The organism is Wolbachia endosymbiont (group A) of Lasioglossum morio, assembly GCF_947250585.1.
Classification (GTDB): Bacteria; Pseudomonadota; Alphaproteobacteria; order Rickettsiales; family Anaplasmataceae; genus Wolbachia; species Wolbachia pipientis.
Genome location: NZ_OX366327.1, coordinates 1,095,758 through 1,153,428 on the forward strand (window position 1 = coordinate 1,095,758; position 57,671 = coordinate 1,153,428).

41 protein-coding genes, 3 tRNA genes and 4 pseudogenes (1 of these 48 cut by a window edge) are annotated in these 57,671 nt (G+C 36.4%); 29 read left to right on the forward strand and 19 right to left on the reverse strand.

What is annotated here, in order from left to right:
* Positions 1–1,425: the 3' portion of a DegQ family serine endoprotease gene (locus OOK89_RS05395; protein WP_264718910.1), read on the forward strand. 60 nt of this gene lie to the left of the window's left edge; 1,425 of the gene's 1,485 nt are visible here — the last part of the coding sequence; the start codon falls outside the window, past its left edge; its stop codon occupies positions 1,423–1,425.
* Between the two features lie 230 nt (positions 1,426–1,655).
* Positions 1,656–3,180 (forward strand): annotated as a pseudogene (gene terL / locus OOK89_RS05400) (phage terminase large subunit).
* A gap of 28 nt (positions 3,181–3,208) precedes the next feature.
* Here terL and OOK89_RS05405 read toward each other — a convergent pair.
* From OOK89_RS05405 to OOK89_RS06670, 3 genes and pseudogenes are all read right to left on the reverse strand, one after another.
* Positions 3,209–5,206, reverse strand: a complete 1,998-nt coding sequence (locus tag OOK89_RS05405) for a hypothetical protein (RefSeq protein ID WP_264718911.1) — start codon at positions 5,204–5,206, stop codon at positions 3,209–3,211.
* Positions 5,207–5,243: 37 nt separating this feature from the next.
* Entirely contained in the window at positions 5,244–5,444 is a 201-nt protein-coding gene (locus OOK89_RS05410; RefSeq protein WP_264718912.1) for a hypothetical protein, read from the reverse strand.
* Positions 5,445–6,411: 967 nt separating this feature from the next.
* Positions 6,412–7,086: pseudogene (locus OOK89_RS06670) on the reverse strand (hypothetical protein); the annotation flags it as partial.
* Between the two features lie 528 nt (positions 7,087–7,614).
* On the opposite strand from OOK89_RS06670, the gene OOK89_RS05420 reads away from it, so the two are divergent.
* The 3 genes from OOK89_RS05420 (at position 7,615) to OOK89_RS05430 (ending at position 11,877) form a co-directional block, all read left to right on the forward strand.
* Positions 7,615–9,033 carry a gas vesicle protein GvpG gene (locus tag OOK89_RS05420; protein ID WP_264718914.1) on the forward strand — a complete coding sequence of 473 codons (1,419 nt, stop codon included), beginning with the start codon at positions 7,615–7,617 and terminating at the stop codon, positions 9,031–9,033.
* Between the two features lie 259 nt (positions 9,034–9,292).
* Entirely contained in the window at positions 9,293–9,490 is a 198-nt protein-coding gene (locus OOK89_RS05425; RefSeq protein ID WP_182309933.1) for a hypothetical protein, read from the forward strand.
* 41 nt (positions 9,491–9,531) lie between these two features.
* Complete coding sequence (locus tag OOK89_RS05430; RefSeq protein ID WP_264718915.1) at positions 9,532–11,877, forward strand: hypothetical protein; 2,346 nt, start codon at positions 9,532–9,534, stop codon at positions 11,875–11,877.
* A gap of 207 nt (positions 11,878–12,084) precedes the next feature.
* Here OOK89_RS05430 and uvrB read toward each other — a convergent pair whose 3' ends face one another.
* The gene (uvrB, locus tag OOK89_RS05435) at positions 12,085–13,992 is read right to left on the reverse strand and encodes an excinuclease ABC subunit UvrB (RefSeq protein WP_264718916.1); all 1,908 of its coding nucleotides are present in this window, start codon (positions 13,990–13,992) and stop codon (positions 12,085–12,087) included.
* A 202-nt stretch (positions 13,993–14,194) separates the two neighbouring features.
* Between uvrB and OOK89_RS05440 the strand changes: the two genes are divergently transcribed.
* A protein-coding gene (locus tag OOK89_RS05440; protein ID WP_264718686.1) for an IS5 family transposase occupies positions 14,195–15,027 on the forward strand; the annotation gives its coding sequence in 2 pieces (ribosomal slippage) (positions 14,195–14,561 and positions 14,561–15,027; 834 coding nt in all).
* A gap of 238 nt (positions 15,028–15,265) precedes the next feature.
* Here the strand turns inward: OOK89_RS05440 and OOK89_RS05445 are convergent.
* From OOK89_RS05445 to OOK89_RS05460, 4 genes are all read right to left on the reverse strand, one after another.
* Positions 15,266–15,652, reverse strand: a complete 387-nt coding sequence (locus OOK89_RS05445) for a cytochrome c-type biogenesis protein (RefSeq protein WP_015589263.1) — start codon at positions 15,650–15,652, stop codon at positions 15,266–15,268.
* The gene (locus OOK89_RS05450) at positions 15,636–16,676 is read right to left on the reverse strand and encodes a hypothetical protein (RefSeq protein ID WP_264718917.1); all 1,041 of its coding nucleotides are present in this window, start codon (positions 16,674–16,676) and stop codon (positions 15,636–15,638) included. The genes OOK89_RS05445 and OOK89_RS05450 overlap by 17 nt, the downstream gene beginning before the upstream one ends.
* A gap of 2 nt (positions 16,677–16,678) precedes the next feature.
* A complete protein-coding gene (locus tag OOK89_RS05455) occupies positions 16,679–17,038 on the reverse strand; it encodes a ferredoxin family 2Fe-2S iron-sulfur cluster binding protein (RefSeq protein WP_155969176.1) in 360 nt (119 codons plus the stop codon).
* 96 nt (positions 17,039–17,134) lie between these two features.
* Positions 17,135–17,257, reverse strand: a complete 123-nt coding sequence (locus OOK89_RS05460; protein ID WP_007549233.1) for a hypothetical protein — start codon at positions 17,255–17,257, stop codon at positions 17,135–17,137.
* 752 nt (positions 17,258–18,009) lie between these two features.
* Here OOK89_RS05460 and OOK89_RS05465 point away from each other — a divergent pair.
* The 3 genes and pseudogenes from OOK89_RS05465 to OOK89_RS05475 form a co-directional block, all read left to right on the forward strand.
* The gene (locus tag OOK89_RS05465; protein ID WP_007549232.1) at positions 18,010–19,563 is read left to right on the forward strand and encodes a Mur ligase family protein; all 1,554 of its coding nucleotides are present in this window, start codon (positions 18,010–18,012) and stop codon (positions 19,561–19,563) included.
* 6 nt (positions 19,564–19,569) lie between these two features.
* On the forward strand, positions 19,570–20,160 hold the full coding sequence (locus tag OOK89_RS05470; protein WP_065106633.1) for a COQ9 family protein: 591 nt from the start codon (positions 19,570–19,572) through the stop codon (positions 20,158–20,160).
* Positions 20,161–20,182: 22 nt separating this feature from the next.
* A pseudogene (locus OOK89_RS05475) lies at positions 20,183–20,497 on the forward strand (hypothetical protein); the annotation flags it as partial.
* Here the strand turns inward: OOK89_RS05475 and rsmD are convergent.
* From rsmD to OOK89_RS05515, 8 genes are all read right to left on the reverse strand, one after another.
* A complete protein-coding gene (rsmD, locus tag OOK89_RS05480; RefSeq protein ID WP_006280837.1) occupies positions 20,455–21,003 on the reverse strand; it encodes a 16S rRNA (guanine(966)-N(2))-methyltransferase RsmD in 549 nt (182 codons plus the stop codon). The pseudogene OOK89_RS05475 and the gene rsmD sit on opposite strands and share 43 nt — an antisense overlap.
* Positions 21,004–21,125: 122 nt before the next feature.
* Positions 21,126–21,758, reverse strand: coding sequence for a WD_0853 family protein (locus tag OOK89_RS05485; RefSeq protein WP_007549230.1), 633 nt, complete (start codon positions 21,756–21,758; stop codon positions 21,126–21,128).
* Positions 21,748–25,485, reverse strand: a complete 3,738-nt coding sequence (locus tag OOK89_RS05490; RefSeq protein WP_264718918.1) for a TrbL/VirB6 family protein — start codon at positions 25,483–25,485, stop codon at positions 21,748–21,750. The genes OOK89_RS05485 and OOK89_RS05490 overlap by 11 nt, the downstream gene beginning before the upstream one ends.
* Positions 25,486–25,574: 89 nt before the next feature.
* The gene (locus tag OOK89_RS05495; RefSeq protein WP_264718919.1) at positions 25,575–28,520 is read right to left on the reverse strand and encodes a TrbL/VirB6 family protein; all 2,946 of its coding nucleotides are present in this window, start codon (positions 28,518–28,520) and stop codon (positions 25,575–25,577) included.
* Positions 28,517–30,904, reverse strand: coding sequence for a TrbL/VirB6 family protein (locus OOK89_RS05500; protein WP_012673285.1), 2,388 nt, complete (start codon positions 30,902–30,904; stop codon positions 28,517–28,519). Before OOK89_RS05500 ends, OOK89_RS05495 begins: the two co-directional genes overlap by 4 nt.
* A gap of 9 nt (positions 30,905–30,913) precedes the next feature.
* Positions 30,914–33,478, reverse strand: a complete 2,565-nt coding sequence (locus OOK89_RS05505) for a TrbL/VirB6 family protein (protein WP_264718920.1) — start codon at positions 33,476–33,478, stop codon at positions 30,914–30,916.
* Positions 33,471–35,876 (reverse strand): VirB4 family type IV secretion/conjugal transfer ATPase, encoded by a 2,406-nt coding sequence (locus OOK89_RS05510; protein ID WP_010962886.1) that lies wholly within the window; start codon positions 35,874–35,876, stop codon positions 33,471–33,473. Before OOK89_RS05510 ends, OOK89_RS05505 begins: the two co-directional genes overlap by 8 nt.
* Before the next feature lie 9 nt (positions 35,877–35,885).
* A complete protein-coding gene (locus tag OOK89_RS05515; RefSeq protein WP_007548615.1) occupies positions 35,886–36,182 on the reverse strand; it encodes a type IV secretion system protein VirB3 in 297 nt (98 codons plus the stop codon).
* 108 nt (positions 36,183–36,290) lie between these two features.
* Between OOK89_RS05515 and OOK89_RS05520 the strand changes: the two genes are divergently transcribed.
* Positions 36,291–37,826: a lysine--tRNA ligase gene (locus tag OOK89_RS05520; protein ID WP_264718921.1), complete on the forward strand. Its 1,536-nt coding sequence runs from the start codon at positions 36,291–36,293 to the stop codon at positions 37,824–37,826.
* Positions 37,827–38,428: 602 nt separating this feature from the next.
* On the opposite strand, the gene alaS is transcribed toward OOK89_RS05520, so the two are convergent.
* On the reverse strand, positions 38,429–41,062 hold the full coding sequence (gene alaS / locus OOK89_RS05525) for an alanine--tRNA ligase (protein WP_264718922.1): 2,634 nt from the start codon (positions 41,060–41,062) through the stop codon (positions 38,429–38,431).
* A 165-nt stretch (positions 41,063–41,227) separates the two neighbouring features.
* Here alaS and OOK89_RS05530 point away from each other — a divergent pair, with 165 nt between their 5' ends.
* From OOK89_RS05530 to gpmI, 7 genes are all read left to right on the forward strand, one after another.
* A complete protein-coding gene (locus OOK89_RS05530) occupies positions 41,228–41,671 on the forward strand; it encodes a PAS domain-containing protein (RefSeq protein WP_264718923.1) in 444 nt (147 codons plus the stop codon).
* 98 nt (positions 41,672–41,769) lie between these two features.
* Complete coding sequence (gene rpmI, locus OOK89_RS05535) at positions 41,770–41,976, forward strand: 50S ribosomal protein L35 (protein WP_007548610.1); 207 nt, start codon at positions 41,770–41,772, stop codon at positions 41,974–41,976.
* Positions 41,977–41,996: 20 nt separating this feature from the next.
* Positions 41,997–42,362 carry a 50S ribosomal protein L20 gene (rplT, locus tag OOK89_RS05540; protein ID WP_064125369.1) on the forward strand — a complete coding sequence of 122 codons (366 nt, stop codon included), beginning with the start codon at positions 41,997–41,999 and terminating at the stop codon, positions 42,360–42,362.
* A 12-nt stretch (positions 42,363–42,374) separates the two neighbouring features.
* On the forward strand, positions 42,375–43,274 hold the full coding sequence (fmt, locus tag OOK89_RS05545) for a methionyl-tRNA formyltransferase (protein WP_264718924.1): 900 nt from the start codon (positions 42,375–42,377) through the stop codon (positions 43,272–43,274).
* Positions 43,275–43,354: 80 nt separating this feature from the next.
* Positions 43,355–44,866: a bifunctional phosphoribosylaminoimidazolecarboxamide formyltransferase/IMP cyclohydrolase gene (gene purH, locus OOK89_RS05550; RefSeq protein ID WP_264718925.1), complete on the forward strand. Its 1,512-nt coding sequence runs from the start codon at positions 43,355–43,357 to the stop codon at positions 44,864–44,866.
* Positions 44,867–45,682: 816 nt separating this feature from the next.
* Positions 45,683–45,754 (forward strand) — tRNA-Asn (locus OOK89_RS05555).
* A 33-nt stretch (positions 45,755–45,787) separates the two neighbouring features.
* Complete coding sequence (gene gpmI, locus OOK89_RS05560) at positions 45,788–47,308, forward strand: 2,3-bisphosphoglycerate-independent phosphoglycerate mutase (protein ID WP_264718926.1); 1,521 nt, start codon at positions 45,788–45,790, stop codon at positions 47,306–47,308.
* A gap of 39 nt (positions 47,309–47,347) precedes the next feature.
* Here gpmI and fabD read toward each other — a convergent pair whose 3' ends face one another.
* Complete coding sequence (fabD, locus tag OOK89_RS05565) at positions 47,348–48,328, reverse strand: ACP S-malonyltransferase (protein ID WP_155969147.1); 981 nt, start codon at positions 48,326–48,328, stop codon at positions 47,348–47,350.
* 128 nt (positions 48,329–48,456) lie between these two features.
* Between fabD and rpmE the strand changes: the two genes are divergently transcribed.
* The 4 genes and pseudogenes from rpmE (at position 48,457) to OOK89_RS05585 (ending at position 51,282) form a co-directional block, all read left to right on the forward strand.
* Positions 48,457–48,660 (forward strand): 50S ribosomal protein L31, encoded by a 204-nt coding sequence (gene rpmE, locus OOK89_RS05570; RefSeq protein WP_007548602.1) that lies wholly within the window; start codon positions 48,457–48,459, stop codon positions 48,658–48,660.
* Between the two features lie 38 nt (positions 48,661–48,698).
* Positions 48,699–49,493 carry an NAD kinase gene (locus tag OOK89_RS05575; protein WP_006280584.1) on the forward strand — a complete coding sequence of 265 codons (795 nt, stop codon included), beginning with the start codon at positions 48,699–48,701 and terminating at the stop codon, positions 49,491–49,493.
* A gap of 83 nt (positions 49,494–49,576) precedes the next feature.
* A pseudogene (locus tag OOK89_RS05580) lies at positions 49,577–51,029 on the forward strand (hypothetical protein).
* 109 nt (positions 51,030–51,138) lie between these two features.
* Positions 51,139–51,282, forward strand: coding sequence for a hypothetical protein (locus tag OOK89_RS05585; protein ID WP_153801319.1), 144 nt, complete (start codon positions 51,139–51,141; stop codon positions 51,280–51,282).
* A gap of 813 nt (positions 51,283–52,095) precedes the next feature.
* On the opposite strand, the gene OOK89_RS05595 is transcribed toward OOK89_RS05585, so the two are convergent.
* Positions 52,096–52,168, reverse strand: a tRNA-Gly gene (locus OOK89_RS05595).
* 173 nt (positions 52,169–52,341) lie between these two features.
* Here OOK89_RS05595 and OOK89_RS05600 point away from each other — a divergent pair.
* The 8 genes from OOK89_RS05600 to OOK89_RS05635 all read left to right on the forward strand — a co-directional run bounded on the left by OOK89_RS05600 (position 52,342) and on the right by OOK89_RS05635 (position 57,192).
* Positions 52,342–52,962, forward strand: coding sequence for a ribonuclease D (locus tag OOK89_RS05600; protein ID WP_010962900.1), 621 nt, complete (start codon positions 52,342–52,344; stop codon positions 52,960–52,962).
* Positions 52,963–53,078: 116 nt separating this feature from the next.
* Complete coding sequence (gene trxA / locus OOK89_RS05605; protein WP_007548839.1) at positions 53,079–53,402, forward strand: thioredoxin; 324 nt, start codon at positions 53,079–53,081, stop codon at positions 53,400–53,402.
* A 42-nt stretch (positions 53,403–53,444) separates the two neighbouring features.
* Positions 53,445–53,521, forward strand: a tRNA-Ile gene (locus tag OOK89_RS05610).
* A 78-nt stretch (positions 53,522–53,599) separates the two neighbouring features.
* Positions 53,600–54,256: a CADD family putative folate metabolism protein gene (locus OOK89_RS05615; protein WP_155969607.1), complete on the forward strand. Its 657-nt coding sequence runs from the start codon at positions 53,600–53,602 to the stop codon at positions 54,254–54,256.
* A 39-nt stretch (positions 54,257–54,295) separates the two neighbouring features.
* Positions 54,296–54,682: a dihydroneopterin aldolase gene (locus tag OOK89_RS05620; protein ID WP_007548841.1), complete on the forward strand. Its 387-nt coding sequence runs from the start codon at positions 54,296–54,298 to the stop codon at positions 54,680–54,682.
* On the forward strand, positions 54,679–55,962 hold the full coding sequence (gene folP / locus OOK89_RS05625; protein WP_264718927.1) for a dihydropteroate synthase: 1,284 nt from the start codon (positions 54,679–54,681) through the stop codon (positions 55,960–55,962). The genes OOK89_RS05620 and folP overlap by 4 nt, the downstream gene beginning before the upstream one ends.
* Positions 55,956–56,435 (forward strand): dihydrofolate reductase, encoded by a 480-nt coding sequence (locus OOK89_RS05630; protein WP_264718928.1) that lies wholly within the window; start codon positions 55,956–55,958, stop codon positions 56,433–56,435. Before folP ends, OOK89_RS05630 begins: the two co-directional genes overlap by 7 nt.
* Before the next feature lies 1 nt (position 56,436).
* Entirely contained in the window at positions 56,437–57,192 is a 756-nt protein-coding gene (locus OOK89_RS05635) for a putative folate metabolism gamma-glutamate ligase (RefSeq protein ID WP_264718929.1), read from the forward strand.
* Positions 57,193–57,671 lie beyond the last annotated feature (479 nt).

A 57,671-nucleotide genomic window follows, 5' to 3' on the forward strand; every position in this document is an offset into this window, starting at 1 on the left:
TATGCTAATATGTTTGATTGGAATGCAAAAAAGGTCGTTGATGCTAGCACTACTGCATGCAACTGTAATCAAGGACTTGCCGATTTAGTGGAAGAACTCATTCCTGCGGTTGTAAATATTTCAAGCGAACAAATCATCAAACAAGAAAATAACAGCAGAACTAGAGTTCCATCTATGCCAGGAAATAATTTTTTTGATGATTTTAGAGAGTTTTTTGAGCATTTTGATCAGTTTTTTATGGATAGGGGCCCTAGTGTTAACAAAGAGGTGGTGTCGCTTGGTTCTGGGTTTATTATAGATAAAGGTGGAGCTATAGTAACCAATTATCACGTTATTAAAAACGCCAAAGATATCACAGTTACTATGAACGATAATACTTATTTCAAAGCAGAAGTTTTAGGCTATGATGCAAGAACTGATCTTGCTGTGCTTAAGATTAATTCTGATAAAGATCTTTCTTCTGTTGCATTTGGTGATTCTGATAAAGCAAGGGTTGGTGATACGGTTATGGCAATAGGTAACCCATTTGGTTTGGGTGGCTCTGTAAGCACAGGAATTATATCTGCAAGGTCCAGGGACATTAGTATTGGCACTATGAATGAATTTATTCAAACTGATGCTGCAATTAATAGGGGTAACTCTGGAGGACCGTTATTTGATTTAAATGGAAAAGTTATAGGTATTAATACTGCTATCTATTCTCCATCTGAGTCTGGCGGCAACGTGGGTATAGGTTTTGCCATACCATCTAATTTAGCTATGTCAATTATTGACACATTAAAAAGTGGCAAAAAAATAAAACATGGTTGGCTTGGTGTGCAAGTTCAGCCTATAACGAAAGAATTTGCTGAGTCCTTGGGTTTAAAAGATATAAAAGGCGCATTGGTTGCAAGTATAGTAAAGGATAGTCCTGCAGAAAAAGGTGGGATTAAAGTAGGTGATATATTATTAGAATTTGACGGTAAAAAAATCGATAGAATGACACAATTACCTCAAATGGTTTCAAGAGCTGGACCTGAGAAAAAAGTGCAAGTTAAGTTACTTAGAAAGAGCAAAGAGGTTAATATTAAAGTTGTGATCGGGGAATCTACAAATGATGGCCAAGATAACAATCAAGAAGAAAATAAATCAACATCTGATTATGTAACCGGTTTAACTGTTTCAAATCTGCCAAAAGAATCAAAAGAAAGTAATCCTACAAAAGGTGTGATAGTTACCAATGTAGATAGTAACAGTAATGCCACGTTGCGTGGTATTAAAAAAGGAGACATTATTATCCAATTAGATGGAACCGATATAGAAAATACTAATGATTTTCAAAAACAAGTTGATTCAGCAGTAAAGAAAAACGGTAAAGATTCAATAATGTTGCTCATTTACCGCAATGGAAATCAATTTTTTACTTCGATAAAGTTGAAGAAGTAATTTTATTCACTAAATTTACAAAACAGTAGTGTTGTAAGCTCGCTACTGTAACACTTCAATCTTATAAAATAAATAAAAATCTACACTAGATTTCTTGCATAACCATATAAAAAATCAAAGGATGTCATTCCAGTGTCAGCTACTTGCATGACGCCGTCATAAAGGAACCAGTGTCGGCCACTTGGATAACACCATAGGGGTTACTTGGGTGATACTATAGGAGGTCTAACATGAACTTTCTAAAATTCATTGAACTGTGCTTTCAAACAGTAGTGCCGGGATGTGAGTATAATGATTATCAGTACATAAAAGTCATAGCAGACAGGCTGGAAGCAGCGAATGCTGGCGAAGTAAGGCGCATAATATTCAATATGCCTCCGCGTTCAATGAAGTCCATATGTATGGGTGTTGCGTGGCCCGCATGGATACTGGGCAACTGCAAGAATAATAGTTGCAAGTTATTCTAAGTTGCTTAGCGAAAAACATTCGCTCGATACGAGGTGCATAATGCAATCTGATTGGTATAAAAAGCTATTTCCAGAGGTAGAACTATCCAAAGACCAGAACACTAAATATAAATTCCAAACAGTGCAGAGAGGATACAGAATCGCAACATCAGTTGGAGGAACATTAACCGGTGAAGGTGGTGACTTTATTATTGTGGATGATCCGCTTAACCCTGCTCAAGCTTTGAGTGAAACATTTAGAAAACGTGCCACAAACTGGTTCGATCAGACTTTAGTAACGAGACTCAACGATAGAAAAAAAGGAGTAATTGTGCTTGTGATGCATAGGCTCCACCTGGAAGACTTAACTGGGCACCTCTTATCCAAGCCAAAAAACATATGGCATCACATTTGTTTGCCAATGATTTCTGAAAATAAGGAGGTTATTTATTCAATTAATAACCATACTGGTGTCATTCCAACCCCCCCTCCTGTCATCCCAGTGCCCAGACACTGGGATCCAGAAAATTCAACCGCAAAAGACTGGATTCCAGCATCAAGTGCTGGAATGACACTACCTGCAAGAGTATTATACTCAAGAGAAGAGAATGAGTTATTATATCCCCTGGAGGGAGGAAGAGAAGAAGTTGAGATGATAAAAGTTGAACTCAGGAGTTACGCTTTTGCTGCTCAATATCAACAAAACCCCCTGCCGCTTTCAAGTGGTATAATAAAACAAGAGTGGCTAAAGCGCTATAAAAATTTCCCTGATAATCTCTCACATGTAACTCAAAGCTGGGACACTGCAGTTTCAACAAACGATTCCAGCGACTTTAGCATCTGCACCACCTGGGCAAAAATAGATAATAAATTCTATTTACTTGATGTATATCGAGCAAAGCTTGAGTACCCAAAGCTTAAAGAGCAAGTTCTGTCACTAGCTGCAAGATGGGCACCACATGCAATTTTGATCGAAGCAAAAACGAGTGGTCAACAATTAACACAAGAGCTAAAGGCAAATAGCGATCTACCGATTATCGAAATAATTCCACACAATGACAAACTCACTCGATTTTATCAAATTGTTCCGGTGATAGAGTCTGGTAGGGTTTTTTTGCCACAGCAAGCAGTATGGCTCAGCGATTTCGAGTACGAAATTTTAATGTTCCCAGAAGCTCGCCATGATGATCAAGTGGATAGTACCGCGCAATATCTGCAATGGACAAGAAAAACTAACACCAGTGCTTTCAGGGTCAGGGACTTTGGCCCCAACCCTAATAAACCATTTAGATGGTTAAGATATATCTAAAAACCTAAATTTATTTCCCCAAAGCTTCTCACGTACGCTCTACAGAATGTGAGTTTACCTGTTGCACACTACACTCTGTAACCTTTAAAGGGGCACTTCCCTTATGTTGTACAACAGGAGAAGCAGGCGATCCCATAGAAGAAAAACCACTATCTCTATTAGAGTTATCAGGTGACGATAATTGTGCTTCTGCAAGTCGCCGTAACTGTAATTCTTGACTCTCACATAGAGATCTGCTTAGCTCCCTTTTCCCCTCAGGAGTATACAGCAAGTGTTTAAGCTGCTCATCCTCAGGGGAAAGAGAGTTGGAGTCTAGCTTCTTTCGCAGCTCAGGAGAAAGAAATGGGCGTAGTTCCTCTCTCTGATCAGGATTAAGACGTTGTTGCCACTCTGGTACACCTTCATGCGTAGGAGAAGTCACCGCTGAGGGTGGATTACTTTTTGCTTTTATTCTACCTGGGAATGAAGAAGATGATTCAGAAACAGGTAGTTTTTCAGGTACAGAACCCCCAGGAGCACTTAGACTTGAAGATATCGAACACACCGAACCACGTCCTTTGTTATTTTGCCTAAAAAGTGAAGTTACACCATCAGACTTTCTTTTACTACAACGCCAACCACCCCCATGTTTCTTCTCCGGAGATTTACTATCTTGTGGCTTTGCTTTAGAACACTCATCACTACTTTTTCGATCACTTTTATCAGTAACTTGCTGTTTTTCAGATTCCTTATTAGAACCCTCAAGATTTAAGAATGTTGAACTATCCCATGCTCTAAGAGAAGAAGTACTAGCCTGACCTATTTCCTCCCGAAGCACCCCCAGAGAAGGCTCTGTTTTTTCCTCTCTTTCTGATCCTTGCCTGGGAGAATCCTTTAATGCTACACCCTGACTACACGTGGGAGACTCCAATTTCATATCTAACAGTTCAGTCGATGGTGATCGTGACAATGCTCGAAAACGAAGCTCAGGGTCAATGGCCAGTTCATGGTCTTTGTTGATTACAGAGTTTTTTATTATTTTGGTTATCACACAGTGAGAAATTTCTTTATTAGAAAAGTCTATGCCATATATTCCACTGCTTCCATTCGTTGATAATTCTGCTTGAGTTCTACCATCAAGATCATTAAGTACAGCATTATTAAATTTATGGTTTATATTACCTGCTTCTTCGTTTGTTAAAAACCTAGCTCCCCTACAATTTTGCATAATAGGTATAAGAATTGAGGCTTCTTTTCTATTTAAGGGGGAAGCACACATAAACCCAACTACTATTGTTTTCGTTGATTGATAAACAGAGTTTATTATTGAGTCTTTAAGCAACATCACACTATGATCAACATCATTGCCAATTCCAAGATCGATGCCTATACGCCATGCGGCACGCCGCGTTATACTATCAATAAAACGAACGTCATCAAAAACATCTTTGATATATACACTATTGCCTTCAACCTTCAGAGGGTCCTTAGGAACATTTTCATATCTTGCTTTCATCCTTGATAAAAACTCATGCTCAAATTCCTTACGTAATTTTTTGTTAGGAAATTTAGAATGACACAAATATTTTTCCTTGTTAAATGAGTTAGTAACTATGCTACAAGTTGGCATATCTTCTAAAACATCCTTTACAAGTGAAGAAGCCAAATGAGACTTTAGATTGAAAATTACGCCATCATCTATAGGTGCTAGAAACTCAACCCTACCTTGCTCATCTTGAGACCACTCTCCTGTACTGGTGTTAAACGGAAAAGATTCAATATTAAAAATTAAATTAGCTGTATTTAACACTACTTCATCCGTATCTCCTTCTTCAATACTGTAGAACTCACCTACTATCTTCCTTTTTATACTGTCCAAATACCTGCTACGCTGATACTTACCCATACCTTTATCAAATGAGACTACGATATAGTCGTTCTTACCATCGCTTTGTAGCGTAAAATTAGTTTTAACTGCATTGAAATCATAATTATTAACATTAAAAGCACTAACCAATGCTCTTACTGTTTCTTTTGTATTAGGCATACCACCTCCCCATTTTTAAATTACAGTTATTTTTTACTTAACGTTTCATAGAACTACCAGGATTGTTTTTCTGCTCAGACTGACGTCGCTTCTCTATTTCCATTAGCTTCCTGGCTGTATCACTATGGTCATCATATCTTGCTCCTTTAGCATGCGTCACTATACCACCACCTGGTGCTGTATTCTCACGCTTCCACTTTTCAGCATCAAAACCTTTTTTATCATTACCGCTATGCATATTGCCTCCTAAGTAAAAATATTATGTAACTAATATACTAAAAATAAAATTAAGTGCAAGCACTTTTTTATATTTTTTTTCAAAAAATTTCATTCACTCTTTTTCACAAAACACAAATTTCAAGATTCCAGCGTCACGCGCTACCCTTTCTTGTCATCCCAGTGCCCAGACACTGGGATCCAGTCTTTTTTGTCATCCAAGTAGCTAACACTGGTTCTTTGCAATTTCATCAAAACCACTCCCTTTTAACATAAAACCCTACACTTACCAAACCCACAGCCTGGATTCCAGTGTCACACACTGGAATGACAAAAAAGAAATCACTGTAATCTAACTACCTTCATGATTATGTCTTTCCTACTGACTGACCTTCTGCACATTTCTCAACTTTTACATCATTAGTCAATTCTTTTGGTGGTTGAGCATTACTCACAGAACCTTCATGCTCAGCACCTTTCCAAAAACCAACTGTAAAATCGTATTCATAATCAGCAACAGAACTTTTGACAGATTGATTCGGAGCTCTTCTGTTAGCTTGATTAGATTGCTCTGAGACTTCTCTGTTAGAAGCAGATTCCCGAGCAGATTGTCCTGAAGCACTTCCGCTAGGAATAGAACTCTCAGCAGATTGATTCGAAGCTTCTTTGCTGGAAATAGAGCTTTGAGCAGGTTGATTCGAAGCTTCCTTATAACTTCCCCTTCTTCCCCTACTACTATTGCATCCTTGCACTCTCCGATTTTGTACCTGCCCCGTCCCCGTTGCAGGCTTCTCCTGAATTTTCGGTGGACACACCTCTTTCTCCGGCTTCGCTTTTTTATCTTCTTTATTTACTTCTTGTTTTGGCAAATTCTCAATATCCTCCTTACCTCTATCATGTGTTTGCACAAAAGGTACTCGATCTTTCAGAGAATTTGACAAAAGATCAAGTTCTGGTTTGCTCAGAACAACCGGCCTTACAAATCCGGGTGAAACGTCAAAAAGGAAAACTGGCACTTTAGGTTTTTCTCTTTCATCCACTTTTATTTCTACGTTTTCGCAAACTTCTTTATTTTCTTCCTTTAATGATGTTTTTTCTGCTTTTTTATCTTCTTTTTCTGTAGATGCCTCTACCGCAGCCGCCAACTCAACTCCAAACATCTCTGCGAACATTGTAACAATCCATCCGACAACGGCCATTTGTAACCTGAGTTTCAGATCTTGCAATGCAGTTAATCTTTCTAACGCCCTTGCAAACTCTTCTTCTGATAACTCACCACTGCTTAATTTTTCCTGCAATTCTTTTATCTCTTTGTCCAACCTCTGATTGAAACTTAAATCGCGTGCAAAAATCTTCTTGATTAACTCCTTAAGCTTGTCACGCATAAATTTAATTATCGAAAGAAGCCAATTTTTTTCTTTCTTCTCCTTGAGCATTTGGTAGATTTTCGGATCATCTACATCTACTTCAAAAAGGTTGAAGAGAGATTCAAAGAAATTCCAGAAATCTCCGAGTACTCTTCCTTTTTCACCAGTGAAGTAATCCTCATCATCACCTTCTCCGATATGTAGCTCTGCTTGAGATGATATTTCATCGATACAACTAGAAGCCTGACGCTCACACTCGAGCCTCCTGAGCAAATCTTGTCTGGTGAGCTCCTCTACGCACTGCCTCTATTGTCTGATATAGCTAAAGTGACTTACGATAATTTGAAAAACAAAAATTCGTCATTCCGCTACTTGTTAGCGGAATCTATACCGCGAATGAATCGCGGTATGACGTAGGACTGCTGTCATCCCAGTGCGTGACACTGGGATCTCGTTCCTTAATTTTATAGTGTAAATTATTTCAAATTGTGTCTAGCTGCAAGTATAATAATTTCCATTTATAGATAAAGTATGTTGCAAATGTTATGCCAAAGAGTATAATAAAATCTATATCAAATACTTTACAAGAAAAAGTGGGATAGAGGCAAAAGCAAATATTAATAAGGATAATTTAAGAAAAGCGCATGCTAGAGTTTGAAGAAGCAGTAAAAATAAAAAATATTATTGAAAGGTTAAATAGCACATGATATAATATATATATATAGTGTAAAAATGTAAATAATTTTATTGACATCTTTACATTAATAGTTCTTAAATATTTAGTACTGTAGAATTAAATTATTAAGTTTTATGAAGGAAGTAAAAATGGTGGAAAGCTTTTCAGGTAACAACAAAGGCAGTAATTTTATTGAGGAGGCAAAAATAATGGAAAATTTTTCAGATAATAACGGAAACGGTAGCTCAATCTTCCAAGGAAAAATCAGGGAGCAAGATTTCTCTGCAGAGCAGAAGCTAAATGAACTAAAAGCAGCCATAGAGGAGCTCACCAGACAAGATTTGCTCAGGAGGCTCGAGTGTGAGCGTCAGGCTTCTAGTTGTATCGATGAAATATCATCTCAAGCAGAGCTACATATCGGAGAAGGTGATGATGAGGATTACTTCACTGGTGAAAAAGGAAGAGTACTCGGAGATTTCTGGAATTTCTTTGAATCTCTCTTCAACCTTTTTGAAGTAGATGTAGATGATCCGAAAATCTACCAAATGCTCAAGGAGAAGAAAGAAAAAAATTGGCTTCTTTCGATAATTAAATTTATGCGTGACAAGCTTAAGGAGTTAATCAAGAAGATTTTTGCACGCGATTTAAGTTTCAATCAGAGGTTGGACAAAGAGATAAAAGAATTGCAGGAGAAATTAGGCAGTGGTGAGTTATCAGAAGAAGAGTTTGCAAGGGCGTTAGAAAGGTTAACTGCATTGCAAGATCTGAAACTCAGGTTACAAATGGCTGTTGTCGGATGGATTGTTACAATGTTCGCAGAGATGTTTGGAGTTGAGTTGGCGGCTGCGGTAGCGGCATCTACAGAAAAAGAAGATAAAAAAGCAGAAAAAACATCATTAAAGGAAGAAAATAAAGAAGTTTGCGAAAACGTAGAAATGAAAGTGGATGAAAGAGAAAAACCTAAAGTGCCAGTTTTCCTTTTTGACGTTTCACCCGGATTTGTAAGGCCGGTTGTTCTGAGCAAACCAGAACTTGATCTTTTACCAAAACCTATGAAAGAACTAATGCCTAAAGAAGTTATAAAGGAGGAGACCCGCGAGGTAAAAGAAACAAAACCAAAAGTGGAAGAAGAGAAAAAAGCGAAGCCGGAGGAACCGAAGAAAGAGGTGTGTCCACCGAAGAAGCCTGCAACGGAGACGGGGCAGGAACAAATAAAGCATAGTTATGGATGCGATAGTGGTTGGAGAAGTGATAGCGACTTAGGTTCAAACCAATCTGCTCCAAACTTTATTTTCAGCAAAGAAGCTTCGAATCAATCTGCTAAGAGTCCTGTCTCTAACCCAGGGCAACTTAACGGAAGTGCTCCAGGAAAACCTGTTCGGGAATCTGCAACAAAGCAATCCATTAAAAGTTCTGTTGCTGATTGTGAATTTGATTTTAATATAGGTACTTGGAACGGTGCTGAGCATGAAGGTTCTGTGGGTGATGTTCAACCACCAAAAGAATTGACTAATGATGTAAAAGTTGAGAAATGTGTAGAAGGTCCGTCAGTAGGAAAGGCGCCATAATGAAGGTAGTTAGATCCCAGTGTCTGGGCACTGGGATGACACCCATAACCTTGTCATTCCAGTGCGTGACGCTGGAATCCAGGGGCATATAGATAGGTGTCGACAGTTCGTCATTCCGCTACGTGTTAGCGGAATCTAGAAAATTGAATTTTATGAAAAAGAGTGAATAAAATTTTTTGAAAAAAAATATAAAAAAGTGCTTGCACTTAATTTTATTTTTAGTATATTAATTACATAATATTTTTACTTAGGGGTCAATATGCATAGTGGTAATGATAAAAAAGGTTTTGATGCTGAAAAGTGGAAGCGTGATAATACAGCACCAGGTGGTGGTATAGTGCAGGGAGCAAGAGGAATGAGGTATGATGATCATAGTGATAAAGCCAAGGAGCTACTAGAAAGGAGGCGTCAGTCTGAGCAGAAAAAAAACGAACCTGGTAGTTCTATGAAACGTTAAGTGAAAGGTAGTTGTTGTAATTTAAAAATGGGGAGGTTGGTATGTATGGTAGAAAAATAGTGAGAGCGTTGGTTAGTGCTTTTAATGTACATAATTATGCTCGTAATACAGTTAAAACTAATTTTACGCTGCAAAGCAGGGGCGGGGAGGACTATATTGTAGTCTCATTTGATAAGGGTATGAAGGATTATCAGTGTAGCGAATATCTGGACAGTATAAAAAGGAAGATAATACGTGAATTCTATGGCATTGAAGAAAGTAATGATAAAGAAATATTGGATACAGCCAAGAAAGATTTTGATGTTACGTCTTTTCCATTTAACTATATCTATAAAGGGGACTGGTCCGTAGATAAGCAAGGTAGAATTGAGTTTGTAGCACCTGTAGATCAAGGTGTAATTTTTAATTTAAAGTCTCATTTGGCTGCTTCACTTGCAAAGGGTGTTCTAGAAGATATGCGAGTTAGTAGCACAGCCGTACCATTCAACAAGAAAAAGTATTTATGGTGTGGTGAATTTGATAATAAACAATTACGTGAGGAATTTGAGCGTGAGTTTTTGTCAAGGATGGAGAATAGATATGGGTATAGGAATGGTTTTAAGAACCCTCTGAAGGTTAAAGGCAATAGTGTATATATCAGGGACGTTTTTGATGACGCTCGTTTTATCGATAGTGTAGCACGGTATATTACATGGCTTAAAGGTATGGGTCTCCAGGCTGATAGCAAAGTTCGTGGTGATGTAAAAGCATTTAAAGAGTTGATAATGGAATTTATTGATCAACCAACGGAAATAATAATAGCTGGCTTTGTATGTGCTTCTCCTCTAGGTAGAGAAGAGGCCTCAGTTCTTATACCTCTTGTATTAAATGGCGGAAGAAAGCGGATATTGACAAATGAAGAAGCTCTTAAACTAAATCATGCATTTAATGGTGCTGTATTTAATGATCTTTATGGTGGAACCCAGGGGGAATTAGCAATAAATGGAGGTAATGGACTGTATAGCATAGACTTTTCCAATCCATACATTTCTCACTGTGTGATAACTAAAATTATAGAAAGCTCTGTAATCAACAAAGACCATGAACTGTCCATTGACCCTGAGCTTCCTCGAACGCTATTAGCTGAAGCATCACTGACACGGAAGTTTCCCAAGCGAAGTCGTGGTGAAGGGTTAGAGAGGCCTCCCAGGCAAGGATCAGAAAGAGAGGGAGGAACAGGGAGGCTGTTGCGGGTGCTTCGGGAGGGGATAGGTCAGGCTAGTACTTCTTCTCAGCAAACGGACGATATGCCACGCAGGTCATACATGAGCAGATATAGACGGACACCGTTAATGTCACAACCGTCGACGCTTAGAGAACTTTCATTATCGGAAGGTGCTGATGAAAGTATGCTAATAGAGATTCGGGATCAGAAAAGATCATCATCGATTCCTTCTCTTAGAGCATGGGATAGTTCAACATTCTTAAATCCTGAGGTTTCTAATGAGGAACCTGAAAAACAGCAAGTTACTAAGGAAAAGGAAGAAGAAAAGTTGTTTAAAGCATTGCTTTATTGGTTTAACTTAAATAATTATGCTTTGGATCCTCCTCATACTAACTTTATTGTAAAAAATGGGAAGATTGCTAGTTTAATTGATGATGGTGTTGATGTAAAAGAATATTTACAGGAGATAATAGATAAAACGAAAGAAGAGTATCGTGTCAATAAGGAAGAAGCCTATGATTTCAATGAGTTTCCATTTCAATTTCTTTCTAATTGTGAGAAAAACCAAGAAACAACAGTTGTTGCTAATATAAGTCGTGGTGCCTTACTTAACTTAAAAGAACTTTTTAGTCGGGAGCATGAGGGAAAAGTAGAAATAAAAGATATCGACATTAACATCGTCGAAAAGGCAGTGAAATCTGAAAAGGACAAATGGGTAAATTTTCAGGTGCAAGAACATGGGTTATCCCCTAAAAAAGCAATTAAAACCTGTTATCCCGATGAAAGCGTATTAGAATATATTTCAATTACAAAAGACAAAGGTGAATACTGGATTAACCGTGATTATGATGGTTCGGAAGTAGAGTCGTTTAGGGGAGAGCGATGGCCTGCTAAAGGTATATCAAAAGCTGAAAAGATGAAGCCCGAAGATAATAAAGACAGCGGTTACTCTTCCGGGTTCGTAACTGATGCTGAAAACGTAAGCTCTAAAGCTGAGGCAACAACAAGTGGTTATGAGTCTATGGATTGTGAGAATACTAGAGGAGAATCGCCAAAACGTAGGTCTCAATCGCCTGTAGGTGAAGGTAATCCAAGAAAATCTCCGAAAAGAGGTTCTTCACCACTTTCAAGGCTGGAGTCGTTAAGTTTGAGTAGTTCCTCTCGTCAAATAGGTGAGTATTAGGCTTATTAATTTCACTGCTCTCAGCCACCCAAGTGTTTTATTAGGGTTAGGGCCAAAGTTCCTGACCCTGAAAGCACTGGTGTTAATTTTTCTCATCCATTGCAGATATTGCGCGGTACTAAATGTTTAAAAAGTATTAATATAAAGATATCAATAAAATTATTTACATTTTTATAATATGCACATTACATCATGTGTTATTTAACCTTACAATAATTTTTTTATTCTTGCTGCTTCTTCAAATTCTAAATTTTCAGCATGCTCTATCATTTGCTTTCTCAAATCATCCTTATTAGTATTTACTTTCGGTTCTGCTATTGCCCTCTCCTGTAAGGTGTTTGATATAGGTTTTATTATAGTCTTTGGGACAATATTGTGCAATATATTATGTTCTTCTTGTTTTTTTCTTCTTCTTTCGGTCTCTCTTAATGCACGGTCCAGAGAACCAGTGATTTTATCTGCATACAAAATTACTCTACCTTCAGCATTACGCGCAGCACGACCGATCGTTTGAATTAATGAAGTTTCCGATCGCAAAAATCCTTCTTTATCAGCATCCAAAATTGCAACCAACCCACACTCTGGAATATCAAGACCTTCCCTCAGCAAGTTAACACCTACTAAAACATCGATTTCTTTAGATCTCAATTTGTATATAATTTCTATTCTCTCCAGCGCACCAATATCAGAATGCAAATAACTCACTTTCATATTCAATTCACTCATATATTCAGCTAAATTTTCAGCCATTTTTTTCGTCAATGTAGTGATTAAAACACAAAATCCCTTCCCTATTGTCACTTGTGCCTCATGAATTACATCATCAATTTGACTCTCTATTGGTTTTACAATGCAGATTGGGTCTGTAAGCCCTGTTGGACGGATAACTTGCTCTATAAATACATTACTGGTCTTTGCCAACTCATACTTTCCTGGAGTGGCTGAAATGTAAACAGTCTGCGGCCTAACTCCCTCCCACTCTTCAAATTTTAATGGACGATTATCAAAAGCGGAAGGGAGCCTGAAGCCATAGTCGATCAATTTCTTTTTACGCGCCTCATTACCACTGTACATCGCACCAACCTGAGGAACGGTGACATGACTCTCATCAACAAATAAAATTACGTCTTTGGGTAAATATTCAAACAAAGTAGGTGGTGGATCCCCAGCTTCCATTCCATAGAGATAACGCGAATAATTTTCAATACCTTTACATATTCCTGTTGTTCTCATCATTTCGATATCAAAATTAGTGTGTTGCTCGAGGCGCTTTGCTTCAACAATCTTGTTTTGCGAGTAGTAATAATCCAAGCGTTCATGCAGCTCTTTTTTGACTAGTTCAATTGCCTGCAACAAAGCCTCACGCGGGGTTATGTAATAGCTATTTGGAAAAATGGTGATTTTATTTACGCCTTTGGTAACATTGCCCGTTATAGCATCAACTTCAGAAATTTCTTCTATTTCATCGCCAAATAACGATAAACGCCAAGCTTTATTTTCATAATGGGAAGGAAATATATCAACAATATCGCCGCGCACTCTGAAATATCCTCTCTCAAACCTGGCATCAGAGCGCTTGTATTGAAGATCAGTTAAGTTGCTCAGGAAATCATTAATACGAATTTTATTTCCAACACTAAGCGGTATGATCATGCTGCGGTAGCTCTCAGGCGAACCAAGACCGTATATGCAGGAAACACTGGCAACTACGATCGTATCCCTGCGCTCCAAAAGGGAGCAGACGGTGGAATAACGCAGCATCTCAATTCTTTCGTTAATTGCAGAATCTTTTTCGATATAAGTATCAGTTTGTGGTAAATAGGCTTCAGGTTGATAATAATCATAATAAGAAATGAAGTATTCAACAGCATTATGGGGAAACAATCCTTTCATTTCTTCATAAAGCTGTGCTGCTAAAGTTTTATTGTGTGCCATAATTAATGCAGGCCTGTTTGTCCTTGCAATAACATTTGCCATAGTAAAAGTTTTCCCAGAACCAGTAACTCCAAGCAAAACCTGATCTCTTTTATTGCTATTTAGCCCTGCAATTAAGCTATCGATTGCCTGTGGTTGATCCCCAGCCGGTTGAAAATGTGTAGCGATTTGAAATTCCATAGACTTTACTTACTATCTTTGATTCATTGTATAGTAAACACTATATTGCTTTTAAGATAAGTTGTATAGCTATCGTAAAGCCATAAAACATTAACCAACAATGTCATGCAAGTAGCTGACACTGGAATCTTGTTTCAATGTTAGAGGTTGTCCACAAACCAAGGAATACGTAGTATATAAAGAAAGAATATTGAGGTAAGAGATGAGGAAAAAATATCCAACAGATTTAAGTAAAAGGGAGTGGGCAAGAATAGAAAAACACTTCAGAGTATCGTACAAGAAAGGAGGAAGGCCACCAAAATACAGTAAGTGTGAGATAGTAAATGCAATTCTTTATATACTGCGCACAGGATGTCAATGGCGCTATTTACCACACGATTTTCCGCCGTGGAAGGCTGTGCATGAACAGTTTAGAAGATGGAAAAAGCAGGGAATTTTTGAGAAAATGAACTATGATATCACTAAATATAGTAGGTCAAAAATGGGAAGAAATGAGGAGCCGAGCGCATGCATAGTGGACAGTCAATCGGTAAAAACCACGGAAAAAGGGGGGTCAAAGGTTATGATGGTGCGAAAAAGGTAAAGGGGAGAAAAAGACATATAATCACAGATACTCAAGGATTTGTGCTTGGTTGCTATGTAGGAGCTGCAAGCGAAAATGACAGAGATGGGGTGAAGATGGCATTGGACAATATGAAGGAAAAATACAGCAATATTAAGAAAATGTGGGCTGATATGGGATACCAAGGAAAAGATTTAAAGGATTACGTAAAGAGAGAATATGGGATAGATATTGAAATTGTCAAAAGGCCTCCATGTAGGTTTTGGGTGCATAAAGATACACCACTAGAACTATTGCCACAACGGGATCCTGGATTTTCAGTACAGCCGAGAAGGTGGGTGGTAGAGAGGACTTTTGCTTGGATCAATAGAAATAGAAGGCTATCAAAGGAGTACGATTTACTTACAACATCTACTGAAAGTTTCATATATCTGGCTATGAGTAAAGTTATGTTAAGTAGGGAATATGCTTGATTTACTGGTTTGTGGACAACCTCTAAACATGTTGCCGTCCACTTCCGCCTAACAAGTATAATGCGGCTTGACAAGTTTATTGTCATCTCAGACCGCGGAGAGAACCATATGCTACTTTTAACTTACGTGGAATTACCAAGGATTATGGAGAAGATATGCTGTTTTGATTTGTGTGAAAATTATTGTTGACTTATGTGCAATTAGAGAACCTAAGTCACTTTAGCTATATATAAAAGGTTTAAGTGGTTGTATTGATGTATCTTTGTATTAAAAAACACCCAATAAGCAGAGTTGTAAGTGGAATAAACCACAAAATGTAAGTGCTAGATTTTATAGGCGGTACGATTATAATTGAATTGCCGTAAGAATTTTTTAACTCTGAGATTATCTCTTCATCTGTGTATCCATCATTGATTTTTTTACGAATTGCTTCTCGCATATCATACGCGATCTGAGATCCAGATTCAGACAATGATTCGCCAGAACATATTGGACACCTTATTATTTCAAATAAACTGGTTGCTCGTTTTTCCATGCTTTTATCTCTGAGTTTATTATCCAGAGTAAAAGCGTTTACGCCTGAGTGGAATATCAATATGAAAAGTAAACTAACTACTGCTCTCATCCTTGGTTAATTGGGTTATTTTACTGAGCTGGTTCATAAAATCAGTGGTGGATAACTTTCCAATAAAGCTTGACCCTACATCATCATCGTACTTTATTGAAAATTGAATGCCATCATCAGTTGTTTTTTCTGATAAGGAAGACATTAATTTTTCAAACGCATCTGAAGTTTTTGAGTCACCAATCATAAACGAGATTAATTCTTTATAATTTGATATAGCCACGTTGATTTTGTCTTTAAATGAAGACGTAACCAAATTATAATTTCGCACTCCACCATCTGCAGCAAGAGAAAAATTATTACTTTGAATTAAAAATTTCTCTATGTTGAAATTAATTCTGGAAGCTGAGATGTGGTTTACAAATTCGTAATCAAATTTAGTGTCGATACTAAGGTAACTTTCAGGACTTGCAGTATTTTTATACCGATAAGTATAAAAATCAAATCCTAGTTTAGTATTTCCACTTGGTTCTTTATCGAGGTGAAATTGAATGTAATTGCTTTTATCATTCACTTCAGTTATAACACTTTGCTGATTTTCTAAAACATCACATTTTAATCCATAATCTTCGTAACGAAGTATATCTATATAGTCTATCACGGTACTATTTTTGTTGAATCGCAATGAAGATGGTAAATCGTTTAGTCTAACAACAAAGTGGCTGCTATCGTTTGTGTGGCATTTTATATTCTTTTTCTCATCACCATGAACAGCAATATTGACTTCATTGCTTGGTATGTAGATATATACTGATTTATCAAACAATCTATTTTTTATCAATAAAGCATCAGATGAGATGGTTAATTGCTCATTGGAAAATTTTGGGTTTGTCACACGAAAAATTAGGTTAGAAGGAAATCCACTAAAATCATGTGAAATATCAAATTTTTCGTCGTTAATGTATAGTATTGTTTCAGCTAAAAGATTTTTTACCTTACATGCAGAAAAATACCAAAAACCACTATACGCTACAGGAATAAACAAAAGTAAAGAGATGATAATATAGATAAAAATCTTACGCATAGCTAATCACTCCCCTGTTTATCCAATGATATATTTCTTGTACCCCTTGGTATGGTTACACACAAGCCGTCGATATCTTTTGTGATTTTTATTTGGCACCCAAGTCTTGATGTCTCTGTTAAGCCGAAAGCTAGGTCTAACATATCATTTTCCTCATCAGATATGGGATTATGCGTTTCTACAGCATCATAAGATTTTGGATCAACAATCACGTGGCATGTAGAACAAGCAAGAGAGCCTTCACATGCACCTTCAAGCAGATCTGGATCACTTCTATGGGCTAAATTGAGCAGAGTTTCTCCCTCTGCAGCTTCATAACTTTTCTTACTCCCATCAGGTAAAATAAAAGTAACAGATGGCATATTATTCCTATTAAAATCCTTACTAATTTCTCTATATCCTACAGGTAATAACTAATATTTGCAAACTCTTTGCAATTCCAGTGCCTATATTTCTTGTTATCCAAGTAGCTCTTTGTTGTCATCCGAGTAGCTGACACTGGTTCCTTTATGACGGCAGTGCCCTCTTCTTGTCATCCCAGTGCCCTGATTACTTGGATCCAGAAAAAAGAATGGTGTCATGCAAGTAGCCTCCTTCTCCTGTCATCCGAGTAGCTGACACTGGGATGACACCCCACTTAACCGTCATACTGCCGCGGTATCTCTTAGCCGCTAACAAGCAGCGGGATAACGAGCTTATCGTCACGCCGTCGCGAACCGTCATACCGCGATTCATTCGCGGTATCTCAGCCGCTAACAAGAGATCCCGCTAACAAGCAGCGGGATGACGATTGTCGTTTAGCCATAAATATTAAGAAATTTACCAAATGAAAAAAAGGCAAAAGAAGCCCCGTGGTTGGCTAATTACTTACATTATACTTTCAAGTATGGCGTTTTTTTATTCTAAACGTTTAATAACCGCGATTCAGTTGCTTTTAAGCCGCAACTAATCTAAATTATAAACATTAAGAAATTTACTAAACAGAAAAAAAGGCAAAAGAAACCCTAGGGTAGCTAATTATTCACTATCCATTTTTTAAGTTGGCGTTTTTTTATGTTTTAAATGCTTTATAAGCGCATTTTAGCTTATATTAGGTAAAAACCTAGAAATTTTATAAAGACATAAGGTGCACATAGTGCAAAAAATTAAACATGAGACGCCAGATACGTGAGTTTTTTTGTCATTTAATCTGTACAGAGAAGATAAATAAATAGCTTCAGTTTCATGATAAGGGGACTGGCGGAGGGTGTCAAGTAAGTTTTTTCGTTTCTATTGAATGACAGTTGTGACCTATGCAAGAAGTCTGTTGTAGTTTGTACGATATCTTTATAAAATGGTTCGCATAAGTTATCTAGCAGTGCAACTAAACAAATATAAAAATCAAAACGTCGCGGTTTTTGGTCTTGGTAAAACTGGTTTATCCGCCATTAACGCTCTAACAAAGAGTGGTGCAAGAATATATGCATGGGATGATCATGAAGAGCAAATAGCAAATGCAAAAATGATGTATAAAAAATGTAATTTTATTCATCCCAAGGAATACAATTGGCATGAGATCAGTGCATTGGTTTTAAGCCCTGGAGTGCCAACAGAGCCACATTGGATAGTAAAACTTGCAAGGAGATTTGATTGCAAAATAAAATCAGACATTGAGCTATTTCTTGAAGCTAAAACTACGAACCAGAAGGTAATAGGCGTCACAGGAACAAATGGTAAATCAACCACTACATCACTAATAGGGCACATATTAAAATCTGCAGGGAAAAAAGTAGCTATTGGTGGAAATTTAGGCGTTCCTGTTTTGGATCTAGAAAGAGATGCAGAAATTTATGTAATCGAACTCTCCTCTTTTCAATTGGAGTTGATGAATGAAATTAACGTGGACATTTCAGCACTGCTCAATATTACACCAGATCACATAGATAGGCATGGAAGTATGGAGAACTACATAGCAACTAAATTAAAACTGATAAACGGTAGTGAGGTTGCCGTAATAGGATGTGACAATGAGATTACTGCTGATATATTCAACAAATTCACTGGAGACAAAATTCCAATCTCAGTAACATATTCCCCGATGTCATTCCAGCGCGTGACGCTGGAATCCAGAAAAGAAAAACCATTGCCAACTACTCAGATGACAGAGGGTGGTGCAAGAGATCTAATATCATTGGCAGGTAACAATTTGCTTGATTATAGTGAACAGATTACTGGTATAGATCGAAATTATCTGGATCCCAGTGTCAGCTACTTGGATGACAAAAGGGGCACTGGGATCCAGAAGATCTCGTTAAAACTAGAGAATCATAGCTTATCAGTAAGCGACGTGAAAATAAACCTAATATCCAACGCAGAAAACATAGCAGCCACATATGCCGTATGTAAGGTACTTGGAGTAGATAGCAACACTATTATCAATGGAATCAAGTCCTTTTCAGGACTGAGGCATAGGAATGAACTGCTTGGCAAAATAAGAAATGTGTTTTTCGTGAACGATAGCAAAGCAACTAATGCAAAATCGAGCGAAAAGGCGATCTTATCTTATGAAAACATAAATTGGATCGCTGGTGGAAGAAGCAAAAAAGGTGGAATAGAATCATTAAGCAAGCATTTTACAAGGGTTAGAAAAGCTTTTCTTATTGGAGAATCAACCGAAGCTTTTGCAAATGTTATGGAGAATAAAGTAGATTATGTTAAATGTTGCAATCTAGAAGATGCATTCAGATTGGCTTTTGAAGAGGCCTTAAATAGCGCAGAAGAAGTAACAATATTACTTTCTCCCGCGTGTGCTTCTTTTGATCAATGGAAAAATTTCGAGGAACGTGGTGAAGCATTTTGTAGAATGTTTGAAAATCTCAGGTACAATCACACATGCTGTTTAGTATGATGTTGCGTGGAACAAAAGTTAATAATAGATAAGCTAATTAGGGTTATTCCATTTGAAGGGATAAGCGATGAAACCCTATTAAAGGTGTGCACTGACCTTAATCTAGCTAATAGCTTTTGCAAATTTCAGAATGGAATATATAGCGCTTTGGAGCACATAGCAGAGGACTTAAATAGCTCAATGGAAGCTGAACTAAGGAATTCTAATTTAGAAGATATGAAAGTGCGAGAGCGAGTAAAGTTAGCCATTCAAATACACCTTTCAAACTATGCTAAGCTACCGAATTATAGAGAACTTTTAAAAAATGTTTTATCATTCTCCGTATCACCAAAAAATACATATTTTTCTAGTAAACTTTTATACAGAACTATTAGTGCGATTTGGTATGGCATTCATGACCAATCAACAGATTTTAACTACTATACAAAAAGAGCAATATTAGCTGGAGTGTACTTAAGTACGATACTTTTTTTTATCAATGATTATTCAGAAGATTTTGCGGATACTTTATCGTTTCTTGATAACCGTATCAACAATGTCATGACATTTCAAAAATTCAAAACTCGCTTAAAAGGAATCATAGGAAATTTCTTATAAGCTATTGATTGTTGGTAGAAAAGTACTTGAGCACGATCCTGAAAAGGTTTGTGAAAATAAAAATATTCATGCTGATCATAAAGAACATTTAGTTTATCGTGAGGATAATAATGGTACAACAAAATACACCAGTTACGAAGAAAAAGAAAATAAATTTATTGAAGAAGCACATGAATATTTAATAGACTCTGAATTTAATAAAAATTTTGATCTAGGGCAGTACAGAATAAGTAATTTCTCCGGAAACTTGACGAAAATAGAACTGGAACTCATCAATGAAAAGTATATGCAAGTTCAAGTTAATAGAGAAAGAAAAATTATTCTCGCTATACCGTAGGTGCGTTCCAAGATTATACTGAAGTTTTTATTGCACTCAAAATCTTCGTTTTTCCTAATCTCTAGAATTATCAATGCATCATCACTTAACCAGCCTGAGTGAGCTAGTCCATTCAACGTTGATTCAACTAGATTGCTATTGTAAGGTGGGTCTATAAAAACTATGTCACATTTTGAAATAGGTTGTGGTAAGCAGTTAGCACTGCAGCAAATTAGCGTAACATTGTCCGTAATTCCAAAATCTTTTGCTGTTTTTTTAGGCAATTGCAAATTGTAATAATCTGAATCTACCATAAATGCATGTTTAGCGCCGCGAGAAAGCGCTTCAAATGAAAAAGAACCACTACCACAGAATAAATCAAGTACATTCAAGTTATAAATAGGTTTTCTTGAGGAAAGCATATTAAATATTGCTTCTCGGACAATACTCATAGTTGGCCGTGCAGCTAAATGCTTACCTGTAGTTATTTTTCTTCCGCGATATTTGCCTGCAATGATGCGTAGCATATTAAATAAGCTCCAAAATAATTAATTATTTATACTATATGATTAATGTCAATATGGCTTTAGCAGTTTAATAGAGAGAAGCTATCGAGTCGCTTGTAAGAAAAACACAAACACAAAACTCATCAGTTATCTTTTTCTGATTTGCCTGCTGCATTAATTGCTTGACCAATCTCATCTTGTAAATCATCATGATCATTTTTTTCATCATGATTTAGCCCTTCAATTCTGCTTTCTAACTCTAACTTAATTATAGTATTGATTTTATCTATATTATCAAGAAAGCCTCTACATTCTTCTTCACTATACTCTTCACCAGATGCTTTTTTTTCAATAAATAGGTTTTTAAATCCTGCTAGATCAGAATTCTGATCGGTATTTAGTACAACATTTCTCTCTATGAAGCTAAGATCTGACAGCAGTAAGCTAACCTCTAACAGATCTTCACTTTTCACGCTTTTAAGGTCTTCAAGACTTTCTAAAATACTAAACACCTTAATCCTTTCTTGTACAATCTCTTTGTCTTCCTTATCAAATTCAGACAATAAACCATGATTATCTACAAATTTCTCACTCAAAGCTTTATTCAATTTAGCAAAATTGACATCCTTGTCAAGTGATGTGTTATCCCGCAACAAGTCTACCCTTGCCCTACGCGCATTTAAAATGTCGTCGTAGTCATTTAACTTTATGTTGCCATCTTTGTCTTGCTGCAATTTATAATAATCAAGGCCTTTGAAATTTTTATTAGTCTTCATCTTCAATCCTCTTCTCATCTCCTTTTGCATCTGGTTTCCTCATTGGTTCCGGTAATTTCCTTTTACTGTCTTCTCGATTTCTTTTTTCCTCTCTTTCAGCACGTTTTTTTATAGCTTCCTGGGTATTCATTTCAAAAAGTGCCTTAACGTACTCTTCTGGATTTTTTGGTTCTTTAAATAAAGGCTTAAGATTATAAACTTCGTCTTTTCGATCTCTTTCTTCTTTTCTTCTAGCTCTTTCAGCACGTTTTTCTACAGCTTCTGGAGTGTTCATTTCAAAAAGTGGTGAGAGGTTGTAAACTTTATCTTGATTTCTTCTGCCTTCTCTTTCAGCACGTTTTTCCATACCTTCAAAAGCAGATCCAAAATCATCAATTTCATCTGAACCTTTTGGTTCCGTGCCTAAATTTCGTGTCACTTCATTTGATTGATCAGGCTTATCTTCTTCTGTTGGCTGATCATGCTGTAGTTGATTAGGCTTGTCTTCTTGTTCTGTGCTTAGTTCTCGTACTACCTTATCTGGCTGACCTCCCCCTCGTAGTCGAAGAGGGTCGCCTTCTTCTAGTGGCTGATCATGGTTATCTCTTACTAGTTCCGTGCCTAACTCTCGTTCTACTTTATTTGATTGATCAGGATTGTCTTTTTCTGGTTCTCTCTTACGGCCGATAGTGTAATCATGAAGCTTCTCTAAGAAATCTCGCCTATATTCTTTTGCTCTATAGAGTAGGTTATGATCATAGCCATGCTTTCCTATAGAGCCAAGACCATGCTCCCAAGTAAATTTCATAGCATCTTCTATTGTATAGCCCAAATGTGATCCTACGTATCCTTTATAATAATCTAAATATTTACCGATCCTTCTGTGTGTAATATCTTCCTTATCAACTCCAAATGCCCTGTAAATTTTTTCCTCGAGCTTATCAACATCATTTTCAGGCGATGTTGCAAACTTCGTTGCTTCAATAGTAGCACCTACAAACTTACGTGGCACATCAATAGCGTATTTCAGCACTCCTCCAACTCTTGGTATCCTACCCAGTAGATTAGCTGTACCTCCGGCTAATCTATCCGGTAAATGAGTAGCCCAATTACCTAAAGATTCTAGTTTTCCACCAATTGCGTCTTGCCAATAATGCTGTTTTAATCCTTCCATTATGCCAACCAAAGGCGATGCTTCATACATTCTAGATATATTGTAAACGCTGAATCCACCACCAGCTATACTTGAGCCCATTTGTTGTACGAACTCGCGTAAGGAGAACATTAAAAATGAAAGCAAGAATAACACAAAGATTTCCCCTGCATTGATTAAATAACCTCTCTGTATGTCTTGCACCCTTTGGTAATCGCTATTTTCTTGATAATTTTTGCAATCCTCACAATCTTTACATTTCTGACAGTATTCACTGTTGGGATCCTTATATAAATCATGAAGTTTCAGTATTCTACAACCTTGTTTTTCTACCGCACTCCGCACTAAAGATCTTATTTCATTAATTATTTCCCTATAACTATTGCATTTATTTATATCTTGACAGTAGCGTTTTATTATTTCACTAACATCACCTATCCTTTTCTCTATATTGTTGATCAGTAATATAATGTCAGCCCTCTCTGATGCATGAGATAAACTATTTGTTAAGCGCACTAGATCTTTTTCACTACAGCCATTACTAACTACCATATCACTTTCTGCAATATAGTGGTCTGCTGGATTATCTTTAGTTCCAGGCATTGGATTAAAGAAAGGATAATCTATATAACGAAACCCTTTTATATGTTCACCATTTTTATCTTTAGGGTAATCCGGTGGAAGCGGGATATATCCAGCGCCTCCAGTAAATTTTATTGTACCACCTTCTCTGCTTATCTTTTCTATACCTTCTATACTTTTATCTATGTTAAGAGAAGAAGCTTCTCCAAGAGTGTAAGGTACAAAAATTTGCCCTGGGGTCCAACCAAAGTACTGCTTATCAACGATACAAAAACCGCCAAACACCCATTTTGGAGCACATAACTTTACCTCGAACCATTTATTGTAGCATACAGTAAAACCTAGTTGTCTATAAAAGGTGTTCATTATAATAGCAGCCAGCAATGACAGCAGGGTAAATATCATAATCGACTGTAAACAAAAGCTTATACAGAATTTTATCCAACCTTCAAATAGACTTTTCAGCGGTGAAAATAAAATAGAGATCAGGAACAGTGGCATGATAGCTATAAGAAAAGCTATACCCATAAAGCCAGAGAGAAATATTATGTAAGCATACAAGCACAACAAGAAGTATAGCACAATCCCTATGAAAATTGCCGGTATCATAAGAAGGCTTGCCCACATTTGGTAATGTAAAAACGCTGCAAACTTTTTCCAAACAGAATAAGCAAAAAATTTATTGAACATGTCCTCCATGAAGCTAAACAACTTAGCTTCATCTCCTTGAGCAATACTTCCGGTGTTCATGTTGGGAGCAAAGTTAGTAATTACACTTATCAATTGTTCAAGACCTTTAACGAATAAAACAAGAAAATGATCATAGAAAAATCTAAAACTTCCAGGAGATATAAGCACTATTACTAGAGTGATTTTCATCATTCTGATGAGCATATCATGCTTAGTTTCTTGTATCATGCCAAAAAGATAAAGAAGCGATGAAATCATTACAAATAGAACAAGCAAGGAAAGAACAAAATTGTGAAAGCTCGTACTTTTTTCAGCTATATTTTCGAACATAGCTTGTGCAACTGCAGGATCATTGCTATTAAAATGTTCTTTGCAATTTTCGTTAATCAATAATACACATTTTAGATAGTTATAAATGTAATCAAAAAACCCAAAACTACTTGGCTGCTGCACTCCACTTAAGAACTCAAAAGAGTAGCCACCTACATTATCTAAGTAATATCTATCTAATATTTTTACATATATTTTCCATCCCTTTTTTAACTTCAACTCATTACAATTTCTGTCTTTTAATTTAGTGCTATCTCTGTCTAAAGTAAAAAGACCGCTCCCATTTTCTGCCACGGAGTTGTAACCTAGATGTACAGTAGGATATTGAGGATCGCGCATTAACTTTAGATTTTCGTTAGGATCATCTTTCCCCGTTTGAAACAAAAGATAAGCACCATGACCATTGGTAAACCAACATGGAGCACCACGTGATACTGTATTTGCGCTATCATCTTCATTAATGCACTTGCAATTTACAGTGCAACTTGTATCAGACTTACTTGAAAATTTTTGTATGCTAGGTTTATAATCATTACAAACTAAGTGAAAATTAGGTAAACTATTATCACTTTGTTTACCTTCAAATTTAGTTGCATATTTTAACTGCTCCAAGCTTTGTAAGGTATAACTGCCTTTTTTAGATTCCTTCTTGTTATTATTACTCCAAGATGTCCATGCACCATTTACTCGCACTATTAAGCTATCTCCATTGGTTTCTAATCCAGTATCTTTCCACTTCACCACTTGGTTATGGTGAAAACCAGAATTAATTTCACCAGTGTCAGGATCAATAACGCTTTCATCTTCACCTTCTGGAATAAAAGCATCATGATCGCTTGAAAAATGAGCGCTTACTGCAATAGGTTCAGGACCAAAATAGTCAGCAGATATGCACCTTGGAAAAGGCATATCGTTCTTACTACAACCTGTGATCAGCACATAAGCTGCAAGAAGTAATACCCTAAACCAACATTTGCCTAAACGTGATTGCATATCTAAACTTTTTCCAAATACAGAATAAATTTCTAAAACTTTACTTAAAATATCTTTTTAATTAGTTACTCCATAACATCATTCATATCTTACTCCTCTCCATTTTCTTCCTTGTTTTTAGCTTTAGCACTAGGATCACTTCTTATTGTTTCATCAGAATTTTTTTGCTGATCTGATTGTTTTAATGTTTTAGGTCTATCACTCGTTGTTTTATCAGAACTTCCTTTAGAATCTTCTTTTTTGTCTGGTTGCTTTGGTGTGTTAGGTAATTTAGCCTCAATTTTTCCCCGATCTTTACTCATTTTCTGCTTGATACTCTGTATCATACTTTGGGTCTTATCATCAAGGCCAACGGTTGACAGCATAGCTTGCGATGCGCTCTTAGCAACTGTACCAACACCGCCAGTAACTCCATAACCAGAGCTAAATAGTGTTTGTACCATAGTTTCCGATATAGAAACAAAAGCTTCCATTGCACCGGCAATAATGAGGTATATAAACGCCTGGATTAGGTCTATAGGTAATGCTGCAAAGTGTCCACCAGCCCTTTCTCCGGTACTGAGTGCAACATCAACGCTAGTGCCAGGACTGTATCCAAGAGGCAGTATTGATTTCATCAAGCACAGATCATACGATAAGAAATTTACGCTAATTAAACATTGATAGCATGCAGAAAAATTTGTGAGGTTATATAAAACTGAATACATCAACTGATTTAAAAGAGATAAAAATGAAAATAAAATGACTGGTTCTAATGAAACATGAGCCAACGTTTTTATCCAATTATCAAACAAGGGTTTAGTCTTTTGAAATAGAATAAATACGATAAATAAAGGTGTTAATGACAGTAAAAACGCCACTAGAACAGTAGATATTACATATTTAAACGTAGCGCTAATAATGCATTTTAAAAACGCATAAGTAGCGCAGAATATTACCCAAAATGCAATAAAGCCAAAAGGACCAGAGAGCATCAATGATAAAAACTTTAACCAAGTTTCTGCTGTGAATAATACTCCTGCTGTCAAGTCTAAGAATGCAAATTTTCTCTCCCCTTCTCCTACATAGCCAGAAAAACTATCAACTAAATAAATGCTACCATCTACAAAAAGTCTGGATAAAGTTGTACCAAAGAGTTCCCAGCTTCTATCGCTAAAGGCAAAAGCTATAAATGCTATCTTGAACATCCTTACAATGAAATCAAATTTACTTAGCTGTATTGTTCCAAGCATATAGCCAATGACAGTAAATATAACGTATAGAGTAAGCAAAGCTCTTACTCCCTGAAGAAGACCTTTTATATATCCTTTGTATGAATCTTTAACGCTGTCACCAATTACTTCTTTTTTCATAAAATCAAATATCTTGTTTATATTCGATGAAATAAAATCATTAATTTTTCTTTTGACAAATAAAGTTACACTATACTTATTGTTTTCATAATATTTGCCATTTTTATCTGTAATGTCATCTCTCTCTACGTTGCTTACATTGATGCCGAAATATATCTTCTTAGATTCTTCGTTCTGAAAGTGTTCTCCGCTTATTACATCTAATATGGTGTACTCATCTTTTCCGTTTACTCTTTCTCTCACTCCTACCACTTTAAAATCATTAGTTCCCACACCATGCAAATCTTTAGGTGGCTCATCACCTAAATATACATATAATTTTTCGCCATTAATATATTCACATGATCTAGTCACTTTAACATGGTACCCTCCTCTATTATAGTAATAATGACCATAATCTGCGATAGCGAGCATCACACTACTACCGGGCGTTACCTCGTCATTTACTGGATAATCATTGTTCAATTCCAGAGAAAAATCCTCGAATTTATTGTTATCGCCAATTTGCGAACACATATTATCCCCTTTTGCACCCTCTTTCTTTGGAAGACATTGAATACCTTTAGCGGTATTTTTATCATCAGGATCACCAATTTTTGCAACAAGAGCCTCAGCCCAAGATTTATCATCTTCAGTAAAACTACCTGCTTTAACATTCCCTTCCATTTTTTCTAGATAAGAATACATATCACATTTATTTCCTTTATCGTACTTCTTATACCTTATAGAGGAGACACAGTTCCGTTCTCCTGCTTGACCTAAACCATAGTTCCATATACCCTTCTCAGTATAGCATATATTTTGATGGTAACAGTTAAGCTCATAGGAGGAGTACTTTTTTCTCTCATCAAGACTACAGTTTTTTCCATCACATAACTCGTTCAATCCTATTTTAGCGCGGCGTAAATCAAGTAGTGAACCATATACCCATGGTTCGTTGTCTTGAATATAACCTTTATTAAAATGCACCTTATTATCATATGGGGTATACCCATTGCCAACTAGCACTTTGCTTTCCTTTGCTTTTGTTTTATCAAGAGGTAAAAATTGTATTTTATTTTTTGTACCATCTTTACCATCACAAAAAAACTCTCCCCCCTGATGTACTTCACTCACTGTAGCTTTCTTATATACAGTTTCCTTACGATCATTTTCTACAGCTTTATAACAATTGTCATCAAAATTGATGCCTTTCCCTTCTGGATTGTCGTAATCAATTGTTATTTTTCTGGGAACTAAGCTGAAGCTTAACTTGTCACCAGGATTTACTTTAATTCCAGTGTCCACATAACGTCTATTGCTGCCAAATCCTTTGCCACCACATAGTTCGTTTTTACTTTCATTAACACCATAATTGTTAGGTACACTATTAATATCCGCAGCCTTACTATAATTTGGTTCTGAGCCATCAGCACAAAAGCTAGCTGGCACAAGTACTTTCCTTGGATTTTTGTCTTCTTTAAAAGGGCAAAAATTTACTGATCCATCGAGGGTGAATTTGATTTTCTCACCCTGACTAATTACCTGACCAGAATCAACCCAATGAATTTTATCGGCTTTACGAACTGGAACATCCACATTAACGCTGGTGTTTTTGCTCTGCAACCCAGGCTCGACACAATCCATATTACAACCAGTGATTGCAAGACACAGTATCAATAATAGTGATCTTTTACTTATCATTGCTGTCTTCCTGGTTGTGGTATCTGAGGCGTTGACCTTTGAGTCCCTTGTGGTATTTGAGGTCTTGACGTACCTGACTGTTGAGAGGCATCTCCTCTTTCTCTTCTTTGAACGCTTTGTTCATCTAACCCTACTGTTCCCATTAAGCTTTGTTGATACTGTCTTCCAGGTTCGCTTGCTACATAAGCACCAAACAACGAGTCAGATATTGCCGAAGAAGCTTCAACTAAAGCTTTCATAGCGTGTCCCAAAATAACAAAAGCCATCATAGCGGTAATATTAGGTGTATATTTGGAAGCATAACCATAAAAAATACAAGGGTTAAAAATCTTTAGGTTAATATTAAGTATACATGTAGAGCAGACCTCAAAATCAAATACTGAATACACAATATAATCCATAACCTGACTTATCAGTGATATAAAAATTAAAAGGACCACTGGATGAATTGCAAATCTTGCTAAATTTTTAACCCAGTTTTGAAACATCTGCCTAGTATACGCAAATAAAAGACAAATAATAAAAATAGGTGCTAAAGAAAGTAATAACGCAACTATTGCTATAGATGTAATAAAAGAAAATAAGGCATTAAAAATAGATAAGCTCACTGTGATTAAACCCCAAATCACCAAGCAAAAAGATACAATGCCCAAAGGGCCAGAAAATATAAGAGATACTATTAACAATACTGAATGCGATGACAAGAACCTATTGAGCGGCAAATCAAGAAACTCAAAAACATTTGAAGTAGTGCCTCTAAAATTTGCTATTTCTATTAGTTGTTTTGGAGTGTTAATAAATATAGAGAATGCGTTGTTATAAAAAAAGTCCCAGCTATTATCCTGCAATAGCTGAGCGATGATTCCTATCTTTACGCATATAATTAAAAACTCATATATAGAAATATGAGTTAATCCAAAAAAGTAATAAAGAGTATATAAGATTATATATAGTACTAATAGTGATATTATAGTAGATCTAATGGTATTTGTTCTGCTTGATTTTATAAAACTTTCGTAAAGAGACTTTACAGGACTAGTATCAGAGTGAATTGCGTTAGGGTCTTTATAATTAGAGCCGAAAAATGCAGTTTTCACTTTTTCATCAAAGAAATTATATATTGCACTAAAAGTTTTTGTAGGTGGCTCTTGAGTTGTTAGGTTAATGCTAAACTGACCTTCATTTTTGTAATCGCAGCCATGGTCTCTTATTCCGTAATATATGGTGCCTGTTTTGTCTTTTAATTTTCCTTTCAAGTTTTCCATGTCATGAACTTTGCTGATATCTACAGATATATCCGCTTGATTTTCACCAGGCTTATGCTCAGGGAATTTATCGGAAACACTTATATACAAGCTATTTTCCAGACTATGGTTCTTCGTTACTCTTATGTTGAACCCGCCTTTGTCATTTGTATTGTAGCAGCTCTTGTCATTTCTGCTACATAGACTAAAAGTTAAACTTGGTATTTGATGGTCATTCTCCATCTTATGATCACAACTAGTACATAAACCACCACCTGGAATGTGTTCAAGAGTTTCATTATCCATACCAACTTTTAGAAATGTAATGTCAGTTTTTACCTGTTTTCCCTTTAATACGTTACTAATAATTTCAGCAACAACAGATTCACCACTAGAATTTAAAGCATTGAATAGCTCAATTTCTATATTATTATATTCAATATACACGCAATCCTCGCCTCTACGACCAGAAGAAAATTTACATATACGTCTACAGAGTGAATTTAAAATGTGCGTATCTATCTTACTTGCACTGCTCTCTGAAAGCTTGCTGCAATCTATATTCTCTCCTTGTTTTATAGAGTTAATAATATTTTCAATTTCCTTTTTTCTTTCATCTTGATCTAACTTCGAAAACCAGTACTCTCTTCCACTCAACCATTGCGCATCGCCTATTATATATTTATTAGGACATATCCCATCCTTGCCACCTTGGCATTTCTCTTGATTTAAAACATGTGCAAAATGTTCCGTTTCTTGCTCGCTACACTTTTCGTCGATTTTCAAATACCTGATTTTTGTCTCACTCTCTTTATCTTTACACACTTTACTTCCAATCACACTAAAGCTTATCGTATCGCCTTTTTTAAGTGCAAATGGTAATGCAACGTCATTTCTCCCAGGCCCAATTGCAAAATCTGCATACTGCTTAGGACAAAAATTAACCTTACTAGGCACTATATCAATCTCTGTTACTCTTATTCTATCTGAGATATTAACACCAGAATCAACCCATTTCTGCTCTGTTGACACTATATCTAGTTTTTCACGCAAACCTGATAAATTTTCTGGCTTAATACAGTGATGTTCCCCGCAGCCTGACAGAAAAAAAAACGGTATTATCAGCAAAAATTTTAGCATAAATCCAACTCATTCAGTGCTTTTGTTAACACTCTCGGAGCTACTAGAACCAGAACCTCGAGATTTACTCTTGTCTCCACCACTCAACTTCTTAGCAGCAGCACCAGCAACTCCAGCAACACCCCCAGCAGCAGCTTTGGCAGCAGATAAAGCTTTGCCCACTATTTGTCCAGGTGTCTGACCTGAGCCAAGTGCTGCTCTATGGTTACCAGCAAGTTCAGCAGCCATGCCAGGAAGAATGTTTAAAAAGTGGTAAAAGAGGAATAATACTAAACACAATTTTAATAATTCTCCGATGAGAGAGCTGCCAAACTCCATGTATGTAAAGTCGAATAGACCAAGTATGCTGCTCTTTTTAAAGCTATAATTTTGCATCATACATGCAAGAGTAGTTTCATTTTTATCACATTCCCCATCTTTCAATTTAAACCACTGTTTTTTCTTACTATATGAGATTTCTGCTTGTTTCTTTTCATATGACTTGTCCGGTTGTTCATTTTTATATGACTCGTCCAGTTCAAAATTTAAATTTTTAAAATAGATTTTATCACATGCTATGAACATAAAGGACAAAAACGCAAAAAGGATAACCGGGTATAAGCTATAGGTAATCAACTCTTTCACCCAGCCTTCAAAATATCCTTTGGTGTGTTGGAATAAAACCATAGGAATGAACAAAGGTGATAAAATGATGATTACACTTAAAGCAACTAGAGATAAAATAAATACATAGCACAGCCACAAAATAACCATCATCATCAGAACGGCCATAAATATACAGACAAGAGCTACTAAAATTTGTCCACCAGCAAAAATAATACCGATTACCGAACCTGCAACTAATAAGACAGGAGCAGCACCAAGCAAGACTGCTAACGTTGCAACACCTCCAGTACCAATTTTGCCACCAATTCCATCTAAAGGGGCACCTAAATAAAATAAAATTCTACAATCAAGCCTATCCCAAGGTGCAAGATAACTGTAAGATACCCTCTTTCCTGCACGAGTATATTCATAATCTGTACCTGCTTTATAATTACATATGCCTTTACTTTCAGATGATGCTTTTAGCACTATCTCTGACAAACCATTTGAGAGACGAGTTAATTCTCCATAATAATGAGACATGGTACTGCCTGTTGTGAAGTAAATCACTAAAGCGAATTTTATGATCAACATATACATTTCTTGAGGCCTCTGAACTCCACCAGACATGGCTTTTATAGAGAACAGTATTAAAGCTAAAACTAAAACAGCAGTTACAGTGTTTTTCAGCCTTTTCTGTGCTACAGATATAAAACTCTCACCATTTGGTGCACCTTTACCTGCAACTAAATTATCTAACGATTCCTTAATGCATTGCACTATCATAGAAGTTACGGGAATAGGAGCTAATGATTTACTCCCTGCCTGGTTATAACAAGCTTCAGAAACATACGAGCTAAAACAGCCAGCATTATCATAACCTACAAAAATTTTCCCCCCTTGTCCGTTGAGTCTTTTTTCTTTAGATCTGATAATAGTTTTATAGTCATCATTATTACCAATAGGAACTTTTTCCTCTCCTGTACCATCTTTATTTTTGAATATCATCACAGATTTTTCACACATAGGAGCAAGTGGGTCAGGTGGCAATTCCGTGCACCCCATATCAACCCCTTGCGGCCAAGGAGTCATTTCGATACCAAGCATTTTCACACTTGCTAACTCCACACACAATCTGCCCATTTTTCTCACTGCTTTGAATGTAGCTCCATGTATGGGTTCGCTCTGTCCTGCTTTGAGAACTCTACATTCCAGACCACCATCAACCTTCGAGGACCATGACCCATCTACGTATCCAGTGTCTTTCTCCCTGACATCAAAGTCTATGTATCCAGGTTTTCCTCTGGAATTAAAGTCTACCTTATTAAAAAGATTACCAAAAGTTAAAGGGTTTCGATGACATACTTCTATATATTCACTGTATTGCACACCATTTTTTGGCCAGTAATAACTCTCTGTACTCTCCTGAACGTTAGAATTTAAGGCTTCTTTTTCTGCTCTTTTCCCGTCATAATCTTTTTTGTTCACGTCTTCCCGAGCTTTATTTTGCAAACAAGAAAAATATTCCTCTTCTGTTTGGTAATTTTCATTGGTGCAGCCACTATAACCTGTGTCTTCTAATTTAAAATTTTTGTATTTTCCATCATGATCACGTGCAACTGGGTGTTTAACAAAACTATGTTCACAAACAACAAGCCCTCCTATCGCTTTCCAGACTCCAACAATTGCAGCTATCATTCCAACAATAACAAGAGCGGTAAACAAACCAGCAGAAGAAACGATCAAAACAATGCCAGTAAATATTGCGCCAACAGCAATCGCTATTCCAGCAAGTGCTGCAGCTGTTTTAAACGCTCCACAATCAGGATTAGAGGCACGACTAAAACTGCCAGTGGAATTAAATCTGCTAACAAATTCTGTCTTGTCAGTACCACTTACTCCATCTGCAAGCACTGGATATGAGAGTAAAAAGTCTATATTTAGTAAAAATATCGCAATTAATAGCAATGACAGCTTAGTCTTAAACATTTTTTACCTTCTGATAAAATATAGGCAACCATACTTTTGGGTTGTCCCCAACTTCATTTAATATATCGTGTAACAATAGAACACTTTCTGCACGTCCGGATAATACGTTGATTATATCATCCAGGCCTTTTAAGTCTATTCTAGCTACTACAGCATTGACTCCTTGTTTCACCAAAAAGAATCTAGTACTCGGATCTGTGTGCTTAATTAATATATATTCACGTTCAGTTAACATAAAAACATCCCGATAGACACTAGTAGCTTTCAGATTTGGTAAAAAAATCTGTGTCGCTGTTTGTTGTACAAGCGTATCGCTAATAGTACTTTTACTTGCATCCTCAACACTCTGAGTAGCAAAAATCACAAAAGCATTTAGTTTTCTCAGTACCTTCAACCAGTCTTTTATCTTGGGTGCAAAAACTGGATTATCTATTAACGCCCATGCCTCATCAAGAACGATAATAGATGGAGTGCCATCAAGAGATATACTAATCCTATGAAATAAATAAATCAAGACCGGTCCAAGAGCAACAGGATCTTTGAGCAAGCTAGCCATCTCAAAACCAAATACTCTTGCTCGTGAAAAATCTAGCAAATCTTCTTTATTGTCAAATATTGCAGCATGAGAACCATTATCATGCCACATAGATATTGCCCCAGCTAGAGTATCAGGACCTGCAAGCCCTAAAAACGGTACGAGGTTTCTCAAGAATCTGTCTTCTTTTCTTAATTTAAAATTTCCTTCAATTGCATCATTAATTCGTGCAATATCTTCTGAAGTAAATTTATCATTATATACCGAAATTAAAGACTTTATCCACTCCATTAAAAATGTTCTATTATCAGAGGTATCATCAAGTTGTAAAGGATTAAAATTTGTTTTAGTTCTTGGTTCTATTACAGTATAGATACCACTAAGTGCTCTTAAGAAAATCTCTGCACCGCGATCTTTATCAAAAAAGAATATCCTTGGAGAAAACTTCATCGCTTGGGCACACAGGAAATTCATTAAAACAGTTTTACCAGCACCAGTTGGGCCAATTATCATAGTGTGTCCAACATCCCTTATATGAAAGTTGAAAAAAAATGGAGTACCAGATGTCGTGTCAAAAACTGTAACGGCATCTCCCCAGTGGTTATTGAATTTATTACCAGTAGGATAATTATGTTGAGATGCAAATCCAGCCAAATTAAGACTACTTATTGTAGCTTTTCTCACTATATAATCGAAATTACCAGGAATTTGCGCCCAAAATGCTGGTTCAAGGTTAACTCTCTCACGTATAGGGTAAACACCGCAATTAGAAAGCTCTGATTCTACCAACGACAGAGCGTTATCCAATGATTTAGGACTTTTTTCTATACATAAAATAGTCAGGTGATGTTGACCAAACGCAATCTTACCACTCATTGCGTCATCAAGCGCTTGAGAAATTTCTGCTATTTGAGAAATAGCTTTATCTGCAGACTGTATCATTCGATTTTGCTGTATCTGCATTTTTCCAATCGCCATTTGCCTGTTTATAAATTGAAAAGATTGCGTAATTATAAACTCGTAAGGAAGTTGTAAAAACGAATCAAGCATTCCTGCAGAAGTATGATTTCCATATTCTTTGATACTAATTATTCCAGCATATTTACTCTCATTATGAGTCACAACCTGTATCATCTTACGGCCAAAGAATAACCTATGTACTGGTAAGTATCTTGATATTTCAGTTCTTAGCGGAAAAAGCGTATTTGTAACGAAGCCACAATTTACGATTCTAGATAGAAACTCCATTATTTCGCAGAACAAACCATCTGGAGTTTCTTTTACTCCAAGAATTTTAGGCGAATAATTTCTAAGGCTTGTCACTACACGATTTGTCGTTTCCTCTAAATCTTCATACGTGGCACGTATATCACTTTCCCAAGCATGTTTTGAAGTTACATGTCCGAATTTTTTTAGTAGATGTGACAAAAATTCTACTCCTTTTGTGTCCGCTCTACGGATAATCGTAATGTATAGGTCATTAATAAATGATTGCCTTGTTGCGTGTTTTTCTCTCCATTTTAGATTTACGTGATTAGCGAAAAAATTCGGCAAACCTTGACTTGCAAATTCATCAGAAAAAATATTTTTCTTACGTCTGATAGTATGAAAATACAAACTAAATGCCGGAGATGAAATGCTTCTTAGCATCTGATTCCTGATGTTGTTCTGTATGACTAAATCCTCGTCATCGGCAGTTTCAAATGCAAAACCACTTAATTTTATAACCTTAACCAACCAATTTTCTTTTGTCATCAAGGTTGTGCTATTCCAATAGCAAGAATAAGGAATAAATTCAGCAGCGTGAACTTCCCTGTTCAGAGTAGATTTATTCTTTGATTGAATAGCCCTAAACCTCAGCATCACACAACGTTAAGCAATATCATAAGAATTGGCTCCATGGTAAAAACGATTTAAACATTTCGAGCACTTTCCCAATTTTACCATAAATAATTCAATAAACAACGGTTCTTTTGCAGAAGCTATATAACCAAGTCCATGTATACCTGGTAACATTAAGAGAATCACTCTTAAATCATTTGAATTAATGAAAATTAGCATGCAAATCAGGACGTTTAATATTGCAAACATATAACTCACACCAAAGAGCATTGCAGGTCTTGTAAGACCTTTAAATAATTGATCTGTTTGTATACTACCTGTGGACATATCTTTAACCTTCTAATAATAGCTCTAACACTAATACTATATCATTATATTAAAAATCCATTGAAACTAGTAGCACTTTAAGTTAAGATACATTATTTAATCCCGATAATGACAAGTTGGCCATTTCAAGAAGCAGAAAAAATATTGCAAGAGTTTCCTAATAAAAAAGAAATAATATTTGAAACTGGTTATGGACCCTCTGGTTTACCCCACATAGGAACCTTTGGAGAGGTTTTCCGCACTACAGTTGTTGTAAATGCATTAAAAAAAATAGCTCCTGGTATAAAAACCAAAATCATTGCAATTTCAGATGATATGGATGGTTTGCGAAAAATACCAGATAATGTGCCAAATCAAGAGATGCTAAGAGAGCACTTAAATAAACCATTGACTATGATACCTGATCCATTTGGCACTCATCAGAGTTATGGTCATCATATGAATTCATTGTTGTGTAAATTTCTTGATATGTTTGAATTTGAATACGAGTTCAGGAGTGCAACAGAGTGTTATAAATCTGGCGTTTACGATGAAAAACTTTTACTCTTACTGAAAAATTATGATAAAGTGATGGACGTAATGCTTCCATCATTTCGGGAAGAAAGACAGCAGACTTATAGTCCATTCTTGCCAATATGCCCAAAAACTTCTCAAGTTTTACAAGTTCCAGTAATTGAAACAAATACAGAGAAAGGAACAATCACATATGAAGACCCAAACGGGGAAAAAATAGAAGTTCCAGTGACAAAAGGAAAATGTAAACTGCAATGGAAACCTGATTGGGGAATGAGGTGGGCCGCATTTGGAGTAAATTACGAAGCTCACGGAAAAGATTTAACTCCATCTGCTGTGCTTTCAAGTCAAATATGTGAAATACTTGGAGAAAAGCCACCACTTCTGTTTTGCTACGAGCTTTTCCTTGATAAAGAAGGAAAGAAAATATCAAAATCAAAAGGAAATGGCATTTCAATTGAAGAGTGGCTAACTTACGCACCAACAGAGAGCTTAGCATTGTACATTTTTCAGAGTCCTAAAAAAGCTAAACGTTTATATTTTGATGTGATACCAAAATCAACTGATGAATATTTAGAATTTGTAAAGCGTTATCATGAGAACAAAGAAAAGGATATAAATAATCCTGCTTGGCACATTCACCAGGGCAATGTTCCCAGTATAGAAACTTCAGGCATAAATTTCTCACTACTTTTAAACCTAGCAGCAGCTTGTAATGCTGAAAACAAAGAGATCCTATGGGGTTTTATATCCTCTTATGCACCAAACGTTACACCAGAAAATAATAAAATGCTTGATAGACTTTCAGACTTTGCAGTAAAGTATTATCACGATTTTATCAAGCCAACAAAATCATATAAAACTCCAAATGAAAAAGAAAAAGCAGCGTTACTAGATTTGAAGGACACTTTACATTCTCTATCTACAACTGCTACTGCTGAAGAAATTCAATCTCAGGTATTTTCTATTGGAAAAAAATATGATTACACCAACTTACGTGACTGGTTTCAGCTATTATATGAAACGTTACTTGGCCAAAAAACCGGTCCAAGAATGGGATCTTTCATAAAGCTTTACGGAATAGGTAATACGATTTCTCTCATAGAAAGCGCTACTAAATGTATACTTTAGAGTTTACCTCCTTTCATTTGAGCTCTTTAGTTTTAATAAGAATTCCTTGACAAACTCCGCTAGCCCCCTTATCATGAAACTGAAGCTATTGTATTTGCTTTCGCCAATCTGCAGATTAAAAGGTAAGGATTACTTAATGTATCGGCGTCTTATGTTCAATTTTTTGCAGTATATAGATACTGTATGTCTTTACAAAACTTCATCTACATCTAGATTTTTATCTAAATAAGCTGAACGCGCTTATAAAGCGTTACAAGACATCAAAAAATGCCAATACTCGACAGAGATAGTAAAAGACTAGCTAACTCGGGGATTCTTTGTCTTTTTTTCTGCTTAGTAAATTTCTTAAACGTTTGCAGCGTAAGTTAGTTGCAATTAAAAGCAGCTGAATTTCGCTTGTCAAGCGTTTAAAACATAAAAAACGCCAATATTTTAAAGCGGATAATAACCACGGGGCTTCTTTTGCCTTTTTTTTCATTTGGTAAATTTCTTAATGTTTGTGGCTGAACGACAACCGTCATCCCGCTGCTTGTTAGCGGGATCTCTTGTTAGCGGCTAAGAGATACCGCGAATGAATCGCGGTATGACGGTGTAGACGATGGTTAAGTATCCCGCTGCTTGTTAGCGCCGCGGCGGTATGACGGTTCGTGGTGGTATGACGTAGAGTGCTTAGAAGCTGTTATTTTGCTATAAATGGCTGTAATGGCATCATTTATTTTATTGCTATCACAGCCTGTTTGTGCAAGTTCAGCATTCCCACCACAGTTCTTTTTAACTGCTATGGATATTAGTTCTTTTGCGCTAATCTTATTGATTAAGTCTTTACTTACTTTAATAATCAAGACTGTTTTATCTTTTTCTGTTGCCGTAAAAGCTATTACCGTTTTTGGTTTTTGTTGCTGCAAAACAAACTCTCTTATTACATTTGCTGGAATATCAGTGAAAGTGTGGCTTATAAAATTTATTCCATTTATTTCGGTGCTTTTTATATTCTCTGCACTCACAAGCTTTTTATATAGGTTTTTTATTTTGGTTTCGGATTTTTTGTGTTCTTGACTTAAAATACTTAATCTGCTTGTTATTTCACTCACTGGCGCTTTTACGAATTCTGCAACTTTTTTTAAGTTAATTTCATTATCACGTACATAATTGATTGCTTCCTGACCAGTTAAAGCTTCAATTCTCCTCACTCCAAAAGCAACAGAACTCTCTGTTACTATCTTAAATAAACCGATTTCTCCAGTATGTTCAACGTGCGTGCCACCACACAGTTCTCTTGAATCTCCAATCTTCACTACTCTTACTTGATCGCTATATTTTTCGCCGAATAACGCCATAGCTCCTTCGTCTATTGCCTGATTCATGCTTTGAATTTTTGTAGATGCGGAAAGATTTTCTCTGATTAGAGAGTTTACCATATCCTCTACCCAAAACAACTGATCTTGAGTCATTTGAGTGTTATGGCTGAAGTCGAATCTCAGTCTATCTGGTGCAACTAGGGAACCTTTTTGAGTGACATGATCACCTAGAATTTTTCTGAGTGTAAAGTGCAGAAGATGTGTAGCTGAATGATTTCTTCTTAAGGTTTGCCTTCTTTTCTTGTCAATGCTTGCTGCAACTGTGTTACCTTTACAAATTGAACCGAACTTAACTATGCATCTGTGCAAATATAGGTCATTAACCTTATTGGTATTCTCGACTATAATAATACTTCTATCAGATTTGATCAGACTGCCAGTATCTCCCACTTGTCCACCTGACTCGCCATAAAAAGGTGTTTTATCAAGTATAATGGTTATCTTTTCTCCCTCCTTTGCAGAATCAATTACTTCATTTTTAGAGGAAACTATAGCTAGTATTTTCGCATCACTTACTTCATTGAACTCATAACCAACAAATTTTGTTTTGCCAAATTTATTGATCAAATCAAACCATACTTGCTCAACAGATTTTTCACCAGATCCAGCCCATTTAGCACGTGCTCTCTCTTTTTGTTCTCCCATTGCATCATCAAAACCCTTCTGGTCAAAATTTATTTTTTTCTCTTTTAAAATATCAAGTGTAATATCCAAAGGAAATCCGTAGGTGTCATATAGCTTAAACGCTGATTCTCCAGGCAAAGTATCGCCCGATTTTAAATCTGTAGTGAATTTCTCCAGGAGATTGATACCTTTCATCAAAGTGTCTTTAAAGTTTTCTTCCTCTGATTTTAACGTCGTTTCTATTAAGCTTTTAGCTCTGACTAATTCAGCTCCCATATAAGCCGAACTCGTGCTATCTATCAACACTGGAAAAATACGATGGAGTAGGGAATCATTATATCCAAGCAGGTGAATATAACGTGTGGCTCTCCTAATTAATCTGCGTAATACGTAATTCCTGCCCTCATTTCCAGGAAGCACTCCTTCTGCGATGAGAAATGCAGCCGCGCGAAGATGATCTGCTATGATCTTATGCGCTATTTTATTTTCCGTTCTTCCACAGTACTCTTGTGATTTACTTATCAGAGCAGAAAATAGATCAATATCATAGTTATCATGGACGTTTTGCATAACAGCCGCTATTCTTTCAAGGCCCATTCCAGTATCGATGCATTTTTTTGGCAATTTGTGTAAATTACCTTCTTCATCTTTGTTAAACTCCATGAATACCAGATTCCAGATTTCAACAATTCTATCGCCCTCTTGTAAATTAGGACTCCCATGGTCATAAAAAATTTCAGAACATGGACCGCACGGACCAGTGCTTCCCATACTCCAAAAGTTATCATCCGTTGTAATTCTTATGATTTTATCACTTGAAAAGCCACTTATCTTACGCCAAATCTCGTACACCTCATCATCAGTATGGTAGACGGTTATGGATAGTCTGTTTTTATCAAGAGATAACTCTTTAGTGATAAATTCCCACGCAAATTCTATCGCAGTTTCCTTAAAGTAATCACCGAAGCTAAAATTTCCGAGCATTTCAAAAAATGTGTGATGCCTAGTTGTATAGCCAACATTTTCCAGATCATTGTGTTTACCGCCTGCTCTTAGGCACTTTTGACTTGAGACAGCACGTTTCATTTCAGTTTTTTGAGCACCAGTAAAAATATTTTTAAACTGCACCATACCAGCATTTGTGAACATGAGCGTTGGGTCATGTTCTGGAATCAAAGGAGAAGAAGAAACCTGCTCGTGGTCATTATTTACAAAAAATTTTATAAATCTTTCTCTGATTTCGTTTAGCTTCATCGTTTTTATTGAGGTTATCTATAAATAATAAGTTGTAATGGAAATAAAATCAATACCACTCTCTAGATCTCAGAACTTCTAGTGACATGCACCTTGTGGTAAGAAAAAATCAATATATTCACGATAAATTTACCTCATATCTGTGTTTTATATGTGGAAATTGGAATGGAAATTTATGTAGGCAAAGAAAAAAGAATAGCAAATGTGGTGACTCAACACTGGAGTGACATAAAAGGACCAGACAGAGATTGGCCAGAAAGGCATGAAATAGACACTGCAGAAATAATGGAGTCATGGCAGCATTGTTTTATCATTGAAGTCAAAGATCAAGGTTATATTTGTGAAAATGCAGGAGAAAAGGCCGTTGAATTCTATGGTTTTGAAAACAAGACGCGCATTGATAATAAGTATGCAATTGATGCACCATTTCTGCGACTATATAAAATAGATGCAGTCATTGATAAACTTGATACTGTAATAGAGAGTAAATGCCCAATCAATGAAGAGGAAGAAAGTGAAAGTGTTAAAATGAGGCAAGTATTGTTGCCACTTGGGAATAAAGAAGGTATAACACACATATTGGGCGTAATTACTTTTAAACTCCTTTAATATACAATTTTAATTTGATTCTTTAATAAAATTATTTATACTAATGCTTAATTACTATTAAAGAACTCAATAGTAGTGCTTGTAAATTTATTTGGAATATGAAGAAAATAAAATTAAAAACCAAATCTTCTGTGAAAAAGCGCTTTCACCTTACAGCTAAGGGTAAAGTTATTTCTACTCAGTCAGGCAAAAGGCATGGCATGGTAAAGAGAAGTAAATCTAATATTCGTAATCAGCGCGGTACAACGATTCTTGGTAAATCTGACTCGCGTATAGTTAAGCTTCATATGCCTTACGGTATTTAACAAAATGGAGGTAAAATAAAATGGCTCGGGTAAAACGTGGAGTCACTACTCACGCTCGTCATAAAAAAATATTGAAACTGGCAAAGGGTTATAGAGGACGTGCAAAAAGCTGTTATAGAATTGCATTACAAAGAGTTGAAAAAGCACTGCAATATGCTTACAGAGACAGAAGAACCCGTAAACGTGATTTCCGTAGCTTATGGATAATACGTATTAATGCAGCAGCAAGAGAGCATGGGCTTACTTATGGTAGGTTTATGCATGGTCTTACACTTGCCGGCATTGATTTAAATAGAAAGATCCTTGCTGAGATGGCCGTTAATTATAAGGATGATTTTGCCAAATTAGTAGAAGCTGTAAGTGGTAAATTAGCAGAGAATTCTTAAAGCAAAGACACCATGAGAATTATTTTCATGGGATCACCGGAATTTGCTGTTAATTCTCTGAGCTTGTTACTGAAATCAAAGAGCGAAGTGGTAGCAGTATACACCAAGGCTCCAAAGCCCTCAGGACGTGGACAGAAGCCAACGAAATCTCCAGTACATGTTATCGCTGAAGAAAGTAACATAGAGGTATGTACTCCTATCTCTCTAAAGTTCTCGGCAGAGCAAGAAAAATTTAGAAATTTCAAGCCAGACGTTGCGGTTGTTGCCGCGTATGGATTGATACTTCCAAGAGAAATTTTGAATATTCCAAAATATGGTTGTATTAATATTCATCCTTCATTACTACCGAGGTGGCGCGGTGCAGCTCCGATACAGCACACAATTTTAGCAGGAGATCAAGAAACCGGGGTTAGCATTATGCAACTGGATGAAGGATTAGATTCTGGCCCTATTTTAAAACAGGAAAAATTTCTTATCGAAAAGAACGATAACTACAAGACATTGCATGATAAATTATCTAAGCTAGGCAGTGATTTACTGCTGAAAGTGCTAAACGAAATTGAAAAACAGCTTCCCTTAAAACAGAACGATAACGATGCATGTTACGCTGACAAAGTGGAAGACTATAAAATTTATGCAAGTGATGCCTGTGAAGTTGCTTATAGAAAGGTTAAAGCGTTTTACCCAAAAGCGTTTATCAAGATAGAGAATAAACGTATCAGGATACTTGATGCTGACTTTGAAGCTCTCGCTTCAGAACAAGGTAAGATTGTTAACGATAATATGCACATAAGTTTAAAAGGTGGCACTTTAATTCCTAAAGTTGTACAAATGGAAGGGAGAAATCCTTGCAGTATTGAAGATTTTATTCGTGGCTTGAAATCAAGCATGGTAAAAAAATTTATAGAATAGGCTGCTTTAAATTAGTGTAGAAATGTAATAGCTAAATTTCCTTTTCTTAGATATAATCTTATAAAATTTTCTGTACAAAAATGAAAATCAAAAGAGCTTTAATATCGGTATATGATAAAACGAATATAATTGATCTTGCATCGTTTTTAACGCAGCAACAAATAGAAATTCTTTCAACGGGCAATACTTATAAAGTGCTATCTAGTGCAGGAATAAAAACACAAGAGGTCTCAGATTACACACAATTTCCAGAGATACTGGGTGGTAGAGTGAAAACTTTACACCCTAAAATTCATGGAGGAATACTTTATGATCGAGAAAAGCATAAAAAGGAAGTGCAAGATCTAGGTATTGAGCCAATAGACCTGCTTATAACTAACCTATACCCATTTTGGGAGACAGTAAGTAGCGGCTCAAATGAAGAGCAAATTATAGAACAAATTGATATCGGCGGAGTGGCGTTAATTAGAGCTGCAGCAAAAAACTTTCGTTTTACTTCAGTTATTTCTAGCATTCAAGACTACGAAGCACTGAAAGCTGAGATGATAGAAAATAACAATAAAACAACATTGGAATATAGAAAACACTTAGCAACCAAAGCATTTGCTCTCACTGCACACTACGATTCTAATATTCACAGTTGGTTTTTATCCCAGAGTAAAAATAATGAGTTACCAGAGTTTTTTGCTCTATACGGGCATAAAGTACAAGAACTCAGGTATGGTGAAAATCCCCATCAAAAAGCTGCATTTTATAGTAATCAATTTACCAAATATCCGTTGGAAAAAATACATGGAAAAGAGTTGAGTTATAATAATATAGTAGATATAGAATCCGCACTTAACATAACTTCTGAATTTGAAGAACCTGCAGCAGTGATAATCAAGCATAATAACCCATGTGGCGCTGCTGTTAGTAATAATGCTTTGGAGGCATATGAAAAAGCTCTATCGTGCGATGAAGTAAGCAGTTTTGGTGGTATAGTTGCCTTAAACCGGGAAATAGATTTAAAGCTAGCGGAAAAATTAAACGAGATATTTTTAGAAGTTGTGATAGCACCATCAGTAAACAATGAGGCACTAAAAATTTTGCAAAGAAAGAAAAATTTAAGAGTGATTATTCATAAATCTTTTCAACAAAATGTGAAATACCAAACTAAAAATGTTATTGGTGGGTTTTTGGTGCAAGAAAATAATGATCACAAGATAAAAGCAGAACAAGTAACAGAATGCACTACAACAAAAAAAGGAAAGGAAGATCTTATTTTTGCCTGGAAAATATGTAAGCATGTGAAATCCAACGCAATAGTTATAGCAAAAGATGGTTGTGCTATTGGCATCGGTGCAGGACAAACAAGCAGAATAGATAGTGTTAACATTGCAGTGAAAAAAGCAGGTGAAAAATGTAAAGGTGCGGTGCTTGCTTCAGATGCATTTTTCCCATTTCCAGATAGCATAGTAGAAAGCACAAAACATGGAATTACAGCTATAATTCAGCCCGGTGGCTCGCTAAAAGATCAAGATGTGATAAAAGCTGCAAATGAAAATAAAATTGCTATGTTTTTCACTGGCGTTCGCAGTTTTTTCCATTAGGCTTGTGTCTTATCGTCATACCGCCACAAACCGTCATACCGCGATTCATTCGCGGTATCTCTAGATCCCGCTAGCGGGATGACAAATATACCGCCGCGGCGCTAACAAGAGATCCCGCTAACACGTAGCGGGATGACGAGCTTATCGTCACGCCGCCACGAACCGTCATGCCTCTGCGAACCGTCATACCGCGATTCATTCGCGGTATCTCAGCCGCTAACAAGAGATCCCGCTAACAAGCAGCGGGATGACGGCTGTCGCTTAGCCATAAACATTAAGAAATTTACCAAACGAAAAAAAAGGCAAAAGAAGCCCCGTGGTTATTATCCGCTTTAAAATATTGGCGTTTTTTATGTTTTAAACGCTTGACAAGCAAGATTTAGCTGCTTTTAATTGCAACTAACCTATGCTGCAAATGTTTAAGAAATTTACTAAGCAGAAAAAAAGACAAAGAATCCCCGAGTTAGCTAGTCTTTTACTATCTCTGTCGAGTATTGGCATTTTTTGATGTCTTGTAACGCTTTATAAGCGCGTTCAGCTTATTTAGATAAAAATCTAGATGTAGATGAAGTTTTGTAAAGACATACAGTATCTATATACTGCAAAAAATTGAACATAAGACGCCGATACATTAAGTAATCCTTACCTTTTAATCTGCAGATTGGCGAAAGCAAATACAATAGCTTCAGTTTCATGATAAGGGCGCTGGCGGAGTTTGTCAAGGAAGTTTTTCGTTTCTGTGACCAGTTGGACTTAAAGTCTATACAAAAAACGTTTACAACCAACGTTCAACATGGTAAATTAAAAACGGTTTATTCCTCGGTAGCTCAGTGGTAGAGCAGTTGGCTGTTAACCAATTGGTCGCTGGTTCGAATCCGGCCCGGGGAGCTCTTCTCTGTTGAATTTTAGTGTTGATTTTATATGGGCATTAAATCAGTCGTTTTATGTATACTAGATGGTTGGGGAAATGGAGTAGAAAACAGTAAATACAATGCTATTAGCAACGCAAATCCACCCTGTTGGCAATATATTAGCTCTAATTATCCAAAATGCAGTTTATCCGCCTGTGGAACTGATGTGGGGTTACCTGGTGGTCAAATAGGTAACTCAGAAGTTGGCCATATGAATATTGGCAGTGGTAGAGTGGTAATACAAAGCCTTCAGCGCATTAATCAAGAGATTGGAACAATAGAAAACAATGTAAATCTACAAAGTTTTATTAGTAATCTAAAAAGTAAGAACGGAGTATGCCATATAATGGGATTAGTGTCAGATGGCGGTGTTCATTCGCATCAAAAGCATATTTCAACTTTAGCAAATAAAATATCACAGCATGGAATCAAAGTGGTGATACATGCATTTTTAGATGGCAGAGACACATTGCCAAATTCAGGAAAAAAATGCATTCAAGAATTTATAAAGAGTATAAAGGGAAATGACATAAGAATTGCTACTGTTTCTGGGCGTTACTATGCTATGGACCGTGATAACAGGTGGGAGAGAACAATTGAAGCTTATGAGGCTATCGCATTTGCAAAGGCACCTCGTCATGATAATGCAGTATCGTTGATTGATGAAAATTATCAAAATAACATAACTGATGAGTTTATCAGGCCCGCAGTAATAGGTGACTATCAAGGTATAAAACCAGAAGATGGAGTGCTGTTGGCTAACTTTCGTGCTGATCGAATGATACAATTAGCAAGTATTTTGCTTGGCAAAACAGATTACGCTAAGGTAGCAAAATTCTCTTCAATTCTAAGCATGATGAAATATAAAAAAGATCTTCAGATCCCTTATATTTTTCCTCCTACTTCTTTCGCTGATACTCTAGGACAAACAATAGAAGACAATAAATTGCAACAATTACGTATCGCCGAAACCGAGAAATACGCTCATGTGACTTTCTTTTTCAATTGTGGAAAAGAAGAACCTTTCTCTGGTGAAGAAAGAATACTCATTCCCTCACCAAAAGTTCAAACTTATGATTTGCAGCCCGAAATGTCAGCCTTCGAGCTCACAGAAAAGCTTGTAGAAAAAATTCACTCCCAAGAATTCGCACTGATAGTTGTAAATTACGCTAATCCTGATATGGTAGGGCATACAGGTAATATAAAAGCAGCCGAGAAAGCTGTGCTAGCTGTAGATGATTGTCTTGCAAAAGTGCTGAGTGCTGTTAAAAAGTCAAGCAACACCGCGTTAATTGTCACTGCAGACCATGGTAATGTGGAATGTATGTTCGATGAAGAAAATAATACACCTCATACAGCACACACTCTAAATAAAGTGCCATTTATTGTGTCTTGCAATAATCTAAAACTAAGAGACGGAAGGTTATCTGACATTGCCCCTACTATTTTACAGCTACTTGGAATTAAAAAACCAAACGAAATGACAGGCAGTTCGTTGATTTCTTGCATTACCCTCTGTCATTCCAGCTAGGCAGCGTTATGCACCGGAATGACATCAAATAGATGTGTTTTAACTTAATCCAACTTTTAAATTTTTCGCTGTTAGTACTAATGATTCATTAAAGAAGCTGTCAATATCACCAATACTATCTATATTTTTTGTACTGATAGATTGGTCAATTCTTTTGACCAAATTAGATAAAACTTTATTAGGGCCAATTTCAACAAATTTGTTAATGCCACGGCTTGACATATACAAAACCATTTCTCTCCATTTCACTCTGCTTACAACTTGCTTGGCGAGTAAAGTTTTTATAACTTTGGGATCACTCTCCTCTTTAGCTGTAACATTTGATATCAAAGGAACTATAGGACGGGTTATTTTAATACCCTTCAAAAACTCCAAAACTTTTTCATCAGCAGGTTTCATAAGAGATGAATGAAAAGGCCCACTAACCTGTAATTTAATTAGTTTCCTCACACTCGAGTTTTTGAATAAATCGGGTAACATTTCAAGAGCTTCTCTAGTGCCACTTATAACCACTTGTCCGCCACCGTTATCGTTTGCAATTTCACAAATTCCGTCAATTTGAACTGATTTCAATATATCTTCCACTTCATTTATCTCTGCTCCAAGCAACGCAACCATTCCGCCTTTACATTTCAGTGAAGCTTCATGCATTGCTTCGCTGCGAACTTTCAGCAGCTTGATTGCAGACTCAAGCGTTAACGCTCCTGCAGCACACAGCGCTGTATATTCGCCAACTGAATGCCCACAAACATATTTAACATTGTGATCAGTGAAAAGAGATTTGCCAAACACATGCTCCATAACACGTAGCATTGCAATTGATACTGCCATTATAGCTGGCTGAGCGTTTTCTGTAATGGTTAATTCTTCAATAGGACCGTTGAAGATTAAATGAGACAGCTTTCTATCCAATATGCTATCTACTTCATTAAATACTTGTCTTGCAACAGAAAACTCACTATATAAGCTCTTTCCCATTCCTACAAACTGAGAGCCCTGACCGGGGAAAGCAAAAATCATGATAGTTATTATTTATTCCTTATTAAATATACTACTTTATTTATTTTTTGTCAATATTTTAGAATAATGATTGACTTAGTGAATTAAGTTCACTAGAATATTAACTGACTAAAAGTTTATAAACAACAATGAATTATCATAAAATTATTATAGTTATGACAGACGGTCAAGAGTTTGAAACTCGTTCCACTTATGGAAAGGAGGGAGATAGGGTAAAACTTGATAGAGATCCTCTTACTCACCCTGCATGGACTGGAAGTTTGACAAGCGGGTTAGCAAGTAAAACTAGCAAATTAGCTAAGTTTAACGATAAATATGGAAGCATTTTCTAATTCTCCTCCTCTTTAAGTTTTAGAGAGTTTACTGAAGCATGCATAAATACAAAAATATAGGCTATGTTGCTTCTCCATCACCAAAATCGCAGGAAGTATCTAAACTATTAAAGAAACTTAATTTTATCAATATAACAGAAGAAAATAAGTCCGAAATTGATCTACTGATAGTTGTTGGCGGTGATGGCTTTATGCTGCGTACCTTGCATAATTACGTTATAGAAAATAAAAACATGCATGTGTATGGGATAAACACTGGCAATGTTGGGTTTTTGATGAATAAATGCTTTAGCTGCAGTGAAGATTTAATTGATCATATAGAGCATGCAACTTCAACTCAGTTAACTTTGCTAAAAATGGAAGCAACAGACACAAGTGGCAAGAGATATCATTACATAGCAGTAAACGAAGTATACGTTTTTAGAAAAGCGAACCAAATAGTAGAGATGAATATTACTATCAACGATAAGCTAAAAGTAGAGAAATTTAGAGGGGACGGAGTAATATTATCTACCCCCACAGGCAGCACTGCATACAACTTCTCTGCCGGTGGCCCAATCTTGCCGCTAAATTCAAATTTACTTGCATTAACCTCTATCAATAGCTATTACCCAAGGCATTGGAATGGAGCGTTAATATCAAACGATACAATCGTACAAATTGACATTAACGACACAAAAAACCGTCCAGCACTTGTAGTATCAGATTACAAAGAATTTCATGATATATCACAGATAAAAATACAAAAAGACCATGAGAACACAATCACTTTGCTTTTTGACAAAGATTACCCTCTGAATGAAAGAATCTTTGATAGACAATTTCTATACTAATAATTATCCGTAAATTGGTATTTACTATATCTTAATAACTATAGCGTAATCAATGCAGCATAGTAATTAATTTTGGAGTGAATATGCCTGGACCAGTAAATGAAGAACAAACAGTAACATTAATTTCTTCCACATCAATAAGTGAAGATGGCGAGATAACACCAGGAATTTTACCAATACCAGCACTTAGGACAAGTACTCCGAAAAAAAGTGATGAAGAAATAAATCCACCATCGCCTGGAGAGTCAGATAATGAGGAAGTGGATCCTACTTATGCATCTGTAAATCGACAAAAAGATGGTGATGGAGCACCACCGATTTTGCCAAAAGCTCCAGGTTTACAAGACAAAGAAGACAAAAATTTGTTTGGTCTTAGTACTGAAGTACTACCTCCTTCCCTAGAAGAAACAAAAGGTGAGACTCATGATTGGGTATCACAAACAGCAAGTTTAGGTTTAGGAGGATTATCTGGTAATGGATCAGAAGAACATATTTATGCAGCTATAGACCCAAATACAAAATCTTCGAAAAAGAGTTTAGACAGTGGAATAGGTGGTCAAAACTCAAAAGATGATTTAGGTGCGTCTTCAAATACTTTACCATCGTATAAAAGCAAAGATGACTCTGAAGAGTCTTTGTCACTAAATTCTGATATAGGTAGCACAACAAATAAAAAAACAAACAGATTCTTGCCAAGAGCAAAGTATGCCATGCAGCAGAAGGGTTTTATAATTTTTGGTGCAAGTGCTATTATACTCAGTATATCTGCAGCTTTATTATATTTACAAGATAAAGCAAAATTTATTGCATTTTTTACAAACAGCCCAAAATATATCACTATACCAGTTATCGCACTTGCTGCATTGCTTGCAATTGGTCCAATATTTTTTGCAACAAGGCAATTTATAGATACTGAAGAACATTCCATTCAAAAAAAAGATGCGGATAAAATTTTAGCTGAGGTGTTGGAGCACCAGCCAAAAGATAAAGCTATAAAATCTGTAAGACTGGAATATAGCAATGGCACTCATTCAAATTTTGTACTTAATGCTTGGGAAGCTAAACAAGGCTTCACTAACATTGACGAAAAAGTAATTACTAGAACTAATAAAATCAGTAATTAACGACAGACCAATATTTACTGCATTATTTACTGGTGTAGTTGCTGCAAATATAGCGTTTCCTCTAGGGCTACTTGCAACACATGGTGTTAATGGTGTACAAAAATTTTACCAAAACCCTTTGACTAATAACATAGGATTATCATTACTTATAGGTTCTGGTATACTTGCATTACTCATTGTGGGTTTTGGCATACATTATTATAGAAAAACAAATTGCACTAACCTTATATATTCTGAAGAAGAGATTGATCCTAAAGATGTTAATGGGAAATTCATTGAGGAAATAAAACGAGAAAGAACAAATGTTCTTGGGGAAAATCACAGTAAAGACGCTAAACGCAGCAGCTTAACGCTTGAGCAAGTTGTGGTTCAATCTCATAATTGTAAGGATATTGTTTATAGTGTCGGTTAATAAAATGCATGATATAGCTAGTGCAGCCCTACGTCATACCGCTGCAGACCGTCATACCGCGATTCATTCGCGGTATCTCTTAGCATAGATCCCGCTAACAGGTAGCGGGATGACGGTTGTCAGGCTAGCTGTCATCCAAGTAGCTCGACTACTTGGATCCAGGAAAAAGAATGGTGTCATGAAAGTAGCTGACACTGATTCCTTTATGATGGTGTCATCCCAGTGCCCAGACACTGGGATCCAGGAAACTTAATTGCAAGTAATGCATTGGATTTGGTGAGTATGGGTTTTGCGTTATAGAATGAAGCACTTTTGGTGAATTTATAAAGAAAGCTGGATCCCAGTGTCAAGCACTGGGATGACAAGGTATAAACCTTATCGTCATGCCGCCGCGAACCGTCATACCGCGATTCATTCGCGGGATCTCTTAGCCGCTAACAAGAGATCCCGCTAACAAGCAGCGGGATGACGAATTACTATGCCGCCGCGAACCGTCATACCGCGATTCATTCGCGGTATCTCAGCCGCTAACAAGAGATCCCGCTAACAAGTAGCGGGATGACGGTTGTCGTTCAGCCACAAACATTAAGAAATTTACCAAATGAAAAAAAAGGCAAAAGAAGCCCCGTGGTTATTATCCGCTTTAAAATATTGGCGTTTTTTATGTTTTAAACGCTTGACAAGCGAAATTCAGCTGCTTTTAATTGCAACTAACTTACGCTGCAAACGTTTAAGAAATTTACTAAGCAGAAAAAAAGACAAAGAATCCCCGAGTTAGCTAGTCTTTTACTATCTCTGTCGAGTATTGGCATTTTTTGATGTCTTGTAACGCTTTATAAGCGCGTTCAGCTTATTTAGATAAAAATCTAGATGTAGATGAAGTTTTGTAAAGACATACAGTATCTATATACTGCAAAAAATTGAACATAAGACGCCGATACATTAAGTAATCCTTACCTTTTAATCTGCAGATTGGCGAAAGCAAATACAATAGCTTCACTTTCATGATAAGGGGGCTAGCGGAGTTTGTCAAGGGATTTTTGACGAAATGATTTTGAAAGTAAAGAGCGGGAGAAGGGGTTCGAACCCTCGACTTCAACCTTGGCAAGGTTGCGCTCTACCAACTGAGCTACTCCCGCAATTAAATTAACCTAAATTTACTTAATTATAGGCATATACAGCAATTTGTAAACCCCCGTGTACACGAAAAATGTGAGAGCCCATAAATTTGCGTGGTTCCTTCTATGATCTTTTCGTATACTTAAGGCTTATTTTTGATTATCATAAGTTTTTAATTATTCCACAAAGCTTTATGGGAATATTTTTATATAAAGACGACTTGCCAGCTAGTTCAATACCAGATGATATAAGGTCTATAGCTGTTGATACCGAGGCAATGGGGCTACTTCATAGCAGAGATAGATTATGCCTTGTGCAGCTCTCTTTTAATGATGGCAACGCTCACTTAGTTCAACTCAAGAACGATTATACAGCACCAAATTTGAGAAAAATATTAGAGGATAAAAATATAACTAAAATATTTCACTTCGCGCGATTTGATGTGAGCATAATACGTTATTACTTGGAAACTTGGGCACTTCCGTGCTATTGCACAAAGATAGCTTCACGTTTAGTTCGCACTTACACAGATAATCATAGCTTAAAAGAGTTATGCTTAGAGCTGCTTGATACCAAACTAAATAAGCAGCAGCAATCTTCTGATTGGGGAAATGAAAATTTAACAGACAAACAAAAAAGTTATGCTGCATCTGATGTTTTGTATCTCCACAGGATAAAGGAAAAGCTAGACTTAATGCTGGAACGTGAAAATAGAAAAGAATTGGCCCAAAAGTGCTTTGAATTTCTTCCTACTCGTATTGAGTTAGACTTAATGGGTTGGGAAAACGTGGATATCTTTAACCACCAGATGTAATAGAAGTTTTTTGTTTGTGCAAAACACTTTAGGGCAATTTTTCAAGCTCTGCGGTAAGAATTTAGTTGATTAACTGCTAATAGATACGCTATATTTTACAAAAATTTAGGTATTTTATGAGTGATGATATTACATCGGTAAATGATCAAAATTTCAAATCTGAAGTCACTGACTATAAAGGGTTCGTGCTGGTAGATTTTTGGGCAGAATGGTGTGGGCCATGCAAAAGTCTAATGCCACGTATAGAACAATTGGCTAAGGATAGAAAAGGCAAGATTAAGATCTGCAAATTCGACATAGATGAAGGGACTGAAGTGCCAAGTAAGTATGGAGTGCAATCTATACCCACTTTAATCATATTTCAAGATGGTAAGGAAATTGCACGCAAAATTGGTGCAACAAATGATTTGTCAAGTTGGGTTGATAGTGAAATAAGCTAATAGACAAATTTGCTTTTGTGTGTATTATAAATATTGATAAAAGGGATTGTAGCTCAGTCGGTTAGAGCAGTTCGCTCATAACGAATTGGCCGTAGGTTCGAGTCCTACCAATCCCACCATTGTATTGATCTTAGCATGATCGTAACAATGAGAAAACTATAGTATATGAACTATATATTAATGTAATGGGGGAAATGATGGAATTTACTAAGTCTCTAAATAACAAGTTAGATGAATTGCACTTACTAAATCATCCATTTTACCAGTCATGGAATACAGGAAGCTTAAGCTTGCAAGCTTTACAAACCTATGCTAAAGAATATTATCATCACGTTGCTGCGTTTCCTCGTTACATCAGTGGTATACATTTTTTGTGCCCAGATCTAAAAATGCGACAGGTTTTACTTGGTAATTTAATAGAAGAGGAACAAGGTGATGAAAATCATCCAGAATTATGGCAACGTTTTGCTGAAGGGCTTGGCGTTGCGCGATCTGATCTTCGTGAAAGTGCACAGATTAAAGAGACACAGGAGTTAGTTGATGGTTACTTTGATATTGTAAGATCAGGTTTTGCGGCAGGTCTTGGAGCCTTGTACGCTTACGAACGTCAAACTCCAGAGGTTTCCAAGTCTAAAATTGAAGGTTTAAAAAAACACTATTCAATAAGTGATGAGCGTTCTCTTCAATTTTTTACGGTCCATATGCATGCTGATGAATGGCATTCTGAGGAATGTGCAAATCTTATTGAAGATCTAGATGAAAAAGAGCAAGATAAAGTTATGCAGGGTGCTCAAAAGGGAGCAAGGCTCTTGTGGGGTTTTCTTGATGGAATGATGAATGCTAGCGTGTGTTAGTAGTTGTAAGTAGCTTAAACTCAGTGATGTTGGAATGCAATGTCTGCATGTAATCTTCTTATATCTGACTTACGGCTTTGGGTTCATTTAGGCTATAGTGCAGAAGAGAAGTATCATTCTCAATTAGTTAGTGTTAATATTGATTTTACCTTTAAATCCCCCCCTTTAGGACTTACAACTGACCGGCTTGAGGATACTATATGCTACTTGGAGGTAGTTCAGAGTATTCAATCTCTCGTTCAAAGCAAGCAATTCAACTTAATCGAGCATTTAACTCATGATATATACAGGACCATTAATAACCTTGTGATGCAAAAAAAGCTTATTATTTCTTCTATAGGCGTAACTATTCACAAAGTTGCACCACCTGTCCCCAGTGTGCATGGAGGTGTTTTCTTTACTTATCGTAATGCGTTGCAAGAATGATTTACATTTCTGTTGGCTCAAATATAGGAAATCGCTTTTCCCATTTACAAAAGGCTGCTCAGTTACTGCAGGAGCGCTATTTTAAAAATTTAAAATCTTCAATTATTCTGGAGACTAAGGCTATTTTACCAAATGATGCTCCACCTGAATGGGACAAGCCATTTCTAAATATGGTTGTGTATGGAAGTTGTTCTTCTTCTCCTGAAGAGCTGTTAAAGGGCCTTAAACAAATTGAGTGTGACATTGGCCGCTCGCAGGTCTATGAAAAATGGGCACCTCGCGTTATTGATTTGGATATTTTGTTATGGGATAACCTGACACTTGATACATCCTACCTTAAGATTCCTCACCCAGAATTGATAAACAGACCATTTTTGCTTCACTTGATGGCAATGCTGAGTCCCATGGCAGTAGTTAACAAAACGTTTGGTACTATTAACCCTAACATTAAGGATTGCTTTTTAAGGAGTTTTACGCTTTCACCAGAGCTTGTAGGTATTGTTAATATTACTCCTGATTCATTTTCAGATGGTGGTCTTTATTATGATGCAGATCAAGCAACCAAGCAAGCACTGCAACTGGTATCAGACGGTGCAAGTATAGTTGATCTTGGTGCTCAATCAACAAGACCTGGCTCCTCAATACAAACTCCAAAAGCAGAATATGCACGCTTAAAACCAGTGCTTGATAATCTCAATCAGTATATGAAAGTTGGTGATATTAAAGTCAGCATTGATAGTTTCTGGCCAGACGTTATTTTAAATGTTTTGGAACACTACAACATTGCCTGGATAAACAATCAGAAGGGAGATCTAGATGATAATACCTTAAAAGCAGTTGCTAGTAATGGTTGCAGCATCGTTATTATGCATTCACTTTCAATACCACCACATAGAGACAACATTATTCCAGACGACACTGACCCAATTGATATCATAAATAATTGGGCAGAGAAGAGCATTAGCAGGTTACTTACCCTAGGTTTTGATCAAAGCTCGATAATTATTGATCCTGGTATTGGTTTTGGAAAATCTCTATATCAGAATATCTGGCTTTTATGCAATATAGAAGCATTGCAAAGTTTTGGCTGCAAAGTTCTGGTTGGCCATTCTAGAAAGTCATTTATTTCTTCTTTTTCTACAGAACCTGTCTTTAACCGAGATTTAGAAACAATTGCTTTATCATCTGCATTGCACAACAAGGTTGATTTCCTTCGAGTGCATAATGTGCGTGATCACATGCGATTTTTTGTAGCTCAAGCTGCTTTACAGGGATGCTAGTTATCGGAATTATGGCTGTTGATCCCAAGGGGGTAATTGGAATAAATAATGGATTGCCCTGGCATTATCCAAGTGAGTTAGATCATTTTCGTCAGGTGACTGACAAACAAGTTATTGTTATGGGAAGAAAGACATTTGAAACTATGTCTCAAAACATATTAAAGGATCGTATCCCTGTTGTTTTTTCTCGTGACAAATTAAATTCTTGTTTTAACAGAGGAGTAAAATGCACTATTATTTCTTCTATGCAAGAGTTTTTGTCAATCCAAAGTAATTCTAAAGTCTTCATGATTGGTGGAGCACAAATAGCGCATCTTTTTTTGGAGTATGATCTAATCTCAGAATTTATCATAACAGAAATTCACAAACCCTATAAAGGTGATGTATATTTCAACTTAACACTTCTTAGTGGATGGAATAAAACTATTCTCACCAAAACAAAAGATTATACTATATGCAAGCTAACACGTTAATATGCATATTGAAGCAATTTATACCCACCGCATTGAATATGGAGAAGTATTAGAGCAGGTTCTTGATCGCTATGTTTCAGAGCTGCTAAGAGAGGAAGTTGTTCTTGCTATCACATCAAAAATCATTTCAATTTGTCAAAAACAAGTGGTTTGCAAAACTGCTTGTTCTAAAGAAGAGCTAATCAAAAGAGAAGCTGATGCAATTGTTGATGTAGACCATAATTCTTACGGCATCTATTTAACAATCAAAGACAATATCTTAATTCCATCTGCTGGTATTGATGAATCAAATGGTAATGAAATGTATATTTTATACCCAAAGGATGTTCAGAAAACAGCTCTATCAATATGGAACTATCTCAAGACAAAACACTGCATAAAACATCTTGGTATTTTGATTACAGATAGTAACATAACACCTATGCGCCTTGGGGTTACGGGCGTTGCTCTTGGTTGGTGTGGATTTGAACCATTTTATTCCTATATAGGCAAGCCAGATCTTTATGATCAACCACTGCAAGTAACACAAGTCAATCTTCTTGATGCGCTGGCAACGTCTGCTGTTTTAGTTATGGGAGAAGGGGCGGAGCAAACACCAATGGCAATAATTAGTGGCGCACCAAAGATTCACTTTCTTACTCGTCCGCCAACTACAGAAGAAGAAAAAAGTGTGAAGATATCTATGGAAGAGGACCTTTACTCTCCTCTCCTCATGAGAGCCCGTTGGTTAAAGAGGAACTTAAAAATTTGCTATTAGACTTCTTGCATAACCATACAACATTGGGAATAGAAACAAAAAACTTACTTGACAAACTCCGCCAGCCCTCTTATCATGATAGTGAAGCTATTGTATTTGCTTTCGCCAATCTGCAGATTAAAAGGTAAGGATTACTTAATGTATCGGCGTCTTATGTTCAATTTTTTGCAGTATATAGATACTGTATGTCTTTACAAAACTTCATCTACATCTAGATTTTTATCTAAATAAGCTGAACGCGCTTATAAAGCGTTACAAGACATCAAAAAATGCCAATACTCGACAGAGATAGTAAAAGACTAGCTAACTCGGGGATTCTTTGTCTTTTTTTCTGCTTAGTAAACTTCTTAAACATTTGCAGCGTAAGTTAGTTGCAATTAAAAGCAGCTTAATCTTGCTTGTCAAGCGTTTAAAACATAAAAAACGCCAATATTTTAAAGCGGATAATAACCCCAGGGCTTCTTTTGCCTTTTTTTTCA

Excerpts from the sequence above, each read along its gene's own strand:
- OOK89_RS05600 (WP_010962900.1), top strand. The coding sequence starts at position 52,342 with ATGGGAATATTTTTATATAAAGACGACTTGCCAGCTAGTTCAATACCA.
- OOK89_RS05460 (WP_007549233.1), bottom strand. The coding sequence starts at position 17,257 with ATGACACCATTCTTTTTTCTGGATCCAAGTAATCAGGGCACTGGGATG.
- trxA (WP_007548839.1), top strand. The coding sequence starts at position 53,079 with ATGAGTGATGATATTACATCGGTAAATGATCAAAATTTCAAATCTGAA.
- OOK89_RS05490 (WP_264718918.1), bottom strand. The coding sequence starts at position 25,485 with ATGCAATCACGTTTAGGCAAATGTTGGTTTAGGGTATTACTTCTTGCA.
- OOK89_RS05575 (WP_006280584.1), top strand. The coding sequence starts at position 48,699 with ATGCATAAATACAAAAATATAGGCTATGTTGCTTCTCCATCACCAAAA.
- OOK89_RS05430 (WP_264718915.1), top strand. The coding sequence starts at position 9,532 with ATGTATGGTAGAAAAATAGTGAGAGCGTTGGTTAGTGCTTTTAATGTA.
- OOK89_RS05445 (WP_015589263.1), bottom strand. The coding sequence starts at position 15,652 with ATGAGAGCAGTAGTTAGTTTACTTTTCATATTGATATTCCACTCAGGC.
- OOK89_RS05420 (WP_264718914.1), top strand. The coding sequence starts at position 7,615 with ATGGTGGAAAGCTTTTCAGGTAACAACAAAGGCAGTAATTTTATTGAG.
- rpmE (WP_007548602.1), top strand. The coding sequence starts at position 48,457 with ATGAATTATCATAAAATTATTATAGTTATGACAGACGGTCAAGAGTTT.
- OOK89_RS05505 (WP_264718920.1), bottom strand. The coding sequence starts at position 33,478 with ATGTTTAAGACTAAGCTGTCATTGCTATTAATTGCGATATTTTTACTA.
- rsmD (WP_006280837.1), bottom strand. The coding sequence starts at position 21,003 with ATGCTACGCATCATTGCAGGCAAATATCGCGGAAGAAAAATAACTACA.
- fabD (WP_155969147.1), bottom strand. The coding sequence starts at position 48,328 with ATGATTTTTGCTTTCCCCGGTCAGGGCTCTCAGTTTGTAGGAATGGGA.
- folP (WP_264718927.1), top strand. The coding sequence starts at position 54,679 with ATGATTTACATTTCTGTTGGCTCAAATATAGGAAATCGCTTTTCCCAT.
- alaS (WP_264718922.1), bottom strand. The coding sequence starts at position 41,062 with ATGAAGCTAAACGAAATCAGAGAAAGATTTATAAAATTTTTTGTAAAT.
- OOK89_RS05635 (WP_264718929.1), top strand. The coding sequence starts at position 56,437 with ATGCATATTGAAGCAATTTATACCCACCGCATTGAATATGGAGAAGTA.
- OOK89_RS05520 (WP_264718921.1), top strand. The coding sequence starts at position 36,291 with ATGACAAGTTGGCCATTTCAAGAAGCAGAAAAAATATTGCAAGAGTTT.
- uvrB (WP_264718916.1), bottom strand. The coding sequence starts at position 13,992 with ATGGAATTTCAAATCGCTACACATTTTCAACCGGCTGGGGATCAACCA.
- OOK89_RS05485 (WP_007549230.1), bottom strand. The coding sequence starts at position 21,758 with ATGAAGACTAATAAAAATTTCAAAGGCCTTGATTATTATAAATTGCAG.
- OOK89_RS05465 (WP_007549232.1), top strand. The coding sequence starts at position 18,010 with ATGGTTCGCATAAGTTATCTAGCAGTGCAACTAAACAAATATAAAAAT.
- OOK89_RS05585 (WP_153801319.1), top strand. The coding sequence starts at position 51,139 with ATGACGGTTGTCAGGCTAGCTGTCATCCAAGTAGCTCGACTACTTGGA.
- OOK89_RS05405 (WP_264718911.1), bottom strand. The coding sequence starts at position 5,206 with ATGCCTAATACAAAAGAAACAGTAAGAGCATTGGTTAGTGCTTTTAAT.
- fmt (WP_264718924.1), top strand. The coding sequence starts at position 42,375 with ATGAGAATTATTTTCATGGGATCACCGGAATTTGCTGTTAATTCTCTG.
- OOK89_RS05615 (WP_155969607.1), top strand. The coding sequence starts at position 53,600 with ATGGAATTTACTAAGTCTCTAAATAACAAGTTAGATGAATTGCACTTA.
- purH (WP_264718925.1), top strand. The coding sequence starts at position 43,355 with ATGAAAATCAAAAGAGCTTTAATATCGGTATATGATAAAACGAATATA.
- OOK89_RS05495 (WP_264718919.1), bottom strand. The coding sequence starts at position 28,520 with ATGATAAGTAAAAGATCACTATTATTGATACTGTGTCTTGCAATCACT.
- OOK89_RS05425 (WP_182309933.1), top strand. The coding sequence starts at position 9,293 with ATGCATAGTGGTAATGATAAAAAAGGTTTTGATGCTGAAAAGTGGAAG.
- rpmI (WP_007548610.1), top strand. The coding sequence starts at position 41,770 with ATGAAGAAAATAAAATTAAAAACCAAATCTTCTGTGAAAAAGCGCTTT.
- OOK89_RS05620 (WP_007548841.1), top strand. The coding sequence starts at position 54,296 with ATGTCTGCATGTAATCTTCTTATATCTGACTTACGGCTTTGGGTTCAT.
- OOK89_RS05410 (WP_264718912.1), bottom strand. The coding sequence starts at position 5,444 with ATGCATAGCGGTAATGATAAAAAAGGTTTTGATGCTGAAAAGTGGAAG.
- OOK89_RS05530 (WP_264718923.1), top strand. The coding sequence starts at position 41,228 with ATGGAAATTTATGTAGGCAAAGAAAAAAGAATAGCAAATGTGGTGACT.
- OOK89_RS05450 (WP_264718917.1), bottom strand. The coding sequence starts at position 16,676 with ATGCGTAAGATTTTTATCTATATTATCATCTCTTTACTTTTGTTTATT.
- OOK89_RS05630 (WP_264718928.1), top strand. The coding sequence starts at position 55,956 with ATGCTAGTTATCGGAATTATGGCTGTTGATCCCAAGGGGGTAATTGGA.
- OOK89_RS05510 (WP_010962886.1), bottom strand. The coding sequence starts at position 35,876 with ATGCTGAGGTTTAGGGCTATTCAATCAAAGAATAAATCTACTCTGAAC.
- OOK89_RS05515 (WP_007548615.1), bottom strand. The coding sequence starts at position 36,182 with ATGTCCACAGGTAGTATACAAACAGATCAATTATTTAAAGGTCTTACA.
- gpmI (WP_264718926.1), top strand. The coding sequence starts at position 45,788 with ATGGGCATTAAATCAGTCGTTTTATGTATACTAGATGGTTGGGGAAAT.
- rplT (WP_064125369.1), top strand. The coding sequence starts at position 41,997 with ATGGCTCGGGTAAAACGTGGAGTCACTACTCACGCTCGTCATAAAAAA.
- OOK89_RS05500 (WP_012673285.1), bottom strand. The coding sequence starts at position 30,904 with ATGCTAAAATTTTTGCTGATAATACCGTTTTTTTTTCTGTCAGGCTGC.
- OOK89_RS05455 (WP_155969176.1), bottom strand. The coding sequence starts at position 17,038 with ATGCCATCTGTTACTTTTATTTTACCTGATGGGAGTAAGAAAAGTTAT.